Origin of the sequence: Agrobacterium salinitolerans (genome assembly GCF_002008225.1) — a bacterium.
GTDB lineage: Bacteria > Pseudomonadota > Alphaproteobacteria > Rhizobiales > Rhizobiaceae > Agrobacterium > Agrobacterium salinitolerans.
The window spans coordinates 1-56,372 of the sequence record NZ_MRDH01000006.1; the positions used below are offsets into that span (position 1 = coordinate 1).

Here is a 56,372-nt window from a genome sequence, read left to right on the forward strand (position 1 = left end):
AAAAGACCACAACAAAACGTCATCATCCCGAAAAAGAAAAAACCCGCCGAAAATATCGACGGGTTTGTCAGCGGTCTGAAGGCGGGGCTTTTACCCCGCCTTTTTTAATTCTAGGCTGAGGCTCGCGAGCACGGAAGACGGGGAAGGTAATGCGCTTTGTAAATCCCATCCCTTTTGCGCGCGACATAGACCGCTCCAGAGCGTTTTATCGCGACCGGCTCGGCCTCAAAATATTGCAGGATTTCGGAAGTTTCGTTCTCTTTGAGGGCGGCTTCGCCATCCATGAGGGACGCTCGCTCGAGGAGACTGTCTGGCAGATAACGTCAGGCACGGAAGAGCCCTATGGCAGGCGAAACCTGCTGCTTTACTTTGAGCATGAAGATGTGGATGCGGCTTTTCGGAATATCGCGCCGTATGTGGAGCTCATCCATCCCGTTCAGAAACAGGCCTGGGGACAGAGGGTATTCCGCTTTTATGATCCGGACGGGCATGCAATCGAGATCGGAGAGCCACTCCGCCTGTCCGACGTATAGACCCGCCGCGAAGATCGACCCTGTGGGTGATTTTCGGACGGGCCATGGTTTGTTTTTGGCGAAACAGGGGCGATTATCCCGTCGCCTGCAAGTCCTTCGCTGCCTCTTCGTCAAGCTGGGCGGCGCGCTTGAAGGCCGGTCGGTCAGTGAGATGCGCCATGTATTCCAGAAACGCCGGGCGTTTTTCGATCGTGCCGAAATGCAGCCCCCAACCGACATGCGCGCCGACATAGACATCCGCGGCGGTAAAGAGATCACCGGCGATGAAGCGGTTTTCACTGACCGCGCGTTCGAGCGTATTCATCACATCCGCATAGCTGCCGCAGCCGGCCATGCGCAACTTCTCCTTGGACACTTCAAAACCCATGGCCTTCATGCTTGCCGCCATTTCCAGGGGGCCGGCGGCGAAAAACATCCAGCGGTAATAAAGGCCGCGCGCCTTCGGCGTCGGGGCAAGGTTTGCGCCCGGAAAGGCGTCAGCCAGATAAGCGCAGATCGCCGCCGCCTCGGTGACGATGGTATCGCCGTGCTTGATCGCCGGCACCTTCGCCATCGGGTTTATCAGCCGGTAGGCGGGCGATTTCATCGAGGTTTCGAAACCAAGTATTTCGGTCTTATAGGGAACGCCCACTTCCTCGAGCATCCATCGCGCAATGCGCCCGCGCGACATGGGATTGGTGTAGAAGATCAGTTCACTCATGCTTTTGCCTCCCCAAGCAAAATCGTCGAAGCATCGTGTAAAACCCAACAGAATTTCATGCCTGCGCTTCGCATTTTATGTCCGCAACATCCCTCGCATGTTCCCTGGGGCCGCATGGATGTTACGGTGACTGTGCCGGGCAAGTTATGTGCAAGTAGATGCTGTTTATCTTAGTTTTATTGTTGTGCTGGCCCTAAGCACGCGGAATCAAATTTTGCGCCTAGTGCAACGGCTAATCAAGGTGCCGTGAACAAAAAAGAAACCTGGTATTGCGCCGGACTTCTTTCTCCTATTTCGGCGCCTCTGGCACTCGATGATGTTTGTTCGCTATCTAGTTGTCCATTTCGTTTCTACTGGACTGACGTTTCTTCTATACCGTGCAAATAAAAAACCCGGCGCTGAGGCCGGGTTTTGAAGTCTCGGGGAAAGCAGGCTTAAGCCGCCATCGCCTTCTTGAGGTTTTCGTCGATCTTGTCGAGGAAAGCGGTGGTGGAAAGCCAGGGCTGGTCCGGTCCGATGAGCAGCGCCAGGTCCTTGGTCATGAAGCCGCTTTCGACGGTATCGACGCAGACGGTTTCGAGCGTTGCCGCGAACTTTGCCAGTTCCGCATTGTCGTCCAGCTTGGCGCGGTGGGCGAGGCCACGGGTCCAGGCGAAGATCGAAGCGATCGAGTTGGTGGAGGTTTCCTGACCCTTCTGGTGCTGGCGGTAGTGGCGCGTGACCGTGCCGTGCGCAGCTTCGGCTTCGACCGTGCGGCCATCGGGCGACAGCAGAACCGAGGTCATCAGGCCGAGCGAGCCGAAGCCCTGCGCGACCGTGTCGGACTGAACGTCGCCGTCATAGTTCTTGCAGGCCCAGATGTAGCCGCCGGACCACTTCAGCGCGGAAGCGACCATGTCGTCGATGAGGCGGTGCTCATAGGTGATGCCGGCTTCGTCGAACTGCGCCTTGAACTCGGTCTGGTACACTTCCTCGAAGATATCCTTGAAGCGGCCGTCATAGGCCTTGAGGATGGTGTTCTTCGTGGAGAGGTAAACCGGCCACTTGCGCATCAGGCCATAGTTCATGGAGGCGCGGGCGAATTCGCGGATGGATTCATCGAGGTTGTACATGGCCAGTGCCACGCCGGCGCTCGGGGCGTCGAAGACGTCTTTTTCGATGACCTGGCCGTCTTCACCGACGAACTTGATGGTCAGCTTGCCCTTGCCGGGGAACTTGAAATCGGTTGCCTTGTACTGGTCGCCGAAAGCGTGACGGCCGACGACGATCGGCTTCGTCCAGCCGGGAACGAGGCGCGGAACGTTCTTGCAGATGATCGGCTCGCGGAAGATGACGCCGCCCAGAATGTTGCGGATGGTGCCGTTCGGGCTCTTCCACATCTGCTTCAGGCCGAATTCCTCGACGCGCTGCTCATCGGGGGTGATGGTGGCGCATTTGATGCCGACGCCATGCTTCTTGATGGCGTGTGCCGCATCGACCGTGACCTGGTCGTTGGTGGCGTCGCGGTTTTCAACCGAGAGATCGTAATATTCGATGTCGAGATCGAGGTAAGGCAGGATCAGCTTGTCCTTGATCAGCTGCCAGATGATACGGGTCATTTCGTCGCCGTCGAGATCGACGACCGGATTGGCTACCTTGATCTTTGCCATGAATTCCTCACCTTCGAAGCTGTGGCGCCGGATGGCGCCGGTATCCGGAAAAATATCCGGTGCGGCTATAGCATCGCGCGCGCCTGAGGCAAAGCCATTGGGGGCGCTTTTTTGGCGCAGCGCAATAACGCTTTACGCATTGCCAAACCATAACGCCGGAATACAGTCAGGCGAATCGCTTCGCCCGTCTCTGGGCCTCTACCGGGATAACACCATGCGGAAAATTCTGCTTCTGACTGCCGCCGTCCTCTTTTCCCACAGCGCGCTCGCTGCCGGGCCGGCCGATCCCGTTCAGAAGGTGATGGATATCACCGTGAAGAACTGGTCCGGCGATGCGGAAAACTGGAAATACATTTTCGACGAGGACATGCTGACCAGCCTGTTCAGCAAGGATTTCGTCGCGCAATATCGCGAAGCGTCCAAAAAGCCGGCTTACGAGGCCGAAAGCGGTGAGACCGGCGATCCCTTCGGTTACGATGTCGTGACGAACTCGCAGGATGGCTGCCCGCTGGCCGATGTTTCCGTGACGCCGGGCGCGGTCAAGGACGGCGTGACGGACGTGACGGCGAAATTCAAGCTCTGGGCTTGCATGGATGAGGCGGAGATGAAGGCGACGGTTGACGAAGTTCATTTCGATGTCGTCGAGGAAGACGGCCGCCCTGTCATCAGCGATATTCACCGGGTTGGCGATGAGGGCAGGGATTCGCTGCGCGAAGAGATGGCAACGATCATCAAGGGAGAGCAATAAGGGGCGTCTTTGCCAGCGGGGCGGGTCCGGGCTTTCTCCGCGCCGGCTTTGATTTTGGCGTCGATCTGTGCCAGTGAAGCGCGCTTTAGCGCGTCGGGCTGAAAATCGATGCGACGCTTCAACAAACGGACAAAAGACGATGGCAGGCACAAACAGCGATCTCGAACTTGTGGCGGAAGGCCCGGCGATCATTCTTGTCGAACCGCAGCTTGGCGAAAATATCGGCATGGTGGCGCGGGCTATGGCCAATTTCGGCCTGGCCGAATTGCGGCTGGTCAATCCGCGTGACGGCTGGCCGAGCGAGAAGGCGCGCGCCGCGGCCTCCAAGGCCGATCACGTCATTGACGGCACCAAGGTGTTCGAGACGCTGGAAGAGGCGATCAAGGATCTGAATTTCGTTTATGCCACAACGGCGCGCGAGCGTTACGGGTTCAAGCCGGTGCGTGCGCCCGTTACTGCCGCCGATACGCTCAGGGCAAAATTCAAGGCCGGCGAAAAGACAGGCATCCTGTTCGGGCGCGAGCGCTGGGGGCTGACGAACGAGGAAGTGGCGCTGGCCGACGAGATCGTGACCTTCCCGGTCAATCCCGCCTTCGCCTCGCTGAACATCGCGCAGGCCGTGCTTTTGATGTCCTATGAATGGATGAAGTCAGGCATGGACGATCTGGGCGAGACGCTGTTCCAGTCCGTCGAGCAGCGGCCTTCGACCAAGGAGCAGGTTTTCGGCCTGTTCGAACATATCGAGGAAGCGCTGGATGCGCGCGGTTATTTTCATCCGGCTGAAAAAAAACCGAAAATGGTCGACAATCTGCGCGCCGTGCTGTCGCGACGCGGTTTTTCCGAGCAGGAGATCAGCGTTTTCCGCGGCGTGATCAATTCGCTCGACCGTTTCCCGCGGCAATGGCCGAAGAAGACGGGCCGGGCTGCAGGGCCGTCGGTTGAGGGAGCAGGGGAGAATGCTGAAGACGAGTGAGGCGGCGGCCGATGTGATGAAACCGGTGCTGGTGTTCGATTCCGGCATTGGCGGGCTGACGGTTCTGCGCGAGGCGCGGGTGCTGATGCCCGAGCGCGGCTTCATCTATGTGGCTGACGATGCGGGTTTTCCCTATGGCGGCTGGGAAGAGGAGGCGCTGAAAGCCCGTATTCTCTCGCTCTTCGAGACGCTGCTGCAGGATTACAGCCCGGAAGTCTGCATCATCGCCTGCAACACCGCTTTTACGCTTGCGGGCGCCGATCTTCGCGCCCGGTTTCCGGACATGACCTTCGTCGGCACCGTTCCCGCCATCAAGCCGGCGGCGGAGCGGACCCGCTCCGGCCTCGTTTCCGTGCTGGCGACGCCCGGCACCGTCAAGCGCGCCTATACGCGCGATCTCATCCAGTCCTTCGCCACGCAATGCCATGTTCGTCTTGTGGGGTCGGAAAATCTGGCGCGCATGGCGGAAAGCTGGATCAGAGGTGAACCCGTGCCCGACGAGGCGGTGCTGGCCGAAATCGAACCTTGCTTCATCGACAGCGATGGCAAGCGTACCGATATCGTCGTTCTCGCCTGCACGCATTACCCCTTCATGGCCAATGTGTTCCGCCGGCTGGCGCCATGGCCGGTGGACTGGCTGGATCCCGCCGAGGCGATTGCGAGGCGGGCCCGCCATCTGGTGCCGCTGCCACAGGATGCGGAGCATCCCGACGGTTTCGACTTTGCCGTCTTCACGTCAGGCAAGCCGGATTTCGCCACGCGGCGGCTAATGCAGGGTTTCGGTCTCAGCGTTTCCGCTACCTGATCACCTGTTGCATTTTTGCATCGCCACTATTCGTCTTTTGCAATTCGAGATTGCGACCTCTTGTCGCGTCTGTTTTCCTGTGTAAGATGTATTTTGTCTGTAACCGCACTAAATGGAGGCGTGGAATGAGCAATGACATGAATATGCGCCTTAATGGCATTTCGGGCCTCCTTGGCGTGATTGTCGGCGGTTATGTGGTGCGAGGCATCTCCCTCCGATAAGGCTTATGGCCTGATTCTCCTGCCGTTTGGCATTTTCACTTCGTCCGACATGTGACTTGCGCGTCCGCGTGGCATGCGTGCTGCGTCCGTCGTTTCGTCCTGTCGTTTTCCATCGATAGAGGACCTGGCCGCTTTGCCGCGCCGGGATGGATTTCCCATGCAAAATGATCAACCATTGGTAGCATATGCGCTGCCGGATGCGGTGGACCGTCTGTTCGTCACATTCGGCGTCTGGAAGACCCTGAAGACGGTCGTCTTCGCGGCTGTCGTGCCACGCGCGCCGCCGACCGATCCTGCCGATCTGCCAGAGCGCCTTCTGGCCGATATCGGCCTTGACCCGTCGCGGGTGAAGCGGCGGCGGGATTGGGAGGTTCCTTACTGGGCGCCCCGGTTTTGATTGGCAAAGGCCTCTCCGGCAAAGAAATGTCGGGGAGGCTTCGTCGTCGAATTACGCCCGCTGGCAAACCACGAAATGCAGGCGGCCGCGGCGCGATCTGCGAAAAATCCTGCTTGATGCGGAGTTTTTTCCGTGGCTTGCTCCCCCAATATGAGACAGGAGACTCATCATGCCGATAGAAAACTGGCTGGCCTTCGTGGCCGCATCTGCCATCATGCTCGCCATTCCGGGACCGACGATCCTTTTGGTGATTTCTTATGCGCTGGGCCACGGCCGCAAGGCCAGCACGGCGACGGTGACGGGTGTGGCGCTCGGCGATTTCACCGCCATGACGGCCTCGATGCTGGGACTTGGCGCGCTGCTTGCCACGTCGGCTGCACTTTTCACCGGTCTGAAATGGATCGGTGCGGCTTACCTCATCTATCTCGGCATCAAGCTGTGGCGTTCGCCGGTTGGTGACGCGGCGGAAAACACGGGCGTGACGGGACGCGAAAAGCCGCTCAAAATCTTCCTGCACGCCTATATCGTCACGGCCTTGAACCCGAAGAGCATCGTGTTTTTCGTGGCCTTCCTGCCGCAGTTTCTGGTGCCGACATTACCCTTCTGGCCGCAGGTGCTGATTTTTGAAGTCACATTCCTGGTGCTTGCTACTGTCAATGCAGCGCTTTATGGACTTCTGGCAAGCGCCGCTCGTAATACGATCCGCAAGCCGAAGGTTCAGCGTATCGTCAACCGTACGGGCGGCGGTCTCCTTGTTGGCGCCGGTCTCATTGCCTTTGGCTGGAAGAGGGCGGTCGCGCCGTAAGGCACATCTCGATCGCCTGAAATTCGGACATAACAAAATGGCATTGCCGCATATATTTCTCGCCCTGATCACCGTGTTTTTGTGGGGCTTCAACTTCGTTGCCATCAAGATCGGGGTTACGGACATGCCGCCCCTGTTTCTGACGGGGGTGCGTTATCTTGTTGCGGCGGTGCCCCTGGTGTTCTTCCTGCCGAAACCCAATGTGCCGTGGCGACATATGGTCGTTTACGGCATGGCGATGGGTTTCGTGCAATTCGGCCTGCTCTATCCCGCCATCAAGCTCGGCCTGCCGGCCGGTCTTGCGTCGCTGGTCATGCAGTCGCAGGCTTTCTTCACGCTGGCGCTTGCCGTGGTGTTTCTGGGCGAACGGCCGTTGCCGTCGCAGATTCTTGGCGCACTCATCGCTTTTGGCGGGCTGGCGGTCATCGGTGTGGAGCGCATGACGGCGGCAGGGTTGGTGCCGCTTCTGATGGGCGTCGGTTCCGCGATTGCGTGGGCCTGCGGTAACATCGTCAATCGCCGCATCGGGCAGGTCAATGCGGTGTCCTTCATTGCCTGGACCAGCCTTGTGCCCGTTCTGCCGCTGATCCTGCTTTCACTGGTCGTGGAAGGGCCGGAAGCGATTGCCGAAGGAGTGATCAATGCGACGCCGACCATGGCTCTCGTGGTGATCTATATGGCCTATGGTGCAACCATCGTCGGCGCGGGCATCTGGAGTTATCTGCTTCTGCGGTATCCCGCCGGAACGGTGGCGCCGTTTTCGCTGCTGGTGCCTGTTGTCGGGTTCATCAGCGCCTATCTGGCTTTTGCAGAACACATCACCGTTTTCGAAATCATCGGTGCGGCGCTGGTCATTCTCGGGCTGGCACTTAACGTCTTCGGTCGGCGCATCGGCATTGCACGCTTCTGGGTCAGGTCTCCGCAGGGCTGAGCGTGAATTGCCTGTGCATTATCGGCACGGATGAGACGCAAGAGCCGATTTTTTGGTAAAGAGCATGTTCGGCCGTCCTTCAGGGAATCGGTCGGGTGAGATGCAGCACGAGGAATGGAACATTGCAGGTCGGTATCGACATGGGGACCCTATCGGGCGGGCAGCAGGCCAAGCTCGATATCGAGGAATTGCTTGCGACGCGTTTGCTGGTGCAGGGCAATTCCGGTTCCGGCAAGTCGCATCTGCTGCGGCGGCTGCTGGAGCAATCGGCGCCATGGGTGCAACAGGTCATCATCGATCCCGAGGGCGATTTCGTCACGCTTTCCGACAGGTTCGGCCATGTAGTGGTCGATGGCGAGCGCACGGAAGCCGAGCTGGCCGGTATTGCCAACCGCATCCGCCAGCACCGTGTCTCCTGCGTGCTGACGCTGGAAGGGTTGGATATCGAGCAACAGATGCGGGCCGCCGCCGCCTTCCTCAACGGCCTGTTCGATGCGGACCGTGAATTCTGGTATCCCGTACTTGTCGTGGTAGACGAGGCGCAGATGTTTGCGCCCTCCGTCGCCGGCGAGGTGACTGAGGATGCGCGCAAGGCGTCGCTTGGCGCCATGACCAATCTGATGTGCCGCGGCCGTAAACGCGGTCTTGCGGGCGTCATCGCCACGCAGCGCCTTGCCAAGCTTGCCAAGAACGTCGCGGCGGAAGCCTCGAACTTCCTGATGGGCCGAACCTTCCTCGATATCGACATGGCGCGTGCCGCCGATCTGCTCGGCATGGACCGTCGCCAGGCGGAAATGTTCCGTGATCTCCAGCGTGGCAATTTCGTGGCGCTCGGGCCGGCGCTGTCGCGCCGTCCGCTGCCAATCGTCATCGGGGCGGTGGAAACCTCGGCGCGGTCCTCTTCACCGAAGCTGATGCCGCTACCGGATGCCCCGCAGGATGTCGAAGACCTTATCTTCACGCCTGATCCGGAAGAGTTCACGCGCGCAGCCGTGCGCCGTACACCCCCCGCACCGCGCCCGACCACCGATATTCTGGCAGAGCTTTCCCGCTCCACGCCCGCTGCCGTTGGCCCTTCATCGGAGCAGTCGCAGCGTGCAGGCCAGCCGGAGATGACACCGGAGGAGCGCGAGGAAAAGATCGGGGCGGTTCTCGTCGAAATTCTCGATGATCCGCAATCGGCCTATCGCACGGATGCCGTGCTTTATCAGGATTTTCTGGTTCGCGCCCGCATGCGCCGCATTCCCGGCACGCCGATGACGCTTCCCGAATTCCGCCGACAGGTGGCGATTGCCCGCTCCGGCGTGGATGCGGCGATGGCGGCAAGCGAAGGCTGGCAAAAGGCACTGGAGCTTTCGACCTCGGTTTCCGATGACCTGCAGGGTGTTTTCCTGCTTCTGGTCAAGGCGGCGCTTGGTGAAGAGCCTTGCCCCTCAGACGCCCGTATTGCCCGCGCCTATGGCACCCATTCCGCCCGCCGTGCCCGCCGTCTTCTCGGTTATTTCGAGGAGAAGGAGCTTGTGGTGGTGCATGCCGATTTCTCGGGCAAGCGCATCGTGGCGTTTCCCGATCTCGACGCGAAGACCGCACCCGGCGATGCGGATGCGGCTGAGGATGATAAGAGGCTTGCGGCTGAGTGAGGTTGCGGCAGGTTTCCCTGCCGCTTGCCGTTGGAAGCCTTACTCGATGGCCTTTTCTTCCTTCCGCGTCGCGATCAGCGAACCGATAATGCCGGTTGCGAGGATGGCGACGGTGACGCCGAGAGAGACGGCGGGCGGGATCTTGGCGATGCCAAGCATGTCCGCCACGAAAATCTTCGAACCGACAAAGACCAGAACCGCAGCCAGCGCATATTTCAGATAAGCGAAGCGGTGGATCAGGGCGGCGAGTGCGAAATAGAGCGCGCGCAGGCCGAGGATCGCGAAGATGTTCGAGGTATAGACGATAAACGGATCGGTGGTGATCGCGAAGATTGCCGGGATCGAATCGACCGCGAAGATGAGGTCGGCGATTTCGACCATGATGAGCGCCAGGAAGAGCGGCGTTACGAAGGTCTTGAGCTTGCCGGTGGCCTCATCGGTTTCCTTGACGAAGAATTTCTCGCCATGCAGCCTGTTTGTCACCGGAAGGTGGCTGCGCAGGAATTTCAGGATGCGGTTATTGCCGATATCCGATTCATCATGGTCGGACGAAAACAGCATCTTGAGGCCGGTGAAGACGAGGAAGGCCGCGAAGAGATAAAGCACCCAGTGGAAGTTTTCGACGATGGCCGCGCCGCCTGCAATCATGATGCCGCGCAGAACGATCACGCCGAGGATGCCCCAGAGCAGCACGCGGTGCTGATATTGGCGGGGAATGGCGAAATAGGAGAAGATCATGGCAATGATGAAGATATTGTCCATCGCCAGGCTTTTTTCGACAACGAAGCCGGTGACATATTCCATCGCCGACTGTTCGCCGGATTGATACCAGATCCAGCCGCCAAAGGCCAAGCCGATGACGATATAAAAGCCCGACATCAGCAGGCTTTCACGAACGCCGATTTCCTTGGAGTTCTTGTGCAGCACGCCGAGATCGAGTGCGAGCAGGCCAAGCACGAGAGAAATAAAGACAGCCCACATCCATGTGGGGGTGCCGAGAAAATCCGATAGAAGAAAGTCCATCAGTCAACCTTTAGCCGGACGAGGTTGGCTTTACGGATGGGGAACGTGCGTCAAAAATATACGTGGCCCCAACCTTAACAAACTCGACATCACGTGTTGTCCGGTAACACGCCAGAGGGGCCCGAGTTCTGATCACGACGAAGAGATGGGTGGGCACTGTCGCTTTTCAAGAGGAGACTTCATAAAAAAGCGAAAGGGCTTGTTTGACAAAACCGTGAAAGCTCTGTAGAAGCCGCCCCAACGCCGGGCAGTGATGTCCGGTGTGTTTTGTTGACTGCCCTGCAGTTTAAGAACTGACGTTCGGCGGTCAATATCACCGACATGTCCCGTGGTTTCTCCATTTGCATGTGAGAAGCCTGTCAGAGGCCCTGAAACGGGCCTCAGAGGAGGGCGTGTTTCCTTAAACCGGTCTGGCAACAGATCGGTATAACCTTTTGAGAAGGAAATACGATGAGCAAGCGCGAATCGGCTAAGTATAAAATTGACCGCCGCATGGGCGAAAACATCTGGGGCCGTCCGAAGTCCCCGGTTAACCGCCGCGAATACGGCCCGGGCCAGCACGGCCAGCGCCGCAAGGGCAAGATGAGCGACTTCGGCACGCAGCTGCGCGCCAAGCAGAAGCTCAAGGGCTATTATGGCGAACTGCGCGAAAAGCAGTTCCGCGCCACTTTCGACGAAGCAAACCGTCGCAAGGGTGACACTTCCGAAAACCTGATCGGCCTGCTCGAGTCGCGTCTGGACGCCATCGTCTACCGCGCCAAGTTCGTTCCGACCGTTTTCGCATCGCGCCAGTTCATCAACCATGGCCACGTCACGGTTAACGGCGTTCGCGTCAACATCGGTTCCTACCGCTGCAAGCCGGGCGACGTCATCGAAGTTCGCCAGAAGTCCAAGCAGCTGGTTACGGTTCTCGAAGCCGTTCAGCTCGCAGAGCGCGACGTTCCGGACTACATCGAAGTTGATCACAACAAGATGGTTGCGACCTATGCTCGCGTTCCTTCGCTCTCCGACGTTCCGTACCCGGTCGTCATGGAACCGCATCTGGTCGTCGAATTCTACTCGCGTTAATCGACGCGTTTCAGTATTCAGAAAGCCGCCCTTCGGGGCGGCTTTTTTGTTGGTTGGGGAAGGCTTTGCATGCAAGACATTCAGGGTATCGTCGATTCCATCTATGACAGCATGCTGCCGAGATTGGGTGAGGGGAAGGTTGCGGATTACATTCCCGAACTCGCCAAGGTCGATCCCAACCAGTTCGGCATTGCCATCACCACTGTCGATGGAACCACCTATACGGCCGGCAATGCGCTAACGCCGTTTTCGATCCAGAGCATTTCCAAGGTCTTCATGCTGACGCTGGCGCTCGGCAAGGCCGGTGAGACGGTGTGGAACCGGGTAGGGCGCGAGCCTTCAGGCTCTTCCTTCAACTCCATCGTCCAGCTGGAGCACGAGCACGGAATCCCACGCAATCCCTTCGTCAATGCCGGCGCCATCGTGGTGACCGATATCGTGCTTGCCGGCCACCAGCCGCGCGAGGCTATCGGCGAGCTTCTGCGTTTCGTTCGTTACCTCGCGGATGACGATACGATCAGCATTGACGACACGGTGGCGAAATCCGAGCAGGCGACGGGGTTCCGCAATTTTGCGCTCGCCAATTTCATGCGCTCCTTCGGCAATCTGCACCATCCCGTGGAATATACGCTCGGCGTTTATTTCCACCAGTGCGCGCTTTCCATGACCTGCGCTCAGCTGTCCCGCGCCGGGCTGTTTCTTGCCAATCGTGGCCGCAACCCGCTGACGGGGCATACAGTTGTGTCGGACCGGCGGGCGCGGCGTATCAATGCGCTGATGCTGACCTGCGGCCATTATGACGGATCGGGCGATTTCGCCTATCATGTCGGCCTGCCGGGCAAGAGCGGTGTCGGCGGCGGCATCATGGCGGTGGCGCCGGGCAAGGCTTCGATCGCCGTCTGGTCGCCGGGTCTCAACAAGGTCGGAAACTCGGCGCTCGGGTCACAGGCGCTGGAATTGCTGGCAACGAAAACCGGCTGGTCGGTATTCGGGGCTTGATCTTGCCGGCGGATGGGGGCATTGCCTGCATGAAGAACGGCAGTCGTGCCGGAGCGAGCGGATGATGAACATTCTCACCAGGATCGATGACATCGCGGAGAAGGTCGGGGCAGATCAGGAACCGCCGGAAGAGAGCGGTAACTCGCACCCGCTGTTCGACAACGCGCCGCGCTCGGTCTCGTTCAACAAGCTGCGCAAGCGGCTGCTGCGCAACGTCCGCCAGGCCTTTGAAGATTTCGGCATGCTGAAGGGCCAGAAGCGCTGGCTGGTCGGCCTTTCCGGCGGCAAGGACAGTTACGGTCTTCTGGCGCTGCTGCTCGATCTCAAATGGCGCGGCCTTTTGCCGGTGGAACTGGTCGCCTGCAATCTCGATCAGGGCCAGCCGAATTTTCCAAAGCATGTCCTGCCGGAATATCTGGCGAAGATCGGTGTGCCCCATCGCATCGAATATCGTGACACCTATTCCGTGGTGAAGGAAAAGGTGCCGTCCGGCGGCACCTACTGTTCGCTCTGTTCGCGGCTCAGGCGCGGCAATCTCTACCGCATCGCGCGGGAGGAGGGCTGCGACGCGCTGCTGCTCGGCCATCACCGCGAGGATATTCTCGAAACCTTCTTCATGAACTTCTTCCATGGCGGCCGTCTGGCCGGCATGCCGGCGAAGCTTTTGAATGATGAGGGCGACCTGATGGTCATGCGCCCGCTCGCCTATTGCGCCGAGGAAGATATGGCGAAATTCGCGGCGGCGATGGAATTCCCGATCATTCCCTGCGACCTCTGCGGCTCGCAGGACGGGCTTCAGCGCAATGCCATGAAGGAGATGCTGGCCGACATCGAGCGGCGTATGCCGGGCCGCAAGGACGTGATGCTGAGGGCGCTTGCCCATGTCAATCCGTCGCATCTGCTCGATCCCAAGCTTTTTGATTTTTCGGCGCTTTCTGTCACCGGGGCGTCACCTGAAGAGCGTAGGGAGGCCAACTCCCCCTTATGAAGAAGTGCCCCGCCCGATGACCCTTTCCGACAAAGATATCGATTTTCTTATTTCCACCGTTGCCGCTGCCGGCGCAAATGAAATTCTTCCCCGCTTCCGAAACCTGAGCGCCGGTGCGATCTCCGAAAAGACCTCGGCCGTCGATCTGGTCACCGAGGCCGATGTTCTGGCGGAAAAGGCGATCACCGCTGCTCTCCTTCAGCGATTTCCGAAGGCCCATATCGTCGGCGAAGAGGCCTATGAGGCGGACCAATCCGTCATTCCAGCCCTTGCCGATGCGCCGCTTGCCTTCGTGATCGATCCCATCGACGGCACTTTCAATTACGCTTCCGGTTTTCCCGCTTTCGGCACGCTGCTTGCGGTCACCGTCAAGGGCGAGACGGTGGCGGGCATCATCCACGATCCCGTGATGGGCGATACCATCGTTGCCCTGAAAGGCGAGGGCGCGTTTCTCAACCGCAGGAACGGTTCGCAGGCGAAGCTCAGTGTTGCCGATCCCGCGCCATTGTCCGATATGGTCGGCATCTTTTCCTGGGGCCACAGCCATCAGGATCGCCGGCCGGTGATTGCCGCCAATATGGCCAAGATCAAGATGGCACTGTCGCTCAACTGCTCGGCACATGAATATTGGCTCGCCTCGGCCGGCAAGCTGCATTTCATCGGCCATGAAAAGCTGATGCCGTGGGATCATCTCGCCGGCGTGCTCATTCATCAAGAGGCGGGTGGCTACACGGCCCGTTTCGACAATACGCCCTATCGGCCGGGACAAACGGAGGGCGGCATCCTATCCGCCCCCGACAAGGAAAGCTGGAAGATGCTGCGACGGGAAATCGTCGCCTTATAACATCACGCCCAAATAGAAGGATATCGCCCATGGCTCTCGAACTCGACATCGCCTCTCTTGCCAATGCGCTTCAGGAGGCGGCGGCAGTGGAAATCTTACCAAGGTTCCGCAATCTGGGCGAAGGCGATGTACGGATGAAGACCGAGGCGATAGACCTCGTCACAGAGGGCGACGAGGCCGCCGAGCGGTTGATCCGCGCCCGCGTTCAGGAGATCATGCCTGACGCCCTGTTCATCGGTGAAGAGGCGGTGGCGGCGGATGCCTCGCTGCTCGGCAAGCTTGCCGATGCCGATCTGGCTGTGGTGGTCGATCCCATCGACGGCACCTATAATTTCGCTTCCGGCCTGCCGCTCTTCGGCGTGATGATGAGCGTCATTTCCAAGGGCGAGACCGTTGCGGGGCTGATCTTCGACCCCATGGGCAACGACTGGGCGATTGCCGAAAAGGGCTCCGGCGCATGGCTGTGCAGCGCCGATGGTTCGCAGACGCAGATGTCGGTCGTGCCGGCGCCGGAACTGTCGCAGATGGTCGGCATCGCCAATACCGGCTATTTCGAGGTGGAAACACGGCGCAAGATCCTGATGAATCTGGCGGATGTGCGGCTCTTCACCAGCTACCGTTGTGCTGCGCACGAATATCGCCTGTTCTGCGGCGGCCACATGCATTTCCTGATGTACAACAAGCTGATGCCCTGGGACCATCTGGCCGGCACGCTGCTGTCGCAGGAAGCGGGCGCCTATGCGGCGCGCCTCGACGGCTCGCCCTATCTGCCAAGCCATGTGGATGGCGGGCTGCTGCTTGCGCCTGACCAGCAGACATGGGAGCTGCTGCGGGAGAAGATTTTTACGGTTTGAGGTGGCGTGACAAGGTTGCGGCTTGATGGTGGACATCATCTACCTCACCTCTGTCATCCTCGCCCTTGAGGCGAGGATCCACAGGCGGTTGAAGCGATGGATCCTCGGGTCAGGCCCGAGGATGACGCCAAGAGTGGGGAATGGGTGCTGAAACTGGCCGACGCTGAGTGTTACGCCAGCCGTCAATCAAATAAAAAGGGCGCGGAACAGAATTCCGCGCCCTTTTCTTTTTCAACCGGTGTTACCGTGTCGGCTTGTTATGCGCCTGAAACAGCATGCCCTTTTCGCCGATCAGCACGAAGATCAGGCCGATGATGGAGACCACGAAAAAGCCTGCCACCATGGGCAGCGCAGTGCCGTTAAACGCCTGGCCGATGGCCGCACCGATCAGCGAGCCGCCCACGGTTCCCATGAAACCGATAACGGAAGAGGCGGTGCCGGCGACATGGCCGAGCGGCTCCATGGCGAGCGAGTTGAAGTTCGAGCCGATCCAGCCGAACTGGAACATGGCAAGCGCAAAGAACACGATGAAGATGGCGAAAGGCATCGGCTCCGGCCCCAGCACCTGCACCACCAGCCAGACGAAGGTGATGGCGATGAAGCCCAGCAGCGATCCGTGCGACAGCTTGCGCATGCCGAACCGGCCGACCAGCCTGGCGTTAATGAAGGACGAGAAGGCCATGAACAGGGCAACGCCCGCAAAGGCCGCCGCAAACCATGCGCCAAGGCCGTATATGCCCTTGTAGACCTGCTCAGCCGAGTTGATGAAGCCGAACAGCGCGCCGAAGATGAAGGTGCTGGAAAGCGTATAACAGAGCGCGATACGGTTGGTGAGCACGATCTTGAAGCCGCTAAGGATCGAACGAGCCGTGAAAGGCCTGACGTCATCAGGATGCAGGGTTTCCGGCAGGCGGAAATACATCCAGGCCGTCACGATGGCAGCAATTCCGGCCATGAAGGCGAAGATCAGGTGCCAGTTGCCGAAAAAAAGCACGATCTGACCGGTGCCGGGCGCGATGACCGGAACAACCATGAAGACCATCATGATCAGCGACATGACTTCCGCCATCTGGCGGCCGCCATAGATATCGCGCACGATCGAGATGGTGATGACGCGCGTTGCTGCCGAACCGATGCCCTGAATGAAGCGCAGGAACAGCAGGCCCGCAAAGGACGGCACGAAGACGACGGCAACGGCTGAAACGATGTAGATCGCAAGGCCGAAAAGCATTGGCTTGCGACGTCCGAAACGGTCCGAGATCGGTCCGTAGACGAGCTGGGCTATGCCCAAGCCGAGAAGATAGGTGGAGATGACGTACTGGCGATGGTTCTCATTCTCCACGCCCAGCGAGGCGCCGATTTCCTGAAGACCGGGTAGCATGATGTCGATGGCGAGCGCATTCATTGCCATCAGCATGGCTGCCAGCGCAATGAATTCCGTACGCCCCATCGAGCCTGCGCGCGAAGCGGTGGATTGTGAAAGTTCTGTCACAGGATTGCCCCAAAAAGAACGGCAAAGGCGTTGCATGAAGCAACGCCTGGCATAAATTTCTGACAATCAGGGTGGGCCGGATGAACCGGCCGAAATCAGGCCGCGCCGCGGACGCTGATACCCTGTTCTTGGAAGTGGCTCTGCAACTCGCCCGACTGGAACATCTCTCTTACGATGTCACAGCCGCCGACGAATTCGCCCTTGACGTAGAGCTGCGGGATGGTCGGCCAGTTGGAATAGTCCTTGATGCCCTGACGGATGTCCGCATCGGCAAGCACGTTGATGCCTTTGTAGTCGACGCCGAGATAATCGAGGATCTGTACCACCTGGCCGGAAAAACCGCATTGCGGAAATTGCGGGGTGCCCTTCATGAAAAGAACGATGTCGTTGCTCTTCACTTCGCTGTCGATCATGTCGTGAATGCCGCTCATAGGCCTATTCCTTTCACATGCGGTTCAAGGCCGCTGCTTTCTGTTAGCCTCTAAATAACATGTCGCGCCGTGATTTCCACCCGGGGGAGCGTAAAAAATGCGTCTCGATGGCATGGCGTGAGGGGGGAAATCCGGCCTGCGGCTTTTTATTTATACCGCTGCCGGCTGCGGGCAGCCGCGGTGCGCTTTTTGCTGACCTGTTTCCGGGCGGGTTTCGGTTTGACGGCGGCCTTGATTGCGGCTTCCAGCACGGAACCGAGGATACCGCCGGCCGCAGAGCGGGTACTTTTCGTCCGGCGCGCGCGGCGTGTCTTGCGGATGCCGGATTTGGTCAGCACTTCGGCGAGAGCGCCTTTGACGACGCCGTTGAGCAATTGATCGACGATGCCAGACAAATTTCCCTCACCGATAAATAAATCATATTTCTGTCGCGTTTTTTACTATACGTGCATCGCCCACTGTATCAAGCGATCCTTTCGGGTGTCTCCAGCCTGAAGGTCTATGCATGCCAGCCGTCAAGTCACGACTTGTTCTTTATTTTCCCGGTTTCGATCCGCTCGATGCGGCCGCCCATCATCTGCGTTACCAGCGGGCGGCGGCGCTCGCCGGCAAAACCTGGGATGTGGATTACACGGTGGGGCCGCTGGAAAATGCGCCCGGGGGCGAGACTTTCACGGTGGAGGCCGCGGCGGGCGACTGGCGGACGCGCTCCGACATTTTCGTTTACGACCATAATGCGGTGATATCGCAATTGCGCGATGCGCCGGTCTGGCGGCAGATCTGGCTGGGCTTCAAGGCCGGGGCGGGCATTGTCAGTGAGGGCGGTGCGGCGCGTTATTTCCGCCATGCCTGGCGTTTTGGCCTGTTCTTCATCTTCCCGTTCCTGCTGATGCTTGTCGGTGGCGCGCTTGCGGCGACTATCGCCCTTTCGCCCTGGCTTTTCGCTTTACCGCTCTGGCTCTTTGCGATCAGCCTTCCCGCCGCCGCCCTGTTCTTCGTGAAGGCTTTCCTGCCGTTTGCGGAGCGGTTTCACACGCTGCATCTTTATGCAGACTGGCGATTCGCGCTTGCGGTCGGCCGTGATGAGCCGATTGCCCGCGACTGGATCGAGGAGAGGGCCGCACTTGTTCTGACGGCGCTGGAGCAGCCTTCGGATGAGGTTCTGGTGGTTTCCCATAGCATGGGCGCCAGCCTTGCGCTTGCCACGATCGGCCGCGTGCTGGAGCAGAAACCGGATGCGCTGGATGGCCGGACACTGTCTTTCGCGACGCTGGGCGGCGCGGCTTTGCAATGCGCGTTCCTGGCGAGCGCTGAACGGCTTCGTCAAAGCGTAGGCATAATAGCGCGTCACGCCGAGGTGACATGGTTCGACATCCAGTGTCTCACCGATCCGATCCATCTTTATCGCTGCAATACGGTTACCCTGACCGGTCACGGCGATGCGCCGCAGCCGAAGATCGTGCCGATCCGCTTCAAGCATTCGCTTTCGCCGGAGCGCTATAAGAAGAACAAGCGCAACTTCCTGCGCATGCACCGGCAATATGTTCTGGGGCCGGATCGCAGATCCGGTTACGATTTTACCCTGCTGACGGCAGGCCCTTTGCCGGCCGCCTCCTTCGCCGATCTGGATTCGCAGACGCCGCCTGTTCTGTAAGCGGCATCCGATCCTTATATCGGACATGAAAAAGGCCCGCGTGAGAGTCTCAAGCGGGCCTTTGATTTATTCAGCAGATTTCACGCCCAGCCGCAGATGGGACAGAGACGGATTGTTACCGGAGCCGCTTTCACGGGCGCAATCATTCGGGAGCGGAGGTCTGCAGGGCAAGGGCATGCAGAACGCCGCCCATATTGCCCTTCAGTGCGTCATAGACCATCTGGTGCTGCTGCACGCGGGTCTTGCCCTTGAACGCATCTGCAACGACTTCTGCCGCGTAATGGTCGCCGTCACCGGCCAGATCGCGGATCGTGACCTTTGCCCCGGGAATTCCCGCCTTAATCATGTCTTCAATGTCGCCGGGTTTCATGGGCATGGTGTTTCTCCTTAATTCATTCTGCGGCGAGCAAAGTTTCGCCATCCATGAATTGAGGGAACCACGATTCATAGGCCAAGTGCAATTCTTTAATCTCGACTGCCCGCGCCGTGCCCAGCTTTACGCTCGCACCGCCGGTAACACCGATGACCGGGCAGGAAACGCCCGCTGCCTTCGCCGCTGTCTGCACCTCGTCGAGATCGGCCTTTTTGACCGTCATGACGTAGCGGCCCTGATCTTCACCATAGAAGGTGAGAACCGGATTGTGACCTTCGACCGCGTCGATGGTCGCGCCGATGCCCGACGAGATCGCCATTTCGGCAACCGCAAGCGCGAGACCGCCCGAGGAGCAATCGTGAACGGCGGTGGCAAGACCATCGGTGATCAGGCTGCGAACGAAATCGCCGTTCCTCTTTTCGGCGGCCAGATCGACATGCGGCGCAGGGCCATCGATGCGGCCGTGGACGTCACGCATGTAAACCGACTGGGCGATGTGGGTGCCGAGGCCGGCAGGAGCGCCGACAAGCAGCACCACTTCGTCAGCGGCGGCGAAACGGATGCGCGCCATGCGGCCCCAATCCTTCAGGAGGCCAACGCCGCCGATGGTGGGGGTGGGCAGGATCGCCTGACCGTTGGTTTCGTTATAGAGCGAGACGTTGCCGGAAACGATCGGAAATTCCAGTACCCGGCAGGCTTCGCCGATGCCCTTGATGGCATGAACCAACTGGCTCATGATCTCGGGCTTTTCCGGGTTGCCGAAGTTCAGGTTGTCGGTGGCCGCGAGCGGCAGAGCGCCGGTTGCGGTGATGTTGCGCCAGCATTCGGCAACGGCCTGCTTGCCGCCTTCGAAGGGATCGGCCTCGACATAACGCGGTGTGACGTCGGAGGAGAAGGCGAGCGCCTTCTTATCATGGCCTTCGACGCGAACCACGCCGGCGTCGCCGCCGGGAAGCTGCAGGGAATTGCCCTGGATCAGCGTGTCATACTGTTCGTAGACCCAGCGGCGCGATGAGCTGTTGGCCGAACCGACCAGCGATACCAGCGCATCGGCGATATCGGCGGCGGGGACGTCGTTTTCCGAAAGCGGTGCGGGAACCTTGGCGGGCGTCCACGGGCGGTCATATTCCGGGGCCTGATCGCCCAGTTCCTTGATCGGCAGGTTGGCGACTTCCTCGCCATTGTGCAGCACGCGGAAACGCAGATCGTCGGTGGTCTTGCCAACGATGGCGAAATCCAGCCCCCATTTGACGAAGATCGCCTTGGCGACTTCTTCCTTGGAAGGTTCGAGAACCATGAGCATGCGCTCCTGGCTTTCCGAGAGCATCATTTCGTAAGCCGTCATGCGCTCTTCGCGCACCGGTACGGCGTTCAAGTCAAGCTCGATGCCGAGATCGCCCTTGGCGCCCATCTCGACGGCCGAGCAGGTGAGGCCGGCGGCGCCCATGTCCTGAATGGCGATGACCGCACCTGTTTTCATCAGCTCAAGGCAGGCTTCCAGCAGGCACTTTTCGGTGAAGGGATCGCCGACCTGAACGGTCGGGCGCTTTTCTTCGATGGATTCGTCGAATTCGGCGGACGCCATGGTCGCACCGCCGACGCCGTCGCGGCCGGTTTTTGCACCAAGATAAACGACCGGCAGGCCGACGCCCTTGGCTTCCGAGAGGAAGATCGCATCGGACTTGGCAAGACCGGCGGCAAAGGCGTTGACGAGGATATTGCCGTTATAACGCGGGTCGAATTCCACTTCGCCGCCAACCGTCGGCACGCCGAAGGAATTACCGTAACCGCCGACACCGGCGACGACGCCGGCCACGAGGTGGCGGGTCTTCGGATGATCCGGCGCGCCGAAACGCAGGGCGTTCATGGCGGCAATCGGGCGCGCTCCCATGGTGAAGACGTCACGCAGGATACCGCCGACGCCGGTCGCCGCACCCTGATAGGGCTCGATATAGGACGGATGGTTGTGGCTTTCCATCTTGAAGACGACGCAGTCGCCATCGTCGATATCCACCACGCCGGCATTTTCACCCGGACCCTGAATGACGCGCGGTCCCTTGGTCGGCAGGGTCTTCAGCCACTTCTTGGAGGACTTGTAGGAGCAGTGCTCGTTCCACATGGCCGAGAAGATGCCAAGCTCGGTAAAGCTAGGCTCCCGTCCGATCAGGTCGAGGATACGCTGGTATTCGTCGGGCTTCAGCCCGTGGGATGCAACGAGTTCCGGGGTGATCTTGATGGAGTTTGAAATCGACATAGGTCTCACGCGGTTCGAGCCGAGGAAAGTTTCCGGTTCTTTAGCGCAAGAGGCTCAAAGGTGCGACAGGAAAATGCGCTGTTTTACCCGCAAAACGCCGCTTTGTTGGCTTCTTCAGAACTTGTATCCGACCATCAGGCCGACGCGGGTGAGCCCGTCATTGGGGCCGTCGCATAGATTGGCGTGGGAGGCGTGTTCGATCTGGGTCGAAATATTCCAGCTGTTGTCGAAGCGATATCCGATGGCGGCATATTCATGGAAAAGCAGGTGGCAACCGAATTCCGCTCCCGTTTCGCCCGGGCCGTTTCTCAGTTTGCCATCGTGCCACAGGCCGCCAAAGCCGAGGTCGACGAAAATTTTCGGATTGAGGTCGAAGGTCCAGTTGACGCCGCCATAAACGGTGTTCGCTTCACCCTCTGTGCTGATTTCCGCGCCCAGATGCAGGCGGGGCCGGGCAAGCTTTTCACCAAGTGTGACGGCCGAGGCGCCGGCGAAGGGATCAAAATAGGCGGTGAAGGCCGGGAATACGCCATCTTCGCCGCCGCCATCACGATTTGAGAGTGAAGTGGTAATCCCAAACCGCAATTCATCAAAGACAGCGCCGTCCGCGGCGGCGGCCGGCACTAGGCTGAGGAGGAGGTATGCTGCAAACATCGTCGCCAGCAAGAAGAACACCCTGGCATTTTTCAATCCGACTGCTGCCATCGAATCATTCCTCGCTGTGAATTTTGCAAAGGATGGCAGGTTTGGCGGTGCGGTAAATGATCAGTTACTGAATTAGGCAGGGTGTTGCAGGAAAGACTCTGTGCGCCGGTGTTTACGCCACGCTTTCATAGCCGGCGGAGCCGTTATCCAGCAGATGGCGGAGGATGCCGAAGGCATGGGTCAGCTCCTTGCGGGTGGAAGGCCCGGAAAAACTGATGCGAACGCGGTGGAAAACCTTGTCCGTCCGCCCGGCCTTGAATTCGTCCTCGTCATCGATCAGCACCCCTTCCTTCATCGCCGCATTGCGGAAGGTGCCGGAAAGCCAGGGTTCGGGCAGCCTCAGCCACAGGAAGGCGATATCGGGCAGGGAGTTGAAATCCAGCCCGGTAAATACCTGTCTGGCGATTGCCTCGCGTTGATTGATCTCGGTTATACAATCTTTGCGGATATCGTCTGCGTCGCCGCTATTGACGAGGCGTGCATTCAGTTCGGCCAGCATGAAGGGCAGGCCGCCGGTCAGCATCGAGTGGGAAATGCGGATGCGTGAGGAATATTGTGCGGGACAGGCGACCCAGCCGCCGCGCACGCCGGCGGCGACGGATTTCGACAGGCCGCCAACCACAAAGGTGATATCGGGTGCGAACTCGGCGATCAGCGGGATCGCCTCGCGCGTCATCGCGCCATAAAGATTGTCCTCGACGATCCAGACACCATATCGGCGGGCGATGTCCGCAATCGCGCGGCGGCGGTCTTCCGGAAGGGTGGCGCAGGTCGGGTTCTGGCCGGCCGACATCAGAAAGATCATCTTGGGATGCTGCTGGGCGCAGACCCGCTCAAAATCCTCGGGAATGATGCCGTTTTCATCCGCATCGACCAACGTTACCCGTCGTCCTGCAAGGGCGGCGCTACGGCTGATATGGGAATAGGTGACCTGTTCGAAGACGATACGGTCGCCCGGCGCGGTCATCGCCGTCACCACACTCATCACCGCCGCATGGGCGCCGAGCGTCGAGACGATATTTTCCGGCTGCGGCGACCAGCCATTCTGTGAAAGCCAGCGAGCCCCCGCTTTACACCAGTTATCCGGGAAGGTCCGGGCATAATTGGTGATGTCATAGCCATGCTCGCGCGTCAGCGCCTCTATATGACGAGCGATCACCACGCTCTGGCCGACATCCGGGGCAGCTGTGGTGTTCAGGCGATATTCGCCGGTGGCCTCAATGGCATGCCGGGTGCCGCCGAAGGCTGGGGCAGCCTGTTCCATTGGCGAGGAGGGTGCCGGCATCTTCCGCTCATTGACATAAGTGCCGCGGCCGACTTCGCCGCTGACGAGGCCTCGCTCGTGGATGAGCGCATAGGCGCGGCTGATTGTGCCGATTGTCACGCCGAGATCGTAAGCAAGATTGCGCTGCGGTGGCAATTTCGAGCCAGCCTGCAAGGTGCCATCGGAAATCGCGCCTTCGATACTGTCGGCGAGGCGCAGGTAAATCGGGCCGTCGCCCTCGGTAATGTCGGGAAGCCAATTTGTCATGGTGACAATTTATGCATTGTATCTGTCGCCAAGTCAATTGTATTTATTGTCTGCATTGAATGACCTTAAACGCACGGAGACAATAGGTGCAATATGCGCAAGATGAATCAATACCTTTCGACAGCGGATACACTCTATCCTGATGGCTACGAACGGGAACGCGTGTTCCGCGATGCCGGCGACATGGTCGCACCGGCGCCCTTTCCGGCCAAGATCGCCCGCACGCTTATTGGTCGTCTGATTGCGGGCATGGCCCGTTGGCAGCAGAAACGACGGGGACGGCTCGCCTTGCGCGAACTGTCGGACGATCTGCTGGAGGATATTGGCGTTACGCGTGATGAAGCCTTGAAGGAAGCAGCGAAATCCCGACTCCTTTCCTGGCCGCCGCGGCCGCTTTGATTTTGTCGGAGAGCGGCGCCTTCTTTCCCCGGCGCCAAGCAGCCATTCGGCAGCCCGCCACGCCAATCCCAACCGGCGTTGGCGGGTTTTTTTAGTGGATTGCCGAGGGCCCGTTTTCGCGCTTGTCGATCAGCAGCCCTTGCCGCCGTTCGCCCAGCGTTTGACGTCGGTTGCGATGCGGCCGGACATGGGTTCGTTCATGACAGGGCCGAATGCATCGAGCTTTGCCGGGTTACCTTCGGCCTGAACCACCAGCATGGGGCGCGATTCCGGGCTGTTGCGCGGCACGAGCAGGATGCGCGGACGGCCGGAGAAGGAGTTGAGTTCCGGCGCCAGACGATAGGCCTTGAAGGCAGCGTCGCCCGATTTGAACCAGCAGACATTCGCGCCAAGCGCAATGCGTTCCATGGTTGGCAGGGCCGCGCGGGAGATGGAGGAGGAAGGTTGCGGTTTCGGCTGGCAGGCGGCAAGCGCCACTGCCGCAAGGATCAATCCGGCGGCTTTGCAGGCATCGTGTCGAAAAAGACGGGGCATCAGGTCATCCAGAAGAGAAGCCGAAACATAGCCGGAAACCGGCATCAAAAAAGGCGGGCTTGAAACCCGCCTTGGTCTATCAGGCTGCGATGACGCCCAGCGCCGAAGCGAAGAGGCCGCGGCCGTCATTACCGCCATGGGCGGCCTCGATCAGGTTTTCTGGATGCGGCATCATGCCGAGGACATTGCCCTTGGTATTGATGACGCCGGCAATGTCGTTCAGCGAACCGTTGGGGTTGGTGCCCTCGGCATAACGGAACACGACCTGACCATTGCCTTCTACGGACTTCAGCTCATCCGCATCAAGGAAGTAGTTGCCATCGTGATGGGCGACTGGGCAGCGCAGGATCTGGCCCTTGTCGTAGGCGCGGGTGAAGTCCGTGTCGCTATTGGCGACTTCGAGCTTCACTTCACGGCAGACGAATTTCAGCGAGGCGTTGCGCATCAAAGCACCCGGCAGCATGCCCGCCTCGACCAGAATCTGGAAGCCGTTGCAGACGCCGAGAACCTTCACGCCCTTTTCCGCTTTTTCGCGAATGGCCTGCATGACCGGCATGCGGGCGGCAATCGCGCCGCAGCGCAGATAGTCACCATAGGAGAAGCCGCCCGGAATGACGATCAGGTCGACATCGGGAATATCCGTTTCCGTCTGCCAGATGGTGACGGGCGCCTGACCGGAGATTTTCGTCAGAGCCGCGATCATGTCGCGGTCGCGATTGAGGCCGGGAAGTTGGACGACAGCGGATTTCATGGACGGCGGCTCCTAGAGCTTAGAGAATGGCGATGGCGTAGTTTTCGATGACCGTATTGGCCAGAAGCTTTTCGCACATTGCCTTCAGGTCGGTTTCGGCCTTGGCCTTATCGGCGCCTTCCAGCTCCAGATCGAAGACCTTGCCCTGACGTACATGGCCGACGCCACCGAAACCGAGGCTGCCGAGCGCGCCTTCGATTGCCTTGCCCTGCGGATCGAGAACGCCGTTCTTCAGCGTAACAGTCACCCGTGCCTTGATCACCTGATCTTCTCCTGATTTACCCTACGAGGCCAATATAACTTTACGAGGCCGATACTACTTTACCAGAACGGGGCCGGTGCCGCGGATCGGTTCGTTTTCATTGATGATGCCGAGACGGCGCGCGACCTCGGAATAGGCTTCCACAAGCCCGCCCATATCGCGGCGGAACAGGTCCTTGTCCATCTTTTTCTGGGTCTCGATGTCCCACAGGCGGCAGCTGTCCGGCGAAATCTCGTCGGCGAGGATGATGCGCATCATGTCGCCTTCAAACAGCCGACCGCATTCGATCTTGAAATCGACGAGCTGGATGCCGACGCCGAGGAAGAGACCGGAGAGGAAGTCGTTGACGCGGATGGCGAGCGCCATGATATCGTCGAGCTCGGCAGGGTTGGCCCATCCGAAAGCCGTGATGTGCTCTTCGGAGACCATCGGGTCTTCAAGCTCATCCGACTTGTAATAGAATTCGATGATGGAGCGCGGCAGAACCACGCCTTCCTCAATGCCGAGGCGCTTCGACAGCGAGCCGGCGGCGACATTGCGCACGACGACTTCGAGCGGGATCATCTCCACTTCCTTGATCAGCTGCTCGCGCATGTTGAGGCGGCGGATGAAGTGCGTGGGAATGCCGATCTTGTTCAGATGCGTGAAGACGTATTCGCAGATACGGTTATTCAGCACGCCCTTGCCGTCGATGACTTCATGCTTCTTCTTGTTGAAGGCGGTCGCATCGTCCTTGAAGAACTGGATAAGCGTGCCTGGCTCCGGACCCTCGTAGAGGATCTTGGCCTTGCCTTCGTAAATACGGCGGCGACGGTTCATAATTGCAGGTCTCTTGGTTGACGCCGATTCTGGTGGCGTTGCGTTTGGTCTTTGAAGCGGTCCCATAAAGGAAAAGCGTGCATTCTACAATGCGGCTCGCATATTTCCCTTCAATTCTTGTGACAGGCCGGGAAACGGCTTTGCCTGAAAAATCGGCTTGCGGAGCCGATAGAGAAGGCGGCGGCCTGCATGGCTGCCACCAATCAGCGCTCGACTGCCTTCAGCCGGCTCAGGAACTGCGCGAAGACCATGCCGCCTTCCGGCCACGGACCATGGCCGGACTCCGCGTTGATGTGGCCGGACATGCCGGCGTCGATCAAAAGCGAGCCCCAGGCGGCGGCGATGTCATCGGCATGTTCATAGGAGCCGAAAGGGTCGTTGCGGCTGGCGATGGTGATCGCCGGGAAAGGCAGCGGGTCGCGCGGGTAAGGCCCGAAGGTCATCAGGTGTTTTGGCCGGATATCGGGATTGGCGACATCGGGCGGCGCGACAAACAGCGCGCCGGACACCTTCTTGCCGATTTCCGGCAAGGCGTGGATCACGGTCGGTACGCCGAGCGAATGGGCGACGAGCACAATGGGCTTGGTGGAAGCGTTGACCTCTTCCACCAGCCGGGCGACCCAGTCTTCCTTCACGGGTTTGGACCATTCCGCCTGCTCGACACGGCGGGCGGTGGAAAGCTTGCGCTCCCAGCGGCTCTGCCAGTGGTCGGGGCCGGAATTGGTATAACCGGGGACGATCAGGATATCTGCTTCTGAAACTTTCATGCGCCCATATCTGTGTTGTGATGCCGCCGCGATCAAGGCCGCGGCGGCATTAACTTCAGGGAGTTCTCTCAGGCCTCGCCGAAGACACGGGTGAAGATCGTGTCGACGTGTTTGGTGTGGTAGCCGAGGTCGAACTTCTCGCGGATCACCTCTTCGGACAGTGCGGCGCGCACCTCCTCGTCGCCCAGCAGTTCCTCAAGGAAGTCGGCACCCTGTTCCCACACCTTCATGGCGTTGCGCTGCACCAGACGGTAAGCGTCTTCACGGGAGACGCCAGCCTGCGTCAGCGCCAGCAGAACGCGCTGCGAATGCACGAGACCCCGGAACTTGTTCATGTTCTTCAACATGTTGTCCGGGTAGATCACCAGCTTTTCGATGACGCCGGCCAGGCGGTTCAGCGCGAAATCCAGCGTGACGGTCGTGTCTGGGCCGATGGCGCGCTCCACGGAGGAGTGGCTGATGTCGCGTTCGTGCCACAGCGCCACGTTTTCCATGGCCGGGACGACCGACATGCGCACCAGACGGGCAAGGCCGGTGAGGTTTTCGGTCAGAACCGGGTTGCGCTTGTGCGGCATGGCCGACGAGCCCTTCTGGCCGGGCGAGAAGAATTCTTCCGCTTCCAGAACTTCGGTGCGCTGCATATGGCGGATTTCGATGGCGACGTTTTCGATCGACGAGGCGATGACGCCGAGGGTGGCGAAGAACATGGCATGACGGTCGCGCGGGATGACCTGCGTGGAGACCGGCTCGGGAATGAGGCCGAGCTTTTCGCAGACATGTTCTTCGACGCGCGGGTCGATATTGGCAAAGGTGCCGACGGCGCCGGAGATTGCGCCGGTGGCGATTTCCGCACGGGCATTGACGAGGCGCTCGCGATTGCGGTGCATCTCGGCGTAGAAACGCGCGAAGGTCAGGCCCATGGTGGTCGGTTCGGCATGGATGCCGTGGCTGCGGCCGATGCGCACCGTGTTCTTGTGTTCGAAGGCGCGGGTCTTCAGCGCTGCGAGCACCCGGTCCATGTCAGCGAGCAGCAGATCGGCGGCGCGCACGAGCTGGATGTTGAGCGTGGTGTCAAGCACGTCCGACGAGGTCATGCCCTGATGCACGAAACGGCTGTCGGGGCCGACAAATTCGGCAAGATGGGTGAGGAAGGCGATGACGTCGTGTTTGGTCACGGCCTCGATCTCGTCGATGCGCGCGACATCGAAGGTCGCGCTGCCGCCCTTTTCCCAAATGGTCTGGGCCGCCGATTTCGGGATAACGCCGAGTTCGGCCAGCGCGTCACAGGCATGTGCCTCGATCTCGAACCAGATGCGGAACTTTGTTTCCGGCGACCAGATGGCGACCATTTCCGGCCGGGAGTAACGAGGGATCATGGCAATGACTTTCTTAGTGGAGGAAATTTGCTGCCCGTTTAGCAAAGTGTTCCACTAATCTCAATCTATCAAGCTGCATGGCTATGCCGCTCGTCGCGCAGGCCGGCAGAGGATTGCGCCAGCGGCCAAGAGCGGAACAATGGAAAAAGGAAAATAAAGCCCAAGACCGAGAATTGCGAATTGATAGACCGCGCCGAGCGACGTGAAGAGTTGTTGGAAAAACCAGATGCGTGAAAAAGCCGGTGCGTGCCATTGCGCATAAAAGATGCGGTATTCGAATGCGAACAATGCTGCCGCAACGGCCAGCGTGAAAAAAACGATGGCGAGACAAGCGGCCGCAAAACGTAATGGCCGGGATGTCGAGGCGGGGAGAAAGCGCAATGCGGCGAGCGCCAGTAGCCAGCCGAAAAAGCCGCCCACGAAAAAAAGCGTGATGATATCGGCGGCGTGGTCCGTTTCCAGCCTGTTTCGGACATAGAGGCCAATGCCGGCGGAAGCGGTCGAGCAGACGCCCCAGCCAAGCGCGCCGAGCAGAATCAACAGAGTTGGAAGAGCCTTGCCACGGAAGCTCTTCATGCCGCTTTCCATGACAATCCCCCGATGCCTCGTTCTGCCGCATTCAGCCGTGGTGGTTTACGTCCGTCCGGCTTCGGCTGCCGTGCGCAGCAGGGCGACCGTTTTGCGATAGTCATCGACGCCATCGCCTTTGAAGACCGCCGAGCCGGCGACGAGCGCATTGGCGCCGGCGGCGATGATGTCACCTGCTGTCTGCGCTGTCACGCCGCCATCCACCTCCAGTTCGATCGGCCGTTCACCGATCATCGCCTTTGCTGCACGAATCTTGTCGAGCATGGCGGGAATGAATTTCTGACCGCCGAAGCCGGGATTGACGCTCATGATCAGCACGAGGTCGACATCATCCAGCACGTTTTCGATGACGGAAAGCGGCGTTGCCGGATTGACCGTGACGCCGGCCTTCAGGCCAAGTCCGCGGATGGTCTGGAGAGAACGGTGAAGGTGCGGTCCGGCTTCCGCATGCACGGTGATGCTATCGCAGCCCGCCTTGGCGAAAGCTTCGAGATAAGGATCGACGGGCGCAATCATCAGGTGGCAATCGAAGAAGGCATTGCTGTGCGGACGAAGCGCCTTGATGACGTCAGGGCCAAAGGAGATATTGGGGACGAAGTGGCCGTCCATGACATCGAGATGAATCCAGTCCGCGCCCGCTTCCGTGACATCGGCGACTTCCTGTCCGAGCTTGGCGAAATTTGCAGCCAGAATGGACGGGGCTATGCGGATGGGCAGGGACATGGGGCAAACTCCTCTCGACGCGTTGCGTAAGCTGCCTTTAACACCAAGTATCCGGGTTTGGAACGGCTGGCATCGCGGTTGCCGGGGGTTTTAAGCTACGTTTCCTCGAAATTTCGGCCGCGCGGGTTTCGCCTATGGTCTTTCCGCCTTGTCCGCCGGTTCGAAGCGCTGGCCGTTCCATCGCTGCAGGCGGTAAGGATTGTCCGAAAGGTCATGCGAGGGGTTGAAGCCGAGCTCGCCGATGACTGTCCTGAACACGGCGCCGCCCGCCAGTATCTCCGGCGCGGGTTTCGACTGCGCCTGCGTGGCTTCCGCAAGGGCGGCAGTCAGTTCCGCAGCCGCATAGGCCGGCAGGACATAACCTTCCGGCTCGATGCCGGCGCCGCGCAGTTCGCCGGCGACGGCCTGGGCCGATGGCAGGGTATCATAGGCCGGGCGGGTGACCGCCAACACATTCGCGGCGAGGGGAACCGGGTTGTTGGCGGCGTTCATGGCGTCGCCGCCCATGATGGTCAAAGGAAGGTTTTCCGACCCGGCATCTCTGGCGATGATGGCCACGTCGTTGCGCTCCGCACCGACGAAGACATGGGAGACGCCAGTGCGCGCCAGTCGGCGCACCAGCGCCACCTGCTGTTCCTGATTGGGTCGCATCGTGTCGGCAAAGGTGGGTTTGAGACCGTTTTCCTCGAGCGAAGAGCGGATGCGGTCGACCAGCTCGCGGCTGTAGATCGTGCCGTCATCCACAAGCCCGATGGAATGTCCCTTCCAGTCGCGCAGCATGATCTCCAAGATCCTGTCCGATTCGGCCCTGTCGGACGGGGCGAGACGAAAGAGCGGCCAGCCGTATTTCAGGGCGTCTTCCATCAGGATCGGTGCGCGGCTGGAAAGCGTGATGGCGGGTATGGCGGCCGCCTTCAAGGGCGGCAGAACGCCCTGAAGCGTTTCCGTGCATAAAAACCCAATCGCGGTGCTGACCTTGGCGGCTACAAGGCCGTCGGCAATAGCGCCGCCGCTGCCATCTTCGCAGCTTTCATGGATTTCGACGACATCAAGGCCGAGCTTGGCCGCCGCCGCCTTCGCCCCCTGCCGTATCTGCTGTCCCAGAAGTTCGTAAGGACCGCTCTGTGGAGCAACGATGCCAATCGATGCCGCGCTTGCTGAGCCCGCAAGGGCAAAACCGGCGATGATCGTTAGCAGGCGAAGTGAAAGCATGACGCGATGGAAATCCTGTTGTCTCGGCTTGATGTTTATCGGCAACAACCGGTTTTCCAAAGGAAAAATATACGCTTCACGGTCATTCCCGGAAAACTATCACATTGCACGCGCGTCGCGCCCTGCCACCAATAAATCAACCTGTCGATCTTTTATTGCCTTCGGCGTCCGCTCGTTTCGAACGCAGTTCCTCCGCAAGGCTTTGCTCCACCCAGGGCAACTGCGACATCAGATCGTTCCATTCGAAAGAGGGGCCGGCGCGGCTCGTCAGATTGTTATGCCATCTCGTCAGCTCCGCGAAGCGCTGATCGTCGGTTATCCTGACTTGCTGGTCACGGTAAACTTTGTTTATCAGCCTCCCGAGCGGATTGATCAGATCGACCAGAAGCTGATGTGAGCCATGCTCCGTGTTTGTTGATTGCCCGGTCTCGAACATATCGCCTTGCCCCGTGACAAGCCAGGATATGTTGACGCCGAATTCACGGTGATAGGCGCAAAGCAGTTCGGCGTCGGGCACGCGTTCGCCCCGCTCATAATGAGCCAGTCCGCTTTTACTGATCGAAAGCCGGCTCGCAAAGACATTCCGGTCATCGATATCGAAAGCTGCCCTCACAGCTCTGAGGCGTCTTCCAAGGTCTGTCTTGGACTCGACTTCTTTCCTAGCCAAATTCTCTTAAATTAAATCACAAATGGAGTTTACAAAAATCCAAATGTGATTTAATCCTCTCTGTGTTCGTATATCACCAGTTTGAAGGGCGTCTGCCGGGACGCACCTGTTTTAGAAGGTTATTTAGCACTGTGTTAAAGGCATCAGCAAGATAGGCGCATGCTTCGTGCTCCCTGCACTGACCCACATATCGCGCCATAGATGCTTCATGACTCCTCAGCGGTCTTGAAGGCGATGCGGTTTTGAGGGGGGCGATGACAATATTTGAATATATAGATTTCCAAAAAGGCGGTCACGATGTGCGTTGAGAGACCGAAGCAAATTCTCAAGGTGCCCGGTATGATCGTCAAGGGCCTTGCGATGCTCGTTTTGTGCCCATTCATATTGTTGTTCGCGATAATCATGATGGCAATGGTGGCGATCTCTCCTGAGATAAAGCCGCGAGAAGAAAGGCGTGACTGATCAGGTTTTCTGTCGCGAAGGAGGGGTGGCCGCGCACTAATATGAATGTGTCGTCATCGGAAAATATGGAGAAAATTGCAAAAGCATTCGTACTTTACTTTACGCGCAGGCCTCATTTGCTGGTTTTAGTCGTCTCTATCGTCATGTGGGGGATTATCATTTTTTTTGCCCGATTCATCATGTCGCCGTATTAGGTGCAGCAAGGCATGCGCTTAGTATGATTATTGCATCCTGAAATGCCCACTCAACAGCAGAAAATCGCCTGAAGTTTGGTCGTGGATTTCAGCGTGAACCTTCATGTTTTAGTCACCTATAGAAATATCAAGTTTTAGTTGTTCTGCGTCTTGCAAACCGAAGCAGCCATAGTCGTTAATTTTCCGTGGATCATCCTCGATTTACTCTGATTGCTACAGGAATAAACTCTGTGCGGAGGAGCGACCGTTTTACTTTATAAAACTATCATATTTGTGGAGTAGATATGAAATTTAGAACCTGTGCATCTTGGCCGTGCCTTTTATAGTGCAGCCCACAAAAATGCACATTTTGTTCTCATTTCCGTAACTATCTGATATATATTAGAAATATATAAAGCTTCACCTCATTGGCAGGTTTGTTTTTCCGGTTTTTTCGCAATTGCGAGAAGATTTGCTTGACGCAAAGTAAATGATTAGCTTAAATGTAATTGTTTCAGGGGACGACTGAAATTGGCCTTAACCGGCCTCGGAAAGTGTTCCGATTGTAAGCACTGCCAGACTATATTGCTTCATATATTGTATTTTTTTCATTACGTATAAACCGCTTCAGGAAACTGGGGCGGTTTTTTATGTGGGGCTAAATTCAGCAATTTTAAATTGAATTCGGAAAGCCTTACGCCAAGGCGTGCTTCCCTCTGCCGTTTGTTGAAAAAATATAGCGCGGAGACGGCGATACCGGCTCTCGCGCGTCATTCGCGCGGCTGTTTGACGATGCGCTTTGACTGGCCTCGCCCAACAGGCGGCCGGCTCAGTTTTCTGGCTGGCCTTTTTTCAGGGCGGCCAGGGCGTCCCTGGCGAAGGCGGAGATGGGTTCGGGAAGCTTATTCGGATCGAACCAGCCAATGGCGGAAAGCTTGTCGGGCTCGGTCAGTGCCGGCTCACCCTGCGCATCGCGGGTGACGAAGATCAGCGAAACCCAATGGTGACGGTCTTCCGTATCGATGAATTCGCTATGGCAGAGGAATTCGACGTCACCGATCTTGAGCCCGGTTTCTTCTTCGGCTTCCCGACGTGCTGCGGCGAGGGATGTTTCAAGGTGATCGACCTTGCCGCCCGGAATGTTCCAGTATCCGGCTTCCGGCGCCTTCAAGCGCCGGCATAAAAGTATGCGTTCGTCACGCAATATGACAAGGCCGACGCCGACGCCTGGAAAATCAAGGCCGGGCCTGGTGGTCGATGTCATGCTGCCCATTCCCGCGGTCAGCCCTTGGCGTTGGCGACAATCAGCATGAAAGCGGGGATGTCGTCGCCGAAACCAACCGGTGTCGGGCCATCGTCGTGGTCGCGATAATGGCGGCGGCGGTCGCGGTTGTCGTCATTGGCGTGCAACGGGTTGCGGCTGTTGCGGTCGGAATTGCGCGGGGTCTTTTCCGATTTACGTTCTGCTCTCACCTTGTCGTCTCCATGAGCCGCGACATCAGCGTCCGCAGCGGATTGTGCACCCTGATTGATGTTGTCGACCGGCGCTGCGTCGCGACGGTTGCGGTCGCGGCCCCTGCCGCCCCGTTCCTTGCCCCGGCGGCCGGAGTTGCTTTCAAAGCTCTCCATCGGCGCGGGAAGGGTGGAGAGGTCACCGTTCTGCCACTCGATCTTTTCGCCGATCAGCTTTTCGATCGCGTCGAGATATTTGGTGTCGTTTCTGGTGACGATGGTGAAGGCCTTGCCCGAGCGGCCGGCGCGACCGGTGCGGCCGATGCGGTGGACATAGTCTTCCGAATGAATGGGAATATCGAAGTTGAAGACGTGGCTGACATCGGGGATGTCGAGGCCGCGTGCGGCGACGTCAGAGGCGACGAGCAGCTTCAGGTTGCCGTCCTTGAAGCTCTGCAGCATCGTGGTGCGCGAACGCTGGTCCATGTCGCCATGCAGCGCGCCGACGGAAAAGCCGTGACGGTCGAGCGAGCGGAACAGGTCGGCCACATCCTTCTTGCGGTTGCAGAAGATGATGGCGTTCTTCAGTTCGGCTTCTTCGGCGCGGACGAGATCGCGCAGCACGGCGCGCTTTTCATAGTCCTTGTTGTGCGCGGCGACGATGCGCTGGGCAACGGTCTTTGCCGTGGAGGAGGGCTTGGCAACCTCGACACGGACGGGGTTCTGCAGGAAGCGATCAGCCAGCTTCTGGATTTCCGGCGGCATGGTGGCCGAAAAGAACAGCGTCTGCCGGGTAAAGGGGATCATCTTGGCGATGCGCTCGATATCGGGAATGAAGCCCATGTCCAGCATGCGGTCGGCTTCATCGATGACGAGGATTTCCACGCCGGTCATCAAAAGCTTGCCGCGTTCGCAATGGTCGAGAAGACGGCCGGGGGTGCAGATGAGAACATCGGCGCCGCGCTCAAGCTTGCGGTCCTGGTCTTCGAAGGAAACGCCGCCGATGAGAAGGGCGACGTTCAGCTTGTGATTCTTGCCGTATTTCTCGAAGTTCTCCGCCACCTGCGCTGCCAGCTCACGGGTCGGCTCGAGGATCAGCGTGCGCGGCATTCTTGCGCGGGCGCGGCCCTTCTCGAGCAGGGTAAGCATCGGCAGAACGAAGGACGCGGTTTTGCCCGTGCCGGTCTGTGCGATACCGCAGATATCACGCTTTTCCAGCGCCGGCGGAATGGCGCCAGCCTGAATGGGTGTCGGCGTCGTGTAGCCGGCATCTGCAATAGCGGAAAGAACTTTTTGGCTCAGGCCAAGATCAGAGAATGTTGTCAAAGGAAGAACTTTTTCCGTTCTGGTTCGGTACGATATACCTGCGTGCGCTCTGGCACTTGCAAAGACTTGGCGCGGGGATAGGCCCAAATTGCCGGAAAGTCAAGGAAACAACGGGAAAAGCACGCGAAACGTGATGCCTCGGGCTGGGCTTTTAAGCCTTGGGCGCATATTTGTGCGGTTTATCGTTAAAATAGCAAAAGAAGCGTTAAAATCGGGCTGCTATTTCAGGTAGGTTTTGAGTTCCGTTCCCGCGATCAGGAACCGCATGGGATCAACGGGCACATCGTTGCGGCGTACCTCATAATGTACATGCGGGCCGGTGGAGCGGCCGGTGCTGCCGGCGCGGCCGATGATATCGCCGGTTTCGACCCTGTCGCCGACTTTCACCAGAATTGCGGAAAGATGGCCGAATCGCGTCGAGACGCCCTGGCCGTGATCGATCTCGACCATATTACCATAGCCGCCGGAATTTTCCGCCACCGTCACCTTGCCCGCGCCGGTGGATTTGACGTCAGCGCCGGTTTCTGCACGAAAATCGATGCCGGTATGAAGGGCCGGGCGGCCGAGAAACGGATCCATCCTGTTGCCGAATCGGCTGGTGATCGCCCGGCCGGGGGCCGGGTTGCCGAAGGGCAGGTTGGTCGCGGTTTCCTTGACGATGTCGAGCCGGTTCAGCGCATTGTCGAGATTGGTAAGCGACAGGTTGAAAGGATCGGTTTCGCCGCGCTCGGGATCCGCATAGGGGCCGCCAATGTCGTCGTTGCCGTTTTCTTCGATTTTCAGGCCTGCCTGCCGGATGATGTCCTGCATCGCATTCGCCTTGTCCTCGGCGTCGCTGGTCAGTCTGGCGATGCGCGATATCTGCTGGTGTTCGATATTCTTCAGCGACAGCGTCACCTTGGAAAACACCCGGTCGGCCCGGTCGGATGGCGTTTCGCCGGCTTCCGGCACATAGGCGGCGTGTCTGTCGGATGTGGCCGGCTTTTCCGCCTGCGGCCTGCGTGGGGTCATCAGCTTTTCAATGGCCGAGAGGCCGCCGGAGAGGTCGGCGCGTTTTTCCGGCGCCATGGCGTTCGAAAGAGACGAGGGCGCGATAGGGGAGGCGGCAATGCCGGAATTTTCGGCGCGCTCAAGCAATTCGCTCATGCGACCGTGCCGCGAGGCCAGCGCCGCCTGCTGCTCCAGCAGCTTTTCCACTTTCTTTTCAACAACCTGCTGATCGAGCAATTGCCGGGAGGTGACACGGTCCACCTGGGCTCTGAGCGCCGCGATGCGGTCTTCATAGTCGTTCTGCATGCGGGTCTGGCGCGCCATGGTCGCGCCGATCAGGTCGTCACGCAAAATGAGATAGCCTGTGGCGCCGAGATATCCGAGCGAAAAAAGCCCGATCGCGCAGCCGGCAAGCGCCGCCATCCACGGCCGAATGGTCATGTGCCGCACGCTTTCGCCGCGCGCGAGAATGAGCACGTGGGGCTCACGCTTTTTGCCGAATACCCGGTTTTCCGCCGTATCAGTCACAATCTCTCTCCGGACTGGCCGATTTCTTAACGGAAATCATAATTCGTTAAGGTTAACGAAGTTTTGCCGGAGAGGTTTTAGCCGTGTCAGCTATCGGCTGACGGATGTCAGCGAGCGGTAAAAGGATGGCGTCAGGCCGGCCTCGGCGCGGGCGAGGTCGTTGAAAGGCGGTTTCAGGGGGCCGCGGAAATTGGCGCGGACCAGTTGCCTGAAGGTTGCCGCCGGGTCCTTCTTTTCACGCGCGCACAGGAAACGGAACCATTTCGCGCCGATGGCGACGTGGCCCTTCTCGTCATTGTAGATCACGTCAAGAACCGCAGCGCTTTCTAGATCGCCGGTCTCGCGCATCTTGGCCTGCAGGGAAGGGGTGACATCAAGCCCACGCGCCTCCAGGATGAGCGGCACGACCGCAAGCCGCGCGGTCAGATCGTTGCGGGTGGAATGCGCAGCCTGCCACAGCCCGTCATGGGCGGGCAAGTCACCATAATCGGCCCCGAGGCTTCGCAGCCGGTCGCGAACCAGCCGGAAGTGCTTTGCTTCCTCGAAGGCGACCTGCATCCAGCCGTCGAAAAAGGAGTGCGGCACCGGCTCGCCGGCATAACGGGCGACGATATCGAGCGCGAGATCGACGGCATTGAGTTCGATATGGGCGATGGCGTGCAAGAGGGCGATGCGACCCTTGACGCTGTGCAGCGAACGTCGTTCCACCGCGGTTGGCGGAACGAGTTCAGGCTTCTTCGGCCGGCCCGGCCGCTCGGGCAGCGGCGGATCGAGCGGGGAGCGCAATGACAGCCGGCGCTCGAACCAGCGCGTTGCCGTTTCCTGCGCGAGTTCGGTTTTTCGGTCGAGATCGGCGCTTGCGATCGCATTCGTCGCGCCGCCTCGCAGCGAGATGATTTTGAAGGGGGGCGTCACGATGAAGTGATCCCTCAGAGCTTTTTTGCAGCCTCGAGAACGGCCTGTGCATGGCCCACGACCTTCACCTTGTTCCAGATTTCCGCGATTTTTCCATCCGGAGCCACAAGGAAAGTGGTGCGTTCGACACCCATGTATTTTTTCCCATACATGCTTTTTTCCTTCCAGACGCCGTAGGCCTCCAGAACCTTCCTCTCCTCGTCGGAAGCGAGCATGACGGAAAGGGAATGTTTTGCCGCGAACTTGTCATGGCTTTTGACGCTGTCGGGCGAAATGCCGATAACGACGGCGTTGGCGGCCTCGAATTCGCCGCCCAGCGCGCTGAAGTCGATGGCTTCTGCGGTGCAGCCGGAAGTATCGTCCTTCGGGTAGAAATAAAGAATGACCGCCTTGCCTTGCAGTTTCGACAATGTCACCGTCCCTTCACCGTTACGGGGCAAGGTGAAGTCGGGGGCGGGGCTGCCAATCGTCAAGTCTGTCATATTCTACCTTTCTTTCGCCGGGATGTTGAGGGAAAGTCGCCACATTCGATATATAGCGAAACCGCGCGTCGTCCAGTGTTGCGGCGAAACAAAAGCTACTTAGAGGCAAACACGGGCGTATGGCTGAAATAAGGGGTGAAAAGGTTACGTTCGGCAGGCGCGATATGGTTGCGCTGCACGAGCTTCCTTCGGCTCAGGCCGAAGACCCGATCATCGTGCATTGCCCGCCGCCGCGCTCCATGGCGCGCGCTTTCTGCAAGATTTTTGCGGCCCTTTTCGTGCTGGCTTTCCTGTCCATCGGCGGCATCATCCTGTCGGTCGAGACCGGTTCCATCGATAAGACGCTTTCGAGCCAGGCGCAGCAGGCGCTGGAAAAGGCACTCGGTCCCCATTACAGCGCGCGGATAGGCTCCTCGGCGATCCGGTTTTCCACCGGGCTGAGGCTGGCGCTGGTGGCCGAGGACGTGGATATCATCGAGAAGGAATCCGGCCAGCATCTGAGCCGGGCGCGGGCGATTGGCATGGCGCTCGACCCGCTTGCGCTTCTGGCCGGCCATGTGTCGGTGCAGAGCCTCGAGGCCGACGGGATGGAACTCGATACGGCGCTTTTGCCGAAAGGCAACGGTTTCGATCTCGCCAGCATCAAGCTCGACGCCGTGCCGCAACAATTGCAGATGGCGTTCGGGCAACTCGACAAGCTTGCCCAGGCGTTTCTCAGCAGCGGCACCGAGGAAATCGATATTTCCAGCGTTTCGGTTCACCTGCCGCCCGGTGAACAGGGCAAGCCGCGCACCATCGAGGTGCGGGAACTGTCGCTGACACCGGATCAGCAGGGCGGATATTCGCTTGATGGAGAAACCCTGTTTAACGGGGAAATCGCCAGCGTGTCGCTCAGAACCTCCGGCGCTGGCGGCGTGATTGATGGCTTCGAGGCGCGTATCGATGGTTTCGATATCGGCCCGTTCCTGGAAAAATTCGATCCCGATGGAAATCTCCATGAAGGCCTGAATGTCAAGACAGGCGTGAATATCGTCGCGCGGCGTGCCACGGCGGCCCAGGAACCACGTCTGGACGTTTCGCTCGGCCTTGGCAATGGAACGCTTATGATTGGCGGCGAGTCCCAGCCGTTCACAACCGGCACGGTGCATGCGCGTTATGATTTTGCAAAAAACAGCGTGGTCATCGACAATTCGCGGTTGGAACTCGGGCGGACGATTATTCCCGTCAGCGGTGAAATCAGCGATACGGAAGAGGGTTTCGGCCTTTCACTGAGAGTAGACAACGGCGTCGCTTCTTCCGAAGCCTCGGGTGAAGCACCCGTTTCTTTCAACCTGAAAGCGGACGGTCATTTTACAACGGCCGCGAAGCAGCTCGACGTTCCCTCGCTTTACGTCAGCGGCCCGCTCGGAGATATGGCGGGGTCGCTGAAAATCCGGTTTGGCGAGGGGTCGCCGGAAATCAGCTTTGGCGGCCAGATTCCGAAGATGGAGGCGACGGCCGTCAAGCAGCTTTGGCCGTTCTGGATGGCGCACAAGCCGCGCGACTGGGTGGTCTCCAATCTTTACGGCGGCACCGTCACCAATGGGTCAATCGCAATCTTCATCCCGCAGGGACGGATGTGCGGCCCCGGCTGCCCGCTGGTGCTTGGCGAAAGCGAAATGCAAATCCGCTTCGACATCGACGAGACGCGCCTCAACACGACGGGCGACATTCCACCGCTGCGGGATGTCGATGCGCATTTCGACCTCGTCGGCGGCAAGATGGTCGTCGATATCAAGGAGGGTACATCCTATTTCCCTTCCAACCGGACGCTTTCATTGGAGAACAGCCGCTTTCTCATTTCAGATGTGTATGAGAAGCCGCTGCTCGGAAATCTTGAGCTGAACGTGTCCGGTGCGGCCGATGCCGTGGCGGAGCTTGCGACGCTCAAGCCCATCAATGCGCTCAAGGATACGCAGTTCAAGCCAGAGGATTTCACCGGCGACGTCAAGGTCAGTGCGAAGCTGACCGTTGGCATGCTTTCCAGCCAGAACCCGCCCCCGCCGGTGTGGACGGCCGATCTCGACCTGAAGAACCTGGCGCTGACCAAGCCCTTCGCCGGCCACAAGGTGACCGCGCTTGATGGTTTCATGTCGCTGAACGACCACCAGCTCAAACTGGAGGGCAAGGGTCGGGTGGACGATGTGCCGATGGACATCGTGATGACGGAGCCGGTGCGCAAGAACAGCGATATCGCGCCGACGCTGTCGTTGAAGGCTAGCCTGAACGAAACGCAGGTTGCCAAGCTCGCTCCGGAACTCTCCACGGTTCTTGGCGGCACAACGGCGATTGAAATCGACGGTGCCGACCCGAAACGCCAGGATATCCGGCTCGATCTGACCAAGGCGTCGATCATTCTGCCCGGGCTCGGCTGGAGCAAGGGCATCGGCATTCCCGCCAGCGCCGCCTTCACCATGGAAACGGGAGACGGGCGCACAACGATCAGCGACTTCTCGCTCGATGGCGACGGCTTCGGCGCTGCCGGCGATATCGCCTTCAGCAAGAACGGGCTGATTTCGGCCGATCTCAGCCGCGTGCAGCTCTCGCCCTCGGATAATTACGCCGTTTCGGTCGCCGCTTCGAAGAACGGCTATATCATCAATGCCTCGGGAAAATCCGCCGATCTCAGGCCTTTCCTCTCGAAGCTTCGCAGCTCTTCCGGTGGCGGCGACGGAACGTCGCGTGCACAGCCATCCCTTGCCATCAAGACGCAATTCGACAAGGTCTACGGGTTCAACGACGAAATTCTTGCCAATGTCAGTTCCGATGTCAGCGTGCGGGACGGCAAGGTCCGCTCCATCGATTTCCGTGGCGTCACCGGCAACGGCCAGGCGGTCGTGGCGCAGACCGTCAATCGCGGGGCGACGGGAACCGTGACGCTGACCAGCAGCGACGCGGGGTCGCTCGCCCGTTTCGCCAATATCTACAGCCGCATTCGCGGCGGCCTTCTCAACCTTGCGCTGACGACCTCCAATGGCAGCGACTGGAGCGGATCGCTCGACCTGCGCAATTTTGCCGTCGTCAACGAAGCCAAGCTTCAGGACATCGTCGCCACGCCGACGGGCGAGGACGGCAGGAGCCTCAACAATGCGGTGCGTCGCAATATCGACGTGAGCTCGGAAAAGTTCCAGCGCGGGTTTGCCCGGCTCGTTTATGTCAACGGTTCGGTGGCGGTGGAAAACGGCGTCGTGCGCGGCGAGCAGATCGGCGCGACCTTCCAGGGGTTGCTGAAGGATCAGAATGGCCGCATGGACATGACCGGCACCTTCATGCCCGCCTATGGGCTGAACCGGCTGTTCGGCGAGTTGCCCTTCATCGGCATCTTCCTCGGCAACGGCCGCGACCGCGGCCTGCTCGGCATCACCTTCAAGCTTTCCGGCCAGACGGACCAGCCGAAGCTGACGATCAATCCGCTGTCGCTGATTGCACCGGGCGTCTTCCGGCAAATCTTCGAGTTCCAATAAAAAGGGCCGCTTTCGCGGCCCTTGATGCGGGTTTGGTGCTGGCTTACGCCGGGCGAACCAGAACGTGCTTTTTCTTGCCAACCGATAGCTTGATGACGCCGTCGCCGGTCACTTCGCCGGTGCCGACCATCTGACGCTCGTCGGAAATGCCCTGATCGTTGATCTTCACCGCACCGCCCTGAACGTGGCGGCGAGCTTCGCCATTCGAGCCGGCAAGGCCGGCACGGACGATGAGGGAGAGGACGCCAACGCCGGCTTCGAGTTCGGCTGTGGGAACCTCGATCGAAGGCAGGTTTTCGGCGAGCGCGCCTTCCTCGAAGGTCTTGCGCGCCGTTTCGGCCGCTTCTTCCGCAGCGGCGCGGCCATGCAGGATCGCCGTCACTTCGGTTGCGAGGATCTTCTTCGCTTCGTTGATCTCAGACCCGCCAAGCGCCGCGATGCGAGCGATTTCGTCCATCGGCAGGGTGGTGAACAGCTTGGCGAAGCGCACGACATCCGCATCTTCCGTGTTGCGCCAGTATTGCCAGAAATCATAGACCGGCAGCAGGTCTTTGTTCAGCCATACGGCGCCCGAGGCCGACTTGCCCATCTTGGCACCCGAAGAGGTGGTGAGCAGCGGCGAGGTCAGCGCGTAAAGCTGCGGTGTCCCCATGCGGTGACCGAGGTCGATGCCGTTGATGATGTTGCCCCACTGGTCAGAGCCGCCCATCTGCAGGCGGCAGCCGGTGCGCTGGTTCAGCTCCACAAAGTCGTAGGCCTGCAGGATCATGTAGTTGAATTCGAGGAAGGACAGCGACTGCTCGCGGTCGAGGCGGGTCTTCACGCTGTCGAAGGACAGCATGCGGTTGACCGAGAAATGGCGGCCGACATCGCGCAGGAATTCGAGATAGTTCAGACCACGCAGCCAGTCGGCATTGTTGATCATCAGCGCCGGATTGTTGGCGCGGTCGTAGTCGAGGTAATTGGCGAAGACATGCTTGAGCGAGGTGATGTTGTCCTCGATCATGTCGATCGTCATCAGCTTGCGGGCTTCTTCCTTGAAGGAGGGGTCACCCACCATGCCGGTGCCGCCGCCCATCAGGGAAATCGGCTGGTGGCCGGTCTTCTGCATCCAGTGCAGCATCATGATCTGGGTGAGGTGGCCGACATGCAAACTGGAGGCCGTCGGGTCATAGCCGATATAGGCGGTCACGGTTTCCTTGGCGAACAGTTCGTCGAGACCTGCCTCATCGGAGATCTGGTGAATGAAGCCGCGCTCATCGAGCGTGCGGAGGAAATCGGACTTGAACCTGGACATAACCTTTGACTTTCTGGTTTGATCTTTGCCGTCATTGAGAACCAATGAACGTCGCGGCTTTATCATTGTTTTTTGAAATGTGCACCCGTTTCGGCCATGAATATCGGGATTCAAGGTAAGCATGATTCGAGATTGCAGGGGAGCGGCAGGTGGGCGAGGTCAAAACGGCAATCGGGCTGATGAGCGGCACATCGATGGACGGCATCGATATCGCCCTTTTGTGCACGGATGGCGAGAGCGTGGTGCGGCATGGGCCGAGCGGTTATTTCCCCTATGATCCGGGTCTGCGTGCCATCTGGCAGAAGGCGCTCACGACGGCCAAATCCATTCGCGAGCGGCGCGAACGTCCCGGCGATCTGGCGGAGGCTGAGCGCAAGCTGACGCTTGCCCATGCGGCGGCGGTGAAATCCTTTCTCCATCGTCACCGGCTCCAGCCCGGTGATATCGATGTCATCGGTTTTCATGGCCAGACGGTGCTGCACCGGCCGGATGAGGCGCTGACCGTGCAGATCGGCGACGGCGCGCTTCTGGCTGAGGAAACCGGTATCGATGTGGTTTATGACATGCGTGCCAACGACATGGTGCATGGCGGGCAGGGTGCGCCGCTGATCCCCGCCTATCATATGGCACTTTCCGCCAACCTGCCTGAAGGCTTCGAAACGCCCGCCGTCTTCGTCAATATTGGGGGGATCTCCAATCTGACCTATATTGGCGAGGGTAGGCGGCTTGCTGCCTTCGACAGCGGGCCGGGCAATATGCTGATCGACCAGTGGATCGAGGCGCATACCGGCGAAGCGTTCGACAAGGGCGGCAGGACGGCGGCGGGTGGCAGCGTCGTTGGCTCGTTGGTGGCGCGTTATATGGAAAGCCCGTTTTTTTCGGCCAATATCCGTCGGTCGCTTGACCGCGGTGATTTTGTGCCGCCGAAAAAAGGTGAGGTTTCTCTTGCGGATGGGGCACGGACGCTGGCGCATCTGACAGGTGCTGCCATTCTGAAATCGGCGAGCTATCTGCCGGAGGCGGCGAAAACCTATGTGGTTTGCGGTGGTGGGCGGCTCAACCCGGTGATCATGGGAGAATTTGCCGAGCTTGCAGCAAAGTCGGGTGCGCGGGTGATCGCGGCGGAGGAGGCGGGTTTTGATGGCGGGGCGATGGAGGCGGAGGCCTGGGCCTATCTGGCCGTGCGTTCGCTCAAGGGTTTGCCGCTGACATATCCCGGGACTACGGGGGTGAGCGAGCCGGTGACGGGTGGGGTTTTGGTGCGGGCGTAGTGATCGACGGCGGGTGTGGCTCACCCCCCTCTGCCCTGCCGGGCATCTCCCCCTCAAGGGGGGAGATCGAATCGTGGCGACCTTCCGGCCATCTTTAACGTATAAGCTTGGGCGAGGAGCAGGCGTCTGGCTGATCTCCCCCCTTGAGGGGGAGATGCCCGGCAGGGCAGAGGGGGTGAGCCACACCCACCGTCGATCATTAGCGATAAATCAAGACGTGCGCTAGAAATGCGCCGCCAATCACCGAATACGCTTGGCCGCCGGCTCCGGCACAAGTTCGCCGTTGAGGCGACGATCAAGATAGTCCTCGCATTCGCCCATCAGCTCATCCACCTTGCCGTTGAAGAAGTGGTTGGCTCCGGGAAGCGTGCGGTGGGTGATGAGGATGCCCTTCTGGGTCTTCAGTTTTTCGACCAGGCCGTTCACATCCTTCTCAGGCGCGACCTTGTCGGCGTCGCCATTGATGATGAGGCCCGAAGACGGGCAGGGGGCGAGGAAGGAGAAGTCGTAGGTATTGGGCTGCGGCGCAATCGACATGAAGCCTTCGATTTCCGGGCGGCGCATCAGAAGCTGCATGCCGATCCAGGCGCCGAAGGAATAACCGGCAACCCAGCAGCTCTTGGAATCGGGATGCAGGCTCTGCACCCAGTCGAGCGCCGAGGCGGCGTCAGACAGCTCGCCGGCACCGTGGTCGAATTCGCCCTGGCTGCGACCGATGGAACGGAAGTTGAACCGGAGCGTCGTGAAGCCGCGCTTCTGGAAAAGATAAAAGAGCTGATAGACGATCTGGTTGTTCATCGTGCCGCCAAACTGCGGGTGCGGATGAAGGATGATCGCAATCGGCGCGCTCTTTTCCTTGGAGGGTTGATAACGGCCTTCGAGGCGACCCGCAGGGCCGTTAAAAATGACTTCGGGCATTGGTACTCCGGTCGTGTTTTTTCATTCTCCAACCGCATTCTTCCGATGAGAAGACTTGACGAACTGTGTCATCTTTTCTAGAACGCAGTTTAGAATAATTCGAAACTTTGCGTGTGCTTAAGCACTCGGGTCGTGTCATAAGGCAAGCGCAACTGTAATTTCAAGAAAAATGCGTTTTGGCGCATATAAGATTGAGCGAAGCTTTTCCGCTATGACGGGTTTAACGCGCACATATATGGACTGGAACGCCACGGCGCCGCTTCTGCCCGCCGTGCGGGATGTTCTTGTCTCTGCGCTGGAAATTGCCGGCAACCCGTCTTCCGTGCATCGGGAAGGGCGCGCTGCCCGCGCCGCCGTGGAGGCTGCCCGTCGCGATGTTGCCGCCCTTGCCGGCGCGCAGGCGTCGCATGTCACCTTCACCAGCGGTGCGACAGAAGCGGCCAATCTGGTTTTGACGACGGATTTCAAAATGGGGCGCGCGCCTGTGCGTTATGGCCGCCTTTACGCGTCTGCCATCGAGCATCCCGCTTTCCGGGAAGGCGGCCGGTTCGGCAAGGCTGACGTTACGGAAATTCCCGTTACGTCAGCGGGTGTCATCGATCTCGCGGCGCTTGAGGTGCTGCTCGCATCGCATGACAAGTCCACTGGTCTGCCGATGGTCGCCTGCATGCTGGTCAATAATGAGACCGGCATTCTCCAGCCTGTGGCGGAAGCCGCGCGGCTTGTGCATGCGGCAGGCGGATTGATGGTGGTCGATGCCGTGCAGGCGGCGGGCCGCATTCCGCTCGATATCAATGCTCTCGATGCAGATTTCCTCGTTCTCTCGTCTCACAAGCTCGGTGGCCCGAAGGGTGCCGGCGCTCTCATTTCGCGCGGCGAGGTGATGATGCCGAAACCGCTGATCCATGGCGGCGGTCAGGAGAAGGGCCATCGCTCGGGTACGGAAAATACCCTGTCGGTCATTGGTTTCGGTGCAGCGGCCGTCGTGGCTGCCGAGAAGCTGGCGGACGAAGCGGCGCGTCTTGGCGCGCTGCGGGCGAAGCTGGAAAACGGCATGCGGGTCAATGCGCCCGACGTCATCATCCATGGTGCGGATGTTGCCCGTGTGGGGAATACGACCTTCTTCACCCTGCCGGGCCTCAAAGCGGAAACGGGACAGATCGCCTTCGATATAGAGGGTATTGCGCTCTCGGCCGGTTCGGCCTGCTCTTCCGGCAAGGTGGGCGAAAGCCATGTGCTGAGCGCGATGGGGCACGATCCCAAGCTCGGCGCGCTCAGGATTTCCCTCGGTCACGCGACTGACGAGGCGGATATAGACAGAACGCTTGCGGCGTTCACGAAAATTGCCGGGCGGCGCAGGCTTTCCGGTCAGGCCGCTTAAAATGCGGCAAAGAATTGCGGAATAGCAATTTTCCGCTTGCCGGGATGTGTGAAAAGCGCCATCCCGCACTTACATGGGTATAAGCTCCGCCCCGTTTAACGGCTCGGAACGATTTGCCCGAAGATGAATAAGGCGGCTTTCCGCCTTGATACGTTGACAAGCCACCGGACCTTGGCTCCGGCGAGATTGGAGAACGACATGGCAGCGGTTCAGGAAACGATCGATCAGGTCCGCCAGATCGATGTGGACCAGTATAAATACGGCTTCGAAACCGAAATCGAAGTCGACAAGGCCCCGAAGGGCCTTTCGGAAGAGGTGATCCGTTTCATCTCGGCCAAGAAGCAGGAGCCGGAATGGATGCTGGAATGGCGTCTTGAGGCTTACAAGCGCTGGCTGACGATGGAAGAGCCGACCTGGGCGCGCGTCAGCTACCCCAAGATCGACTTCAACGATCTCTATTATTATGCCGCGCCGAAAAGCACCCCCGGCCCGAAGTCGCTCGATGAAGTCGACCCGGAGCTGCTGAAGGTCTATGAAAAGCTAGGCATTCCGCTGAAAGAGCAGGAAATCCTCGCTGGCGTCGAAAAGCGTCAGGTGGCCGTGGATGCCGTGTTCGACAGTGTCTCTGTTGTCACCACCTTCAAGGCGGAACTGGCGAAGGCCGGCGTGATCTTCATGTCGATCTCGGAAGCCGTGCGCGAGCATCCGGAACTGGTGAAGAAATATCTCGGTTCGGTTGTTCCCACGACGGACAATTTCTACGCCACGCTGAACTCGGCTGTCTTCACCGACGGTTCCTTCGTGTTCGTGCCGAAGGGCGTGCGTTGCCCGATGGAGCTTTCCACCTATTTCCGCATCAATGAGAAGAACACCGGACAGTTCGAACGCACGCTGATCATCGCCGAAGAGGGGGCTTACGTCTCCTATCTGGAAGGCTGCACCGCGCCGCAGCGCGACGAGAACCAGCTTCACGCCGCCGTGGTTGAACTGGTGGCGCTCGATGATGCCGAAATCAAATATTCCACCGTCCAGAACTGGTATCCGGGCGACAAGGAAGGCAAGGGCGGCATCTACAACTTCGTGACCAAGCGTGGCGATTGCCGTGGCAACCGTTCGAAGATTTCGTGGACGCAGGTGGAAACCGGTTCGGCCATCACCTGGAAATACCCGTCCTGCATCCTGCGCGGTGACGACAGCCGTGGCGAATTCTATTCGATCGCGGTTTCCAATGGCCATCAGCAGATCGATAGCGGCACCAAGATGATCCATCTCGGCAAGAATACGTCGAGCCGCATCATCGCCAAGGGCATCGCCGCCGGTTTTTCGGAAAACGTCTATCGCGGTCAGGTCTCGGCTCACCGCAAGGCGACGAACACGCGTAACTTTACGCAGTGCGACTCGCTTTTGATCGGCGACAAGTGCGGCGCACACACCGTGCCCTATATCGAGGCGAAGAACTCGTCTGCTCATTTCGAGCACGAGGCGACCACGTCGAAGATTTCCGAAGACCAGCTGTTCTATTGCCTGCAGCGCGGCATCCCGGAAGAAGCGGCCATCGCGCTGATCGTCAACGGCTTCGTCAAGGAAGTCATTCAGGAACTGCCGATGGAATTTGCCGTGGAAGCGCAGAAGCTGATCGGCATTTCGCTGGAAGGGTCCGTGGGATAAGTCTTCCTCGTCATCCTCGGGCTTGTCCCGAGGATCTGCTGTCGCGGGATGCGGAGATGAGCGGTGTCGTTTACATGATGTCCGATAAACCGCGCGGTGTGATCTATACTGGCGTCACCAGCGACCTGCCGGGAAGGGTTTATGAACACCGCACCACGTTGCATAAGGGTTACACCGAGAAATACAGGGCAAAGAACCTCGTCTGGTTTGAAACCCACCCCAATATCGTGCTGGCAATCCAGCGGGAGAAATCATTGAAGCGTTACATGCGCGAGTGGAAAATTCGGTTGATCGAAGAATTAAATCCGACCTGGTTGGACCTTTACGAGCGCATAAACGAAATCGGCAACGCCTATCGGCCGCATGAAAATACGCGGAAGTGGGGCGACTATAATTGACGTGATTAGATCCTCGGGACAAGCCCGAGGATGACGGATGCAAAAGTTGAGGCAGGCCCGTAACAGGGCTTACGAGGCGGTCCTTGAAACCGCAATACGGATAGGAACTAAAACATGCTTGAAATCATCGACCTGCACGCAAAGATCGCCGATACCGAAACAGAGATCATCAAGGGCCTCAACCTGAAGGTTGCCGCTGGTGAAGTTGCCGCCATCATGGGGCCGAACGGTTCCGGCAAATCGACGCTCTCCTACATCCTGTCGGGCCGTGAGGACTACGAAGTCACCTCCGGTGACATTCTCTATAACGGCGAGAGCATTCTGGAACTGGACGCCGCCGAGCGCGCTGCCAAGGGTATTTTCCTGGCCTTCCAGTATCCGGTCGAAATTCCGGGCGTTGCGACGATGCAATTCCTGAAGGTTGCGATGAACGAGCAGCGCAAGGCGCGTGGCGAGTCCGAGCTGACGACGCCGGACTTCATCCGCCGCGTCAAGGAAGCTGCCGGCGACCTGAAGATCGACATGGAGATGCTGAAGCGTCCGCTGAATGTCGGTTTCTCCGGTGGTGAGAAGAAGCGCGCTGAAATCCTGCAGATGGCGCTGCTTGAGCCGAAACTCTGCGTTCTCGACGAAACCGATAGCGGTCTCGACATCGACGCGCTGAAGATCGTGGCTGACGGCGTCAACGCGCTGAAGTCGCCGGATCGCGCCACCGTCGTCATCACCCACTATCAGCGCCTGCTCGACTACATCGTGCCTGACAGCGTTCACGTTCTCTACAAGGGCAAGATCATCCGCTCGGGTGACAAGGCGCTGGCGCTGGAGCTGGAAAACAACGGTTACGCCGACATCATCGGTGAAGCGGCCTAAGTCAAAGGCCAGGAGGTGATGTCCATGAACATTCAAGCTACCAACCGGCTGACGCCAGCGGAAACCGCGCTGGTCGACGCCTACACCGCCAAGTTCAGCGAATTGCCGGGCGACGGCGCTGTTGTTGCCGCGCGTGACGTGCTGTTCGACGATCTGAAGACCGGCGGTCTTCCGACCCGCCGCATCGAGGCGTGGCACTATACCGATCTGAAGAGCCTGCTGCGCGCCGTTCCGGAAGACCAGCCGGCGCCTGTTATCGAGAAGCTGGCGCCGACGGTTGCCGGCTCGCTGGTTGCCTATCTGCAGCATGGCACGGCCGATATCGGCAAGATTGAAGATGTTCGCGTGTCGCGCTTTGCCGAAAGCCTGCTCGATGGTTCCGCCGCCGCCGGCCTTGCTGAAGCCAGCAAGGATGACGCGATTGGCCGCATCAATGGCAGCTTCGTGCGCGATGGCCTGGTGCTCGATATACCGGCCGATGCCGATATCGAGAAGCCGATCGAATTGCAGGCGGTCCATGGCGCAGGCCAGGTTCACAGCCGCTTCCCGGTCCGTTTCGGCAAGGGTTCCAAGGCAACCGTCATCGAGCGTCACCTTTCGGTGACTTCTGATGCGGCCCTCGTGTCCTCGGTCAGCGATATCGTTGTCGAGGATGGCGCGGAAGTGACCTGGATCATCCTGCAGCAACAGGGGGCGGCCGATATCCATCTTGGCCAGCTGCGCATGAAAATCGGCGCGGACGCCAAGATTCGCCTGTTCATTGTCAATGCCGGCGGCAAGCTGGTGCGCCAGGAACTGCGCATCGATGTGCAAGGCGAGGGCACTGACCTCATCGTTCGCGGCGTCAACCTCCTGGGCGGCGAAACCCATACCGACGTGACGATGGTTCTCGGCCACAACGTGCCGAACACGACCTCGACGGAAGTATTCCGCAACGTGGTGTTTGACCGTGCCAAAGGCATTTTCCAGGGCATGATCCGGGTGGCGCCCGATGCCCAGAAGACCGACGCGAAGATGGCCTGCAATACGCTGCTGATGTCCGACGATGGCGAGTTCTCGGCAAAGCCGGAACTGGAAATCTTTGCCGATGACGTTCAGTGCGGCCATGGCGCGACGGTTGCCGATATCAGCGACAATCATCTCTATTACCTGATGGCGCGCGGCGTGCCGCGGGCGAAGGCACGGGCGATGCTCGTCAACGCCTTCGTTGCCGAGATCGTCGAGGAACTGGAAGAAGAAAATCTGGTAGAGGCGCTGGAGACGATCATCTCCGGCTGGCTGGAACATCATGCCTGAGAGCGAACGCGCCGCATTGGCGGCCCCTTATGACATCGAAGCCGTGCGGAAGGATTTCCCGATCCTGTCGCGCGAGGTCTATGGCAAGCCGCTCACCTATCTCGACAACGGCGCGTCCGCTCAAAAACCGCAGGTGGTGATCGACGCCGTTTCGCATGCTTATGCGAACGAATACGCCAATGTGCATCGCGGCCTGCATTTTCTCTCCAATGCCGCAACCGACGCCTATGAGGCGGCGCGCGAAAAGGTGCGCCGGTTCCTCAATGCCGGTTCGGTGGACGAGATCGTCTTCACCAAATCCTCCACCGAGGCGATCAATACGGTTGCCTATGGTTACGGCATGCCCAAGATCGGCGAGGGCGACGAGATCGTCATCTCGATCATGGAGCACCACTCCAATATCGTGCCGTGGCACTTCATTCGCGAGCGGCAAGGCGCCAAGCTCGTGTGGGTGCCTGTTGACGATGATGGCGCGTTCCATATCGAGGCTTTCGAAAAGAGCCTGACGGAGCGTACCAAGCTCGTTGCCATCACCCATATGTCGAATGCGCTCGGCACCATCGTGCCGGTCAAGGAAATCTGCCGCATCGCCCATGAGCGCGGCATTCCGGTGTTGATCGATGGTTCGCAGGGTGCCGTTCACATGCCGGTCGATGTTCGTGACATCGATTGCGACTGGTATGTGATGACCGGCCACAAGCTCTACGGCCCCTCGGGCATCGGTGTGCTCTATGGCAAGGCCGACCGGCTGCGCGAGATGCGGCCGTTTCAGGGCGGCGGCGAGATGATCCTCGACGTTTCCGAAGAAAATGTCACCTATAACGAGCCGCCGCATCGTTTCGAAGCCGGCACGCCGCCCATCGTGCAGGCGATCGGGCTCGGTTATGCGCTCGATTATATGGATAATCTCGGCCGCGCCGCGATTGCGGCACACGAGGCCGATCTTGCCGCTTATGCCGCCGAGCGGTTGCGCGAGATCAATTCGCTGCGCATCATCGGCAATGCGCCTGACAAGGGCGGTATCTTCTCTTTTGAGCTTGAGGGCATTCACGCCCATGACGTCTCGATGGTGATCGACCGGCGCGGCGTTGCGGTACGTGCGGGCACCCATTGCGCCATGCCGCTCTTGAAACGCTTCGGCGTCACCTCCACATGCCGGGCGTCGTTCGGCCTTTACAATACCCGCGCCGAAGTAGACTCTCTTGTTGAGGCGCTGGAATATGCGCGCAAATTTTTCGCCTGATATCGGCATGAATGAGATCAGGATTGAGGATCAGACCATGACTGCGGAAGCCACTGCAAAGACATCCGATGCGACCGAAGAAGCGGCAAAGCCGTCTTCCATTCCGCCTGACGAGCTGGCGCGTCTCAGCGACGACGTGATCTCGGCGTTGAAAACCGTCTACGACCCGGAAATTCCAGCCGATATTTTCGAACTCGGCCTGATCTACAAGATCGACATCGAGGACGACCGGATGGTCAAGATCGTCATGACGCTGACGGCACCCGGTTGCCCGGTGGCGGGCGAAATGCCCGGTTGGGTGGAAAACGCGGTCGGCGCCGTCGAGGGTGTTTCCGGCGTTACCGTCGAAATGACCTTTGACCCGCCGTGGACGCCGGACCGGATGTCGGAAGAAGCGCAGGTCGCCGTCGGCTGGTACTGATTTGATTTTGACTGAAGTCATCCCTTGATGACATCGTCAGGCGAACTTAAATTGAATTCCATAAGCATCGAGCCTTGAACTCGATTGTCGAAGGAGAATGGGCCCATGGGCTTCGCAGTTATGACCATGACCGGGGCTGCCGCCTCGCGCGTTAAAGCAATCGTCGAAAATTCCGGACCGGACGCCAAGGGCGTGCGCGTCGGCATCAAGAAGGGCGGCTGCGCAGGCATGGAATATACCATCGACCTCGTGACCGAGCCGGATGCGAAGGACGATCTCGTGGAATTCGAGGGCGCGAAGGTCTGGGTTCAGCCCTCTGCCGTGCTTTATCTGCTCGGCACCCAGATGGATTTCGAGGTGACCAAGATGCGCTCGGGTTTCACCTTCAACAACCCGAACCAGACTTCCGCCTGCGGCTGCGGCGAGTCGGTCGAGCTAAAGCCCGCGGATCTCGCGGCGCTGGCGAAGCAGCGCGAGGCAGAGGCCAGCGTTTGATTTGATGCGGCTGCGCGTCATTTTCGGGCGCGACCAAAAGACCTTTGGCTCTCAACGCCTTGTAAAACCCTCCATATGTTATCACCTTTACCGTGCTTATAGAGCGAGCGGTTGCCGCTTGTTTCTTCTCCCCGCCGGGGAGAAGGTCGCGGCAGCGGGATGAGGGGGCGAGGGTGGTGGGATACGGCAACGTTGCCCCCTCATCCGACCCTTCGGGCCACCTTCTCCCCGGCGGGGAGAAGAAATATGCCGCTACGTGGTGCGAAGCTGATTACATTTTCACTCGTGCCGCAGCGCCTCGATCGGGCTCAAACTCGCTGCCCGCCGCGCCGGGAAATAGCCGAAAATAACCCCGATGGCCGCTGAAAAAGCGAAGGCGAGGAAGATGATCGACGGGCTGGTAACGAAGGGCACGTTGAGGAAGCTGACGACGCCATAAGCAAGGCCGAGACCCGTGAGAATTCCGACGAGACCGCCGAAGGCGGAGAGCATGACGGCTTCCACTAGAAACTGCGTCAGCACCTGTTTTTCCAGCGCGCCGATGGCAAGACGAATGCCGATTTCGCGGGTGCGCTCGGTTACCGACACCAGCATGATGTTCATGATGCCGATGCCGCCGACCAGCAGGCTGACCGCCGCGACCGCACCCAGAAGCCCGGTCAGCAACGTCGTCGTGCCGGTCATGGCCGAGGCGATCTGCGTCATGTCGTTGACGGTGAAATCATCCTCGCGGCCGATGTTGATGCGGCGGCGCTCGCGTAGCAGGTTCTGCAGGTCGCTCTGCACCTTGGCGGTGGAAACGCCATCCTGCGCCGAAACCATGATCGAGGAAATGGTGGTGGTGCCGCCGATGCGCCGCTGATGGATTTTCAGCGGCATGATGATGGTGTCGTCCTGATCGTCTCCGAGGCCGGACTGGCCTTTTCGGGCGAGAACACCGATGACGGGGCAGGAGATGTTGCTGACGCGGATCGTCTGCCCGACAGGGTTTTCCGCGCCGAAGAGTTCCTGACGCACCGTTTCGCCGATGATGCAGCCGATCTGGCCGCCTCGATCCTCGGCGGGCTGGAAGTCGCGGCCGAGCGCGATGGTCCAGTCCTGCGCGATCAGATAGTCATTGGTGGTGCCGATGACGCTCGTCTGGTGGTTCTTGCCGCCGAAAATGACGGTTGCGGCGGAACTGCGGTTCTGCGGGGCAACGGCGCGGATGCCCGATATCTGATTGCGGATGGCCTCGACATCGCGGTCATCGAAGCGCTTGGCCTCGGTGCTGGCGCGGCCGGGGCCAAACTGACCGGGACGAACGAACAGCATGTTGGTACCGAGCCGCGACAATTCCGATTTCACCTGTTCCGTCGTGCCGTTGCCGATGGTGACCATGGCGATGACGGCGGCGACACCGATGACGACGCCGAGCACGGTGAGGAAGGAGCGCAGCAGGTTGCGGCTGATGGCGCGCAGCGCAAGACGCGACGTTTCAAAGAACATCGGCGGTCTCCTTGTCGGCGACCGCGCTGTCGGAGGCGAGGTGGCCATCAACGAAGCGCAGCAGGCGTCCGGCATGGGCGGCGATGTCCTCTTCATGGGTGACCATGACGACCGTGATACCCCTGTCGCGATTGAGCGCGGTGATCAGCTCCATGATCTCGTTGCTGGTCTTCGTGTCGAGGTTACCTGTCGGTTCGTCTGCCAGAAGCAGGGCAGGGCGGGTGACGATGGCGCGCGCAATGGCCACACGCTGCTGCTGGCCGCCGGAAAGCTCCTGCGTGGTGTGATCCTCGCGACCCTTAAGACCCACCTGCGCCAGCGCCTCCATGGCGCGGGCGCGCCGCTCTGAGGCCTTCATGCCGCGATAAACCAGCGGCAGCTCGACATTTTCCACCGCCGAGGTGCGGGAGAGAAGATTGAAGCCCTGAAACACGAAACCCAGCATGTGCCGACGCAGCAGTGTCAGATGTTCATTGTCGAAGCCGCTGGTCGGCACGCCCTGAAACAGATATTCGCCAGCCGTGGGCACATCCAGACAGCCGATGATGTTCATCGAGGTGGATTTGCCCGACCCTGACGGCCCCATGATGGCGACGAATTCCTTTTCACGAATGGACAGGCTGACGCCATCGAGCGCGCGGATGGTCGCTTCGCCCCGGCCATATTGCTTGACGACATCACGGAATTCGATGAGTGGCGGCTGTTGCATGCGGTTCTCCCCGTCAGCCGGCGTTGCGGGCCGTAGCGTCGGTAATCACCTGGTCATCGGCTTTCAGCTCACCCGATTTTACAACCGTATGCTGGCCATCGGTGGAGCCGGTTTCAATGGCGACGGAGACGGGCGCGTTGTTGCGCAGCACCCAGACCGTTCTTTTGCCCCGCGCCGCCTGGCCGGCGTCGCGGTTCTGCGAACGGCCCATGCGGGGCGGGCGGAACAGGCCCATCAACCCACCGCCACGGGAGGCGGATTCGCGCGGCGGGGTATAACGCAGCGCTGAATTCGGCACCAGCAGCGCATCCTTGATCTCTTCGACGACGATATTGGCGGTCGCCGTCATGCCCGGGCGCAGCAGCAGTTCTTCATTATCGACCGTCAATATGCCCTTGTAGGTCACCACGTTGGAAACGGTTTCGGAGGCGAAGCGGACAGTCTCGATCTCGGCCGGGAAGCTGCGGTCGGGATAGGCATCGACATTGAAGGTGGCTTTCTGCCCGGTCTCCACCTTGCCGACATCGGCCTCATCCACCGAAACCTGCAATTCCATGTGACGCAGATCACCGGCGATGGTGAAGAGCACAGGGGCGTTGAGCGAGGAGGCGACGGTGGCGCCGGGATCGACGCTGCGGGTGAGGATCACGCCATCGATGGGCGAGACGATCTTGGCCTTGCCGAGATTGACCTCGGCAAGCCGCAGATCGGCTTCCGCCGAAAGCACGGTTGCCTCGTTCACCTCCAGCGTCGCGGCGGCGGCATCATGGGTGAATTGTGCGGCATCCAGATCCTGCTGGCTGGACACCCGGTTCTGCACCAGCGACCGCAGGCGCTCCATGGATGTCTTGGCCGAGCCGAGATCGGCGCGCGCCTTCAGCACATTGGCCTTGGCGGAGGCGAGCTTGGCGCGGGCGCTCTGGACGTCGGCCTCCAGCTTGTTGGTATCCAGCTCCGCCAGAACGTCTCCGGCCTTTACCGGGCTATTATAGGTGACGTTGACCTTGCGCACCGTGCCAGACAATTCGCTCGATATATCGACCTGATCCGTCGGCTGAACCGAACCGGTGGAGGTGACGATGACGGAAAGATCGCCCTGACGGGCCGCTTCCGTGGTGTAGTTGTAGGCAACCCCCGCCGCGCGCGACTGGTAATAATAACCAAGACCGCCGCCGATCAAAATGATGGCCGCCGCGACATAGAGAAACCGGCGCGATTTCTTCTTTCGGCCGTTTCTGTTCGTTCCCAGAATCTCCCGCAGATCGGGCTGGGTGTCTGGTGTATCGCGGCCACTGCCGTTGGCGTCATTCATTCTCGTCACCCGCAAAATTCAAAATGCCACAGAGGGTTGTTTCCGCTCCGCGATTTGT

Annotated in this window: 55 protein-coding genes and 1 pseudogene; 26 read left to right on the plus strand and 30 right to left on the minus strand. The window is 59.5% G+C overall.

Features of this window, described 5'->3' with window-relative positions; all coding sequences use genetic code 11:
* Positions 1-149 precede the first annotated feature (149 nt).
* On the plus strand, positions 150-533 hold the full coding sequence (locus tag BS627_RS03990; RefSeq protein ID WP_077982013.1) for a VOC family protein: 384 nt from the start codon (positions 150-152) through the stop codon (positions 531-533).
* A 73-nt stretch (positions 534-606) separates the two neighbouring features.
* Here the strand turns inward: BS627_RS03990 and BS627_RS03995 are convergent, their stop codons facing one another.
* Positions 607-1,233: a glutathione S-transferase family protein gene (locus BS627_RS03995; protein ID WP_077982014.1), complete on the minus strand. Its 627-nt coding sequence runs from the start codon at positions 1,231-1,233 to the stop codon at positions 607-609.
* Positions 1,234-1,667: 434 nt separating this feature from the next.
* On the minus strand, positions 1,668-2,882 hold the full coding sequence (locus BS627_RS04000) for an NADP-dependent isocitrate dehydrogenase (protein ID WP_077982015.1): 1,215 nt from the start codon (positions 2,880-2,882) through the stop codon (positions 1,668-1,670).
* A gap of 214 nt (positions 2,883-3,096) precedes the next feature.
* Here BS627_RS04000 and BS627_RS04005 point away from each other — a divergent pair, with 214 nt between their 5' ends.
* The 7 genes from BS627_RS04005 to BS627_RS04035 all read left to right on the plus strand — a co-directional run bounded on the left by BS627_RS04005 (position 3,097) and on the right by BS627_RS04035 (position 9,402).
* The gene (locus tag BS627_RS04005; RefSeq protein WP_162520292.1) at positions 3,097-3,630 is read left to right on the plus strand and encodes a hypothetical protein; all 534 of its coding nucleotides are present in this window, start codon (positions 3,097-3,099) and stop codon (positions 3,628-3,630) included.
* 139 nt (positions 3,631-3,769) lie between these two features.
* The gene (locus BS627_RS04010) at positions 3,770-4,603 is read left to right on the plus strand and encodes an RNA methyltransferase (RefSeq protein WP_077982016.1); all 834 of its coding nucleotides are present in this window, start codon (positions 3,770-3,772) and stop codon (positions 4,601-4,603) included.
* Complete coding sequence (murI, locus tag BS627_RS04015) at positions 4,587-5,408, plus strand: glutamate racemase (protein ID WP_077982017.1); 822 nt, start codon at positions 4,587-4,589, stop codon at positions 5,406-5,408. The genes BS627_RS04010 and murI overlap by 17 nt, the downstream gene beginning before the upstream one ends.
* A gap of 378 nt (positions 5,409-5,786) precedes the next feature.
* A complete protein-coding gene (locus BS627_RS04020; protein WP_077982018.1) occupies positions 5,787-6,026 on the plus strand; it encodes a hypothetical protein in 240 nt (79 codons plus the stop codon).
* A 169-nt stretch (positions 6,027-6,195) separates the two neighbouring features.
* Complete coding sequence (locus tag BS627_RS04025) at positions 6,196-6,831, plus strand: LysE family translocator (protein WP_077982019.1); 636 nt, start codon at positions 6,196-6,198, stop codon at positions 6,829-6,831.
* Positions 6,832-6,868: 37 nt separating this feature from the next.
* The gene (locus tag BS627_RS04030; RefSeq protein WP_077982020.1) at positions 6,869-7,762 is read left to right on the plus strand and encodes an EamA family transporter; all 894 of its coding nucleotides are present in this window, start codon (positions 6,869-6,871) and stop codon (positions 7,760-7,762) included.
* Between the two features lie 122 nt (positions 7,763-7,884).
* Positions 7,885-9,402 carry a helicase HerA domain-containing protein gene (locus BS627_RS04035; protein ID WP_165691122.1) on the plus strand — a complete coding sequence of 506 codons (1,518 nt, stop codon included), beginning with the start codon at positions 7,885-7,887 and terminating at the stop codon, positions 9,400-9,402.
* 39 nt (positions 9,403-9,441) lie between these two features.
* Here the strand turns inward: BS627_RS04035 and BS627_RS04040 are convergent, their stop codons facing one another.
* On the minus strand, positions 9,442-10,425 hold the full coding sequence (locus BS627_RS04040; protein WP_077982022.1) for a TerC family protein: 984 nt from the start codon (positions 10,423-10,425) through the stop codon (positions 9,442-9,444).
* A 450-nt stretch (positions 10,426-10,875) separates the two neighbouring features.
* Between BS627_RS04040 and rpsD the strand changes: the two genes are divergently transcribed.
* The 5 genes from rpsD to BS627_RS04065 all read left to right on the plus strand — a co-directional run bounded on the left by rpsD (position 10,876) and on the right by BS627_RS04065 (position 15,178).
* Entirely contained in the window at positions 10,876-11,493 is a 618-nt protein-coding gene (gene rpsD, locus BS627_RS04045; protein ID WP_004442465.1) for a 30S ribosomal protein S4, read from the plus strand.
* Positions 11,494-11,562: 69 nt separating this feature from the next.
* On the plus strand, positions 11,563-12,492 hold the full coding sequence (locus tag BS627_RS04050) for a glutaminase (protein WP_077982023.1): 930 nt from the start codon (positions 11,563-11,565) through the stop codon (positions 12,490-12,492).
* A 61-nt stretch (positions 12,493-12,553) separates the two neighbouring features.
* Positions 12,554-13,480 carry a tRNA 2-thiocytidine(32) synthetase TtcA gene (gene ttcA / locus BS627_RS04055; RefSeq protein WP_165691123.1) on the plus strand — a complete coding sequence of 309 codons (927 nt, stop codon included), beginning with the start codon at positions 12,554-12,556 and terminating at the stop codon, positions 13,478-13,480.
* A 16-nt stretch (positions 13,481-13,496) separates the two neighbouring features.
* Positions 13,497-14,324, plus strand: coding sequence for an inositol monophosphatase family protein (locus tag BS627_RS04060; protein ID WP_077982024.1), 828 nt, complete (start codon positions 13,497-13,499; stop codon positions 14,322-14,324).
* Between the two features lie 29 nt (positions 14,325-14,353).
* Entirely contained in the window at positions 14,354-15,178 is an 825-nt protein-coding gene (locus BS627_RS04065; RefSeq protein ID WP_077982025.1) for an inositol monophosphatase family protein, read from the plus strand.
* Between the two features lie 241 nt (positions 15,179-15,419).
* On the opposite strand, the gene BS627_RS04070 is transcribed toward BS627_RS04065, so the two are convergent.
* The 3 genes from BS627_RS04070 to BS627_RS04080 all read right to left on the minus strand — a co-directional run bounded on the left by BS627_RS04070 (position 15,420) and on the right by BS627_RS04080 (position 17,496).
* Positions 15,420-16,628, minus strand: a complete 1,209-nt coding sequence (locus BS627_RS04070; protein WP_077982026.1) for a multidrug effflux MFS transporter — start codon at positions 16,626-16,628, stop codon at positions 15,420-15,422.
* 137 nt (positions 16,629-16,765) lie between these two features.
* Entirely contained in the window at positions 16,766-17,101 is a 336-nt protein-coding gene (gene grxD / locus BS627_RS04075) for a Grx4 family monothiol glutaredoxin (protein WP_004442454.1), read from the minus strand.
* A gap of 146 nt (positions 17,102-17,247) precedes the next feature.
* Complete coding sequence (locus BS627_RS04080) at positions 17,248-17,496, minus strand: hypothetical protein (protein WP_077982027.1); 249 nt, start codon at positions 17,494-17,496, stop codon at positions 17,248-17,250.
* 110 nt (positions 17,497-17,606) lie between these two features.
* On the opposite strand from BS627_RS04080, the gene BS627_RS04085 reads away from it, so the two are divergent.
* Positions 17,607-18,755 (plus strand): hypothetical protein, encoded by a 1,149-nt coding sequence (locus BS627_RS04085; RefSeq protein ID WP_077982028.1) that lies wholly within the window; start codon positions 17,607-17,609, stop codon positions 18,753-18,755.
* Between the two features lie 142 nt (positions 18,756-18,897).
* Here the strand turns inward: BS627_RS04085 and BS627_RS04090 are convergent, their stop codons facing one another.
* The 4 genes from BS627_RS04090 to BS627_RS04105 form a co-directional block, all read right to left on the minus strand.
* Positions 18,898-19,131, minus strand: a complete 234-nt coding sequence (locus BS627_RS04090) for a BolA family protein (protein WP_003516012.1) — start codon at positions 19,129-19,131, stop codon at positions 18,898-18,900.
* Positions 19,132-19,147: 16 nt separating this feature from the next.
* Positions 19,148-21,382 carry a phosphoribosylformylglycinamidine synthase subunit PurL gene (purL, locus tag BS627_RS04095; protein WP_077982029.1) on the minus strand — a complete coding sequence of 745 codons (2,235 nt, stop codon included), beginning with the start codon at positions 21,380-21,382 and terminating at the stop codon, positions 19,148-19,150.
* 114 nt (positions 21,383-21,496) lie between these two features.
* A complete protein-coding gene (locus tag BS627_RS04100) occupies positions 21,497-22,087 on the minus strand; it encodes an acyloxyacyl hydrolase (protein ID WP_077982030.1) in 591 nt (196 codons plus the stop codon).
* 112 nt (positions 22,088-22,199) lie between these two features.
* A complete protein-coding gene (locus tag BS627_RS04105) occupies positions 22,200-23,618 on the minus strand; it encodes an aminotransferase-like domain-containing protein (RefSeq protein ID WP_077982031.1) in 1,419 nt (472 codons plus the stop codon).
* Positions 23,619-23,711: 93 nt separating this feature from the next.
* On the opposite strand from BS627_RS04105, the gene BS627_RS04110 reads away from it, so the two are divergent.
* Entirely contained in the window at positions 23,712-24,017 is a 306-nt protein-coding gene (locus tag BS627_RS04110; RefSeq protein ID WP_077982032.1) for a DUF1127 domain-containing protein, read from the plus strand.
* Between the two features lie 129 nt (positions 24,018-24,146).
* Here the strand turns inward: BS627_RS04110 and BS627_RS04115 are convergent, their stop codons facing one another.
* The 9 genes from BS627_RS04115 to BS627_RS04155 all read right to left on the minus strand — a co-directional run bounded on the left by BS627_RS04115 (position 24,147) and on the right by BS627_RS04155 (position 31,049).
* On the minus strand, positions 24,147-24,551 hold the full coding sequence (locus tag BS627_RS04115; protein ID WP_077982877.1) for a hypothetical protein: 405 nt from the start codon (positions 24,549-24,551) through the stop codon (positions 24,147-24,149).
* A gap of 79 nt (positions 24,552-24,630) precedes the next feature.
* Positions 24,631-25,302: a phosphoribosylformylglycinamidine synthase subunit PurQ gene (gene purQ, locus BS627_RS04120; RefSeq protein ID WP_077982033.1), complete on the minus strand. Its 672-nt coding sequence runs from the start codon at positions 25,300-25,302 to the stop codon at positions 24,631-24,633.
* A 19-nt stretch (positions 25,303-25,321) separates the two neighbouring features.
* Positions 25,322-25,564, minus strand: a complete 243-nt coding sequence (purS, locus tag BS627_RS04125) for a phosphoribosylformylglycinamidine synthase subunit PurS (protein ID WP_003507918.1) — start codon at positions 25,562-25,564, stop codon at positions 25,322-25,324.
* Between the two features lie 54 nt (positions 25,565-25,618).
* Complete coding sequence (purC, locus tag BS627_RS04130; protein ID WP_077982034.1) at positions 25,619-26,383, minus strand: phosphoribosylaminoimidazolesuccinocarboxamide synthase; 765 nt, start codon at positions 26,381-26,383, stop codon at positions 25,619-25,621.
* A gap of 203 nt (positions 26,384-26,586) precedes the next feature.
* Entirely contained in the window at positions 26,587-27,150 is a 564-nt protein-coding gene (locus BS627_RS04135; RefSeq protein WP_077982035.1) for an alpha/beta hydrolase, read from the minus strand.
* 68 nt (positions 27,151-27,218) lie between these two features.
* The gene (gene purB / locus BS627_RS04140) at positions 27,219-28,526 is read right to left on the minus strand and encodes an adenylosuccinate lyase (RefSeq protein ID WP_077982036.1); all 1,308 of its coding nucleotides are present in this window, start codon (positions 28,524-28,526) and stop codon (positions 27,219-27,221) included.
* A gap of 81 nt (positions 28,527-28,607) precedes the next feature.
* Positions 28,608-29,114, minus strand: coding sequence for a hypothetical protein (locus BS627_RS04145; RefSeq protein WP_077982037.1), 507 nt, complete (start codon positions 29,112-29,114; stop codon positions 28,608-28,610).
* A gap of 45 nt (positions 29,115-29,159) precedes the next feature.
* Positions 29,160-29,837 (minus strand): ribulose-phosphate 3-epimerase, encoded by a 678-nt coding sequence (gene rpe, locus BS627_RS04150; protein ID WP_077982038.1) that lies wholly within the window; start codon positions 29,835-29,837, stop codon positions 29,160-29,162.
* Between the two features lie 132 nt (positions 29,838-29,969).
* Entirely contained in the window at positions 29,970-31,049 is a 1,080-nt protein-coding gene (locus BS627_RS04155; protein WP_077982878.1) for an ABC transporter substrate-binding protein, read from the minus strand.
* Between BS627_RS04155 and BS627_RS24800 the strand changes: the two genes are divergently transcribed.
* Positions 31,048-31,446: a hypothetical protein gene (locus tag BS627_RS24800; protein WP_245307055.1), complete on the plus strand. Its 399-nt coding sequence runs from the start codon at positions 31,048-31,050 to the stop codon at positions 31,444-31,446. The genes BS627_RS04155 and BS627_RS24800 overlap by 2 nt on opposite strands.
* 45 nt (positions 31,447-31,491) lie before the next feature.
* Here the strand turns inward: BS627_RS24800 and BS627_RS24920 are convergent.
* The 6 genes and pseudogenes from BS627_RS24920 to bcp form a co-directional block, all read right to left on the minus strand.
* Positions 31,492-31,716: pseudogene (locus tag BS627_RS24920) on the minus strand (helix-turn-helix domain-containing protein); the annotation flags it as partial.
* A 1,464-nt stretch (positions 31,717-33,180) separates the two neighbouring features.
* Entirely contained in the window at positions 33,181-33,624 is a 444-nt protein-coding gene (locus tag BS627_RS04165) for an NUDIX domain-containing protein (protein ID WP_077982040.1), read from the minus strand.
* Positions 33,625-33,632: 8 nt separating this feature from the next.
* Positions 33,633-35,129, minus strand: a complete 1,497-nt coding sequence (locus BS627_RS04170) for a DEAD/DEAH box helicase (protein WP_077982041.1) — start codon at positions 35,127-35,129, stop codon at positions 33,633-33,635.
* A gap of 219 nt (positions 35,130-35,348) precedes the next feature.
* Positions 35,349-36,647, minus strand: a complete 1,299-nt coding sequence (locus BS627_RS04175; RefSeq protein WP_077982042.1) for a M23 family metallopeptidase — start codon at positions 36,645-36,647, stop codon at positions 35,349-35,351.
* 90 nt (positions 36,648-36,737) lie between these two features.
* Positions 36,738-37,562, minus strand: a complete 825-nt coding sequence (locus tag BS627_RS04180) for a ferritin-like domain-containing protein (protein WP_077982043.1) — start codon at positions 37,560-37,562, stop codon at positions 36,738-36,740.
* 14 nt (positions 37,563-37,576) lie between these two features.
* The gene (bcp, locus tag BS627_RS04185; RefSeq protein WP_077982044.1) at positions 37,577-38,044 is read right to left on the minus strand and encodes a thioredoxin-dependent thiol peroxidase; all 468 of its coding nucleotides are present in this window, start codon (positions 38,042-38,044) and stop codon (positions 37,577-37,579) included.
* A 119-nt stretch (positions 38,045-38,163) separates the two neighbouring features.
* On the opposite strand from bcp, the gene BS627_RS04190 reads away from it, so the two are divergent.
* The gene (locus tag BS627_RS04190; protein ID WP_077982045.1) at positions 38,164-41,547 is read left to right on the plus strand and encodes a YhdP family protein; all 3,384 of its coding nucleotides are present in this window, start codon (positions 38,164-38,166) and stop codon (positions 41,545-41,547) included.
* 43 nt (positions 41,548-41,590) lie between these two features.
* Here BS627_RS04190 and tyrS read toward each other — a convergent pair whose 3' ends face one another.
* Entirely contained in the window at positions 41,591-42,844 is a 1,254-nt protein-coding gene (tyrS, locus tag BS627_RS04195) for a tyrosine--tRNA ligase (protein WP_077982879.1), read from the minus strand.
* 149 nt (positions 42,845-42,993) lie between these two features.
* On the opposite strand from tyrS, the gene BS627_RS04200 reads away from it, so the two are divergent.
* Positions 42,994-44,115 carry an anhydro-N-acetylmuramic acid kinase gene (locus BS627_RS04200; protein ID WP_077982046.1) on the plus strand — a complete coding sequence of 374 codons (1,122 nt, stop codon included), beginning with the start codon at positions 42,994-42,996 and terminating at the stop codon, positions 44,113-44,115.
* 240 nt (positions 44,116-44,355) lie between these two features.
* Here BS627_RS04200 and BS627_RS04205 read toward each other — a convergent pair whose 3' ends face one another.
* Entirely contained in the window at positions 44,356-45,033 is a 678-nt protein-coding gene (locus BS627_RS04205) for an alpha/beta hydrolase (RefSeq protein WP_003495402.1), read from the minus strand.
* A gap of 211 nt (positions 45,034-45,244) precedes the next feature.
* Here BS627_RS04205 and BS627_RS04210 point away from each other — a divergent pair, with 211 nt between their 5' ends.
* The 8 genes from BS627_RS04210 to sufA all read left to right on the plus strand — a co-directional run bounded on the left by BS627_RS04210 (position 45,245) and on the right by sufA (position 52,805).
* Complete coding sequence (locus BS627_RS04210) at positions 45,245-46,414, plus strand: cysteine desulfurase family protein (protein WP_077982047.1); 1,170 nt, start codon at positions 45,245-45,247, stop codon at positions 46,412-46,414.
* Positions 46,415-46,612: 198 nt separating this feature from the next.
* Complete coding sequence (sufB, locus tag BS627_RS04215; RefSeq protein WP_077982048.1) at positions 46,613-48,082, plus strand: Fe-S cluster assembly protein SufB; 1,470 nt, start codon at positions 46,613-46,615, stop codon at positions 48,080-48,082.
* Between the two features lie 56 nt (positions 48,083-48,138).
* Entirely contained in the window at positions 48,139-48,480 is a 342-nt protein-coding gene (locus BS627_RS04220; protein WP_077982049.1) for a GIY-YIG nuclease family protein, read from the plus strand.
* 114 nt (positions 48,481-48,594) lie between these two features.
* Positions 48,595-49,350 carry a Fe-S cluster assembly ATPase SufC gene (sufC, locus tag BS627_RS04225; RefSeq protein ID WP_003522658.1) on the plus strand — a complete coding sequence of 252 codons (756 nt, stop codon included), beginning with the start codon at positions 48,595-48,597 and terminating at the stop codon, positions 49,348-49,350.
* 24 nt (positions 49,351-49,374) lie between these two features.
* On the plus strand, positions 49,375-50,646 hold the full coding sequence (gene sufD, locus BS627_RS04230; protein WP_077982881.1) for a Fe-S cluster assembly protein SufD: 1,272 nt from the start codon (positions 49,375-49,377) through the stop codon (positions 50,644-50,646).
* Positions 50,639-51,889, plus strand: a complete 1,251-nt coding sequence (locus BS627_RS04235) for a cysteine desulfurase (protein WP_077982050.1) — start codon at positions 50,639-50,641, stop codon at positions 51,887-51,889. The genes sufD and BS627_RS04235 overlap by 8 nt, the downstream gene beginning before the upstream one ends.
* Positions 51,890-51,926: 37 nt before the next feature.
* Complete coding sequence (locus tag BS627_RS04240; RefSeq protein ID WP_077982880.1) at positions 51,927-52,310, plus strand: SUF system Fe-S cluster assembly protein; 384 nt, start codon at positions 51,927-51,929, stop codon at positions 52,308-52,310.
* A gap of 105 nt (positions 52,311-52,415) precedes the next feature.
* Entirely contained in the window at positions 52,416-52,805 is a 390-nt protein-coding gene (sufA, locus tag BS627_RS04245) for a Fe-S cluster assembly scaffold SufA (protein ID WP_077982051.1), read from the plus strand.
* Between the two features lie 279 nt (positions 52,806-53,084).
* Here sufA and BS627_RS04250 read toward each other — a convergent pair whose 3' ends face one another.
* Genes BS627_RS04250 through BS627_RS04260 form a run of 3 tightly spaced genes read right to left on the minus strand, consistent with a single transcriptional unit; the run spans position 53,085 to position 56,314 of the window.
* A complete protein-coding gene (locus BS627_RS04250; protein WP_077982052.1) occupies positions 53,085-54,293 on the minus strand; it encodes an ABC transporter permease in 1,209 nt (402 codons plus the stop codon).
* Positions 54,283-55,002, minus strand: coding sequence for an ABC transporter ATP-binding protein (locus BS627_RS04255; RefSeq protein ID WP_077982053.1), 720 nt, complete (start codon positions 55,000-55,002; stop codon positions 54,283-54,285). Before BS627_RS04255 ends, BS627_RS04250 begins: the two co-directional genes overlap by 11 nt.
* Before the next feature lie 13 nt (positions 55,003-55,015).
* Complete coding sequence (locus tag BS627_RS04260; RefSeq protein ID WP_077982054.1) at positions 55,016-56,314, minus strand: efflux RND transporter periplasmic adaptor subunit; 1,299 nt, start codon at positions 56,312-56,314, stop codon at positions 55,016-55,018.
* Between the last annotated feature and the right edge of the window lie 58 nt (positions 56,315-56,372).

What these genes read in the sequence shown, in the direction of transcription:
- BS627_RS03990 (WP_077982013.1), top strand. Translation starts at nt 150, where the DNA reads ATGCGCTTTGTAAATCCCATCCCTTTTGCGCGCGACATAGACCGCTCC.
- BS627_RS03995 (WP_077982014.1), bottom strand. Translation starts at nt 1,233, where the DNA reads ATGAGTGAACTGATCTTCTACACCAATCCCATGTCGCGCGGGCGCATT.
- BS627_RS04000 (WP_077982015.1), bottom strand. Translation starts at nt 2,882, where the DNA reads ATGGCAAAGATCAAGGTAGCCAATCCGGTCGTCGATCTCGACGGCGAC.
- BS627_RS04005 (WP_162520292.1), top strand. Translation starts at nt 3,097, where the DNA reads ATGCGGAAAATTCTGCTTCTGACTGCCGCCGTCCTCTTTTCCCACAGC.
- BS627_RS04010 (WP_077982016.1), top strand. Translation starts at nt 3,770, where the DNA reads ATGGCAGGCACAAACAGCGATCTCGAACTTGTGGCGGAAGGCCCGGCG.
- murI (WP_077982017.1), top strand. Translation starts at nt 4,587, where the DNA reads ATGCTGAAGACGAGTGAGGCGGCGGCCGATGTGATGAAACCGGTGCTG.
- BS627_RS04020 (WP_077982018.1), top strand. Translation starts at nt 5,787, where the DNA reads ATGCAAAATGATCAACCATTGGTAGCATATGCGCTGCCGGATGCGGTG.
- BS627_RS04025 (WP_077982019.1), top strand. Translation starts at nt 6,196, where the DNA reads ATGCCGATAGAAAACTGGCTGGCCTTCGTGGCCGCATCTGCCATCATG.
- BS627_RS04030 (WP_077982020.1), top strand. Translation starts at nt 6,869, where the DNA reads ATGGCATTGCCGCATATATTTCTCGCCCTGATCACCGTGTTTTTGTGG.
- BS627_RS04040 (WP_077982022.1), bottom strand. Translation starts at nt 10,425, where the DNA reads ATGGACTTTCTTCTATCGGATTTTCTCGGCACCCCCACATGGATGTGG.
- rpsD (WP_004442465.1), top strand. Translation starts at nt 10,876, where the DNA reads ATGAGCAAGCGCGAATCGGCTAAGTATAAAATTGACCGCCGCATGGGC.
- BS627_RS04050 (WP_077982023.1), top strand. Translation starts at nt 11,563, where the DNA reads ATGCAAGACATTCAGGGTATCGTCGATTCCATCTATGACAGCATGCTG.
- ttcA (WP_165691123.1), top strand. Translation starts at nt 12,554, where the DNA reads ATGATGAACATTCTCACCAGGATCGATGACATCGCGGAGAAGGTCGGG.
- BS627_RS04060 (WP_077982024.1), top strand. Translation starts at nt 13,497, where the DNA reads ATGACCCTTTCCGACAAAGATATCGATTTTCTTATTTCCACCGTTGCC.
- BS627_RS04065 (WP_077982025.1), top strand. Translation starts at nt 14,354, where the DNA reads ATGGCTCTCGAACTCGACATCGCCTCTCTTGCCAATGCGCTTCAGGAG.
- BS627_RS04070 (WP_077982026.1), bottom strand. Translation starts at nt 16,628, where the DNA reads ATGGGGCGTACGGAATTCATTGCGCTGGCAGCCATGCTGATGGCAATG.
- grxD (WP_004442454.1), bottom strand. Translation starts at nt 17,101, where the DNA reads ATGAGCGGCATTCACGACATGATCGACAGCGAAGTGAAGAGCAACGAC.
- BS627_RS04085 (WP_077982028.1), top strand. Translation starts at nt 17,607, where the DNA reads ATGCCAGCCGTCAAGTCACGACTTGTTCTTTATTTTCCCGGTTTCGAT.
- BS627_RS04090 (WP_003516012.1), bottom strand. Translation starts at nt 19,131, where the DNA reads ATGCCCATGAAACCCGGCGACATTGAAGACATGATTAAGGCGGGAATT.
- purL (WP_077982029.1), bottom strand. Translation starts at nt 21,382, where the DNA reads ATGTCGATTTCAAACTCCATCAAGATCACCCCGGAACTCGTTGCATCC.
- BS627_RS04100 (WP_077982030.1), bottom strand. Translation starts at nt 22,087, where the DNA reads ATGGCAGCAGTCGGATTGAAAAATGCCAGGGTGTTCTTCTTGCTGGCG.
- BS627_RS04105 (WP_077982031.1), bottom strand. Translation starts at nt 23,618, where the DNA reads ATGACAAATTGGCTTCCCGACATTACCGAGGGCGACGGCCCGATTTAC.
- BS627_RS04110 (WP_077982032.1), top strand. Translation starts at nt 23,712, where the DNA reads ATGCGCAAGATGAATCAATACCTTTCGACAGCGGATACACTCTATCCT.
- BS627_RS04115 (WP_077982877.1), bottom strand. Translation starts at nt 24,551, where the DNA reads ATGCCCCGTCTTTTTCGACACGATGCCTGCAAAGCCGCCGGATTGATC.
- purQ (WP_077982033.1), bottom strand. Translation starts at nt 25,302, where the DNA reads ATGAAATCCGCTGTCGTCCAACTTCCCGGCCTCAATCGCGACCGCGAC.
- purC (WP_077982034.1), bottom strand. Translation starts at nt 26,383, where the DNA reads ATGAACCGTCGCCGCCGTATTTACGAAGGCAAGGCCAAGATCCTCTAC.
- BS627_RS04135 (WP_077982035.1), bottom strand. Translation starts at nt 27,150, where the DNA reads ATGAAAGTTTCAGAAGCAGATATCCTGATCGTCCCCGGTTATACCAAT.
- purB (WP_077982036.1), bottom strand. Translation starts at nt 28,526, where the DNA reads ATGATCCCTCGTTACTCCCGGCCGGAAATGGTCGCCATCTGGTCGCCG.
- BS627_RS04145 (WP_077982037.1), bottom strand. Translation starts at nt 29,114, where the DNA reads ATGGAAAGCGGCATGAAGAGCTTCCGTGGCAAGGCTCTTCCAACTCTG.
- rpe (WP_077982038.1), bottom strand. Translation starts at nt 29,837, where the DNA reads ATGTCCCTGCCCATCCGCATAGCCCCGTCCATTCTGGCTGCAAATTTC.
- BS627_RS24800 (WP_245307055.1), top strand. Translation starts at nt 31,048, where the DNA reads ATGACGCGATGGAAATCCTGTTGTCTCGGCTTGATGTTTATCGGCAAC.
- BS627_RS04155 (WP_077982878.1), bottom strand. Translation starts at nt 31,049, where the DNA reads ATGCTTTCACTTCGCCTGCTAACGATCATCGCCGGTTTTGCCCTTGCG.
- BS627_RS04165 (WP_077982040.1), bottom strand. Translation starts at nt 33,624, where the DNA reads ATGGGCAGCATGACATCGACCACCAGGCCCGGCCTTGATTTTCCAGGC.
- bcp (WP_077982044.1), bottom strand. Translation starts at nt 38,044, where the DNA reads ATGACAGACTTGACGATTGGCAGCCCCGCCCCCGACTTCACCTTGCCC.
- BS627_RS04190 (WP_077982045.1), top strand. Translation starts at nt 38,164, where the DNA reads ATGGCTGAAATAAGGGGTGAAAAGGTTACGTTCGGCAGGCGCGATATG.
- tyrS (WP_077982879.1), bottom strand. Translation starts at nt 42,844, where the DNA reads ATGTCCAGGTTCAAGTCCGATTTCCTCCGCACGCTCGATGAGCGCGGC.
- BS627_RS04205 (WP_003495402.1), bottom strand. Translation starts at nt 45,033, where the DNA reads ATGCCCGAAGTCATTTTTAACGGCCCTGCGGGTCGCCTCGAAGGCCGT.
- BS627_RS04210 (WP_077982047.1), top strand. Translation starts at nt 45,245, where the DNA reads ATGACGGGTTTAACGCGCACATATATGGACTGGAACGCCACGGCGCCG.
- sufB (WP_077982048.1), top strand. Translation starts at nt 46,613, where the DNA reads ATGGCAGCGGTTCAGGAAACGATCGATCAGGTCCGCCAGATCGATGTG.
- BS627_RS04220 (WP_077982049.1), top strand. Translation starts at nt 48,139, where the DNA reads ATGAGCGGTGTCGTTTACATGATGTCCGATAAACCGCGCGGTGTGATC.
- sufC (WP_003522658.1), top strand. Translation starts at nt 48,595, where the DNA reads ATGCTTGAAATCATCGACCTGCACGCAAAGATCGCCGATACCGAAACA.
- sufD (WP_077982881.1), top strand. Translation starts at nt 49,375, where the DNA reads ATGAACATTCAAGCTACCAACCGGCTGACGCCAGCGGAAACCGCGCTG.
- BS627_RS04235 (WP_077982050.1), top strand. Translation starts at nt 50,639, where the DNA reads ATGCCTGAGAGCGAACGCGCCGCATTGGCGGCCCCTTATGACATCGAA.
- BS627_RS04240 (WP_077982880.1), top strand. Translation starts at nt 51,927, where the DNA reads ATGACTGCGGAAGCCACTGCAAAGACATCCGATGCGACCGAAGAAGCG.
- sufA (WP_077982051.1), top strand. Translation starts at nt 52,416, where the DNA reads ATGGGCTTCGCAGTTATGACCATGACCGGGGCTGCCGCCTCGCGCGTT.
- BS627_RS04250 (WP_077982052.1), bottom strand. Translation starts at nt 54,293, where the DNA reads ATGTTCTTTGAAACGTCGCGTCTTGCGCTGCGCGCCATCAGCCGCAAC.
- BS627_RS04255 (WP_077982053.1), bottom strand. Translation starts at nt 55,002, where the DNA reads ATGCAACAGCCGCCACTCATCGAATTCCGTGATGTCGTCAAGCAATAT.
- BS627_RS04260 (WP_077982054.1), bottom strand. Translation starts at nt 56,314, where the DNA reads ATGAATGACGCCAACGGCAGTGGCCGCGATACACCAGACACCCAGCCC.